Source organism: Sphingomonas sp. (genome assembly GCF_024508665.1).
Taxonomy (GTDB): Bacteria; Pseudomonadota; Alphaproteobacteria; order Sphingomonadales; family Sphingomonadaceae; genus Sphingomonas.
In genome coordinates, this window is record NZ_JANINP010000006.1 from 840,623 (window position 1) to 897,771 (window position 57,149).

Annotated in this window: 54 protein-coding genes (1 of these 54 cut by a window edge); 23 read left to right on the forward strand and 31 right to left on the reverse strand. The window is 65.7% G+C overall.

All coding sequences use genetic code 11. From position 1 onward, the window contains the following. Nucleotides 1–1,509 carry the 3' portion of an aminopeptidase P family protein gene (locus Q0L25_RS12825; protein ID WP_296614824.1) on the forward strand. It extends 291 nt beyond the left edge of the window, so 1,509 of the gene's 1,800 nt are visible here — the last part of the coding sequence; its start codon lies beyond the left edge, outside the window; the stop codon is at nt 1,507–1,509. Between the two features lie 171 nt (nt 1,510–1,680). On the opposite strand, the gene Q0L25_RS12830 is transcribed toward Q0L25_RS12825, so the two are convergent. The 8 genes from Q0L25_RS12830 to Q0L25_RS12865 form a co-directional block, all read right to left on the reverse strand. Continuing rightward, complete coding sequence (locus Q0L25_RS12830; RefSeq protein WP_296614825.1) at nt 1,681–3,024, reverse strand: GH1 family beta-glucosidase; 1,344 nt, start codon at nt 3,022–3,024, stop codon at nt 1,681–1,683. Next, entirely contained in the window at nt 3,021–3,818 is a 798-nt protein-coding gene (locus tag Q0L25_RS12835) for a prolyl oligopeptidase family serine peptidase (RefSeq protein WP_296614827.1), read from the reverse strand. The genes Q0L25_RS12830 and Q0L25_RS12835 overlap by 4 nt, the downstream gene beginning before the upstream one ends. Continuing rightward, nucleotides 3,815–4,639, reverse strand: a complete 825-nt coding sequence (locus Q0L25_RS12840) for a carbohydrate ABC transporter permease (protein ID WP_296614829.1) — start codon at nt 4,637–4,639, stop codon at nt 3,815–3,817. Before Q0L25_RS12840 ends, Q0L25_RS12835 begins: the two co-directional genes overlap by 4 nt. Then, nucleotides 4,627–5,502 (reverse strand): carbohydrate ABC transporter permease, encoded by an 876-nt coding sequence (locus Q0L25_RS12845; protein WP_296614831.1) that lies wholly within the window; start codon nt 5,500–5,502, stop codon nt 4,627–4,629. The genes Q0L25_RS12840 and Q0L25_RS12845 overlap by 13 nt, the downstream gene beginning before the upstream one ends. After that, complete coding sequence (locus tag Q0L25_RS12850) at nt 5,499–6,791, reverse strand: sugar ABC transporter substrate-binding protein (RefSeq protein ID WP_296614833.1); 1,293 nt, start codon at nt 6,789–6,791, stop codon at nt 5,499–5,501. The genes Q0L25_RS12845 and Q0L25_RS12850 overlap by 4 nt, the downstream gene beginning before the upstream one ends. After that, nucleotides 6,788–8,197 (reverse strand): glucoamylase family protein, encoded by a 1,410-nt coding sequence (locus tag Q0L25_RS12855; protein WP_296614834.1) that lies wholly within the window; start codon nt 8,195–8,197, stop codon nt 6,788–6,790. The genes Q0L25_RS12850 and Q0L25_RS12855 overlap by 4 nt, the downstream gene beginning before the upstream one ends. After that, a complete protein-coding gene (locus Q0L25_RS12860; RefSeq protein ID WP_296614836.1) occupies nt 8,190–9,194 on the reverse strand; it encodes a LacI family DNA-binding transcriptional regulator in 1,005 nt (334 codons plus the stop codon). Before Q0L25_RS12860 ends, Q0L25_RS12855 begins: the two co-directional genes overlap by 8 nt. Before the next feature lie 108 nt (nt 9,195–9,302). Next, complete coding sequence (locus Q0L25_RS12865) at nt 9,303–10,409, reverse strand: ABC transporter ATP-binding protein (RefSeq protein WP_296614838.1); 1,107 nt, start codon at nt 10,407–10,409, stop codon at nt 9,303–9,305. Nucleotides 10,410–10,662: 253 nt separating this feature from the next. Between Q0L25_RS12865 and Q0L25_RS12870 the strand changes: the two genes are divergently transcribed. Both Q0L25_RS12870 and Q0L25_RS12875 read left to right on the forward strand, forming a co-directional pair. After that, nucleotides 10,663–12,135, forward strand: coding sequence for a hypothetical protein (locus Q0L25_RS12870; protein ID WP_296614840.1), 1,473 nt, complete (start codon nt 10,663–10,665; stop codon nt 12,133–12,135). Between the two features lie 171 nt (nt 12,136–12,306). After that, complete coding sequence (locus Q0L25_RS12875; protein WP_296614841.1) at nt 12,307–12,570, forward strand: hypothetical protein; 264 nt, start codon at nt 12,307–12,309, stop codon at nt 12,568–12,570. 115 nt (nt 12,571–12,685) lie between these two features. Here Q0L25_RS12875 and lpdA read toward each other — a convergent pair whose 3' ends face one another. The 8 genes from lpdA to Q0L25_RS12915 all read right to left on the reverse strand — a co-directional run bounded on the left by lpdA (nt 12,686) and on the right by Q0L25_RS12915 (nt 21,785). Continuing rightward, on the reverse strand, nt 12,686–14,077 hold the full coding sequence (gene lpdA / locus Q0L25_RS12880) for a dihydrolipoyl dehydrogenase (protein WP_296614843.1): 1,392 nt from the start codon (nt 14,075–14,077) through the stop codon (nt 12,686–12,688). A gap of 97 nt (nt 14,078–14,174) precedes the next feature. Then, nucleotides 14,175–15,431: a 2-oxoglutarate dehydrogenase complex dihydrolipoyllysine-residue succinyltransferase gene (gene odhB, locus Q0L25_RS12885; RefSeq protein ID WP_296614845.1), complete on the reverse strand. Its 1,257-nt coding sequence runs from the start codon at nt 15,429–15,431 to the stop codon at nt 14,175–14,177. Between the two features lie 93 nt (nt 15,432–15,524). Continuing rightward, nucleotides 15,525–18,458: a 2-oxoglutarate dehydrogenase E1 component gene (locus tag Q0L25_RS12890; protein WP_296614846.1), complete on the reverse strand. Its 2,934-nt coding sequence runs from the start codon at nt 18,456–18,458 to the stop codon at nt 15,525–15,527. 193 nt (nt 18,459–18,651) lie between these two features. Further along, the gene (gene sucD, locus Q0L25_RS12895; RefSeq protein ID WP_066587047.1) at nt 18,652–19,536 is read right to left on the reverse strand and encodes a succinate--CoA ligase subunit alpha; all 885 of its coding nucleotides are present in this window, start codon (nt 19,534–19,536) and stop codon (nt 18,652–18,654) included. A gap of 1 nt (nt 19,537) precedes the next feature. Next, the gene (locus Q0L25_RS12900; protein WP_296614849.1) at nt 19,538–20,071 is read right to left on the reverse strand and encodes a hypothetical protein; all 534 of its coding nucleotides are present in this window, start codon (nt 20,069–20,071) and stop codon (nt 19,538–19,540) included. 5 nt (nt 20,072–20,076) lie between these two features. Continuing rightward, nucleotides 20,077–21,039: a malate dehydrogenase gene (mdh, locus tag Q0L25_RS12905; protein WP_296614851.1), complete on the reverse strand. Its 963-nt coding sequence runs from the start codon at nt 21,037–21,039 to the stop codon at nt 20,077–20,079. A 139-nt stretch (nt 21,040–21,178) separates the two neighbouring features. After that, on the reverse strand, nt 21,179–21,460 hold the full coding sequence (locus Q0L25_RS12910) for a hypothetical protein (RefSeq protein WP_296614853.1): 282 nt from the start codon (nt 21,458–21,460) through the stop codon (nt 21,179–21,181). A gap of 1 nt (nt 21,461) precedes the next feature. Beyond that, nucleotides 21,462–21,785, reverse strand: coding sequence for a YbjQ family protein (locus tag Q0L25_RS12915; RefSeq protein ID WP_296614855.1), 324 nt, complete (start codon nt 21,783–21,785; stop codon nt 21,462–21,464). 197 nt (nt 21,786–21,982) lie between these two features. On the opposite strand from Q0L25_RS12915, the gene Q0L25_RS12920 reads away from it, so the two are divergent. Further along, a complete protein-coding gene (locus tag Q0L25_RS12920; RefSeq protein ID WP_296614856.1) occupies nt 21,983–23,071 on the forward strand; it encodes a hypothetical protein in 1,089 nt (362 codons plus the stop codon). Continuing rightward, complete coding sequence (locus Q0L25_RS12925; protein WP_296614858.1) at nt 23,068–24,114, forward strand: aminoglycoside phosphotransferase family protein; 1,047 nt, start codon at nt 23,068–23,070, stop codon at nt 24,112–24,114. The genes Q0L25_RS12920 and Q0L25_RS12925 overlap by 4 nt, the downstream gene beginning before the upstream one ends. A 6-nt stretch (nt 24,115–24,120) precedes the next feature. Here Q0L25_RS12925 and zapE read toward each other — a convergent pair whose 3' ends face one another. From zapE to Q0L25_RS12945, 4 genes are all read right to left on the reverse strand, one after another. Further along, on the reverse strand, nt 24,121–25,233 hold the full coding sequence (zapE, locus tag Q0L25_RS12930; RefSeq protein ID WP_296614859.1) for a cell division protein ZapE: 1,113 nt from the start codon (nt 25,231–25,233) through the stop codon (nt 24,121–24,123). Between the two features lie 106 nt (nt 25,234–25,339). After that, nucleotides 25,340–25,810, reverse strand: coding sequence for a PaaI family thioesterase (locus Q0L25_RS12935; RefSeq protein ID WP_296614861.1), 471 nt, complete (start codon nt 25,808–25,810; stop codon nt 25,340–25,342). 62 nt (nt 25,811–25,872) lie between these two features. Then, the gene (locus tag Q0L25_RS12940) at nt 25,873–26,658 is read right to left on the reverse strand and encodes a succinate dehydrogenase iron-sulfur subunit (RefSeq protein ID WP_296614863.1); all 786 of its coding nucleotides are present in this window, start codon (nt 26,656–26,658) and stop codon (nt 25,873–25,875) included. A gap of 62 nt (nt 26,659–26,720) precedes the next feature. Next, a complete protein-coding gene (locus tag Q0L25_RS12945; protein ID WP_296614865.1) occupies nt 26,721–27,035 on the reverse strand; it encodes a helix-turn-helix domain-containing protein in 315 nt (104 codons plus the stop codon). A gap of 132 nt (nt 27,036–27,167) precedes the next feature. On the opposite strand from Q0L25_RS12945, the gene Q0L25_RS12950 reads away from it, so the two are divergent. After that, nucleotides 27,168–27,914, forward strand: coding sequence for an SDR family oxidoreductase (locus Q0L25_RS12950; RefSeq protein ID WP_296614866.1), 747 nt, complete (start codon nt 27,168–27,170; stop codon nt 27,912–27,914). A gap of 114 nt (nt 27,915–28,028) precedes the next feature. Here the strand turns inward: Q0L25_RS12950 and Q0L25_RS12955 are convergent, their stop codons facing one another. Continuing rightward, nucleotides 28,029–29,387: an NAD-dependent succinate-semialdehyde dehydrogenase gene (locus Q0L25_RS12955; RefSeq protein WP_296614868.1), complete on the reverse strand. Its 1,359-nt coding sequence runs from the start codon at nt 29,385–29,387 to the stop codon at nt 28,029–28,031. A gap of 156 nt (nt 29,388–29,543) precedes the next feature. Here Q0L25_RS12955 and Q0L25_RS12960 point away from each other — a divergent pair, with 156 nt between their 5' ends. The 13 genes from Q0L25_RS12960 to Q0L25_RS13020 all read left to right on the forward strand — a co-directional run bounded on the left by Q0L25_RS12960 (nt 29,544) and on the right by Q0L25_RS13020 (nt 40,643). Further along, nucleotides 29,544–29,795 carry a GlsB/YeaQ/YmgE family stress response membrane protein gene (locus tag Q0L25_RS12960; protein ID WP_296614870.1) on the forward strand — a complete coding sequence of 84 codons (252 nt, stop codon included), beginning with the start codon at nt 29,544–29,546 and terminating at the stop codon, nt 29,793–29,795. A 57-nt stretch (nt 29,796–29,852) separates the two neighbouring features. After that, nucleotides 29,853–30,092, forward strand: a complete 240-nt coding sequence (locus Q0L25_RS12965; protein ID WP_066590374.1) for an exodeoxyribonuclease VII small subunit — start codon at nt 29,853–29,855, stop codon at nt 30,090–30,092. After that, complete coding sequence (locus tag Q0L25_RS12970) at nt 30,089–31,000, forward strand: polyprenyl synthetase family protein (RefSeq protein WP_296614872.1); 912 nt, start codon at nt 30,089–30,091, stop codon at nt 30,998–31,000. Before Q0L25_RS12965 ends, Q0L25_RS12970 begins: the two co-directional genes overlap by 4 nt. A gap of 34 nt (nt 31,001–31,034) precedes the next feature. Next, on the forward strand, nt 31,035–31,544 hold the full coding sequence (coaD, locus tag Q0L25_RS12975) for a pantetheine-phosphate adenylyltransferase (RefSeq protein ID WP_296614874.1): 510 nt from the start codon (nt 31,035–31,037) through the stop codon (nt 31,542–31,544). 366 nt (nt 31,545–31,910) lie between these two features. Then, nucleotides 31,911–32,675: a peptidylprolyl isomerase gene (locus Q0L25_RS12980; protein WP_296614876.1), complete on the forward strand. Its 765-nt coding sequence runs from the start codon at nt 31,911–31,913 to the stop codon at nt 32,673–32,675. A 26-nt stretch (nt 32,676–32,701) separates the two neighbouring features. Beyond that, the gene (queA, locus tag Q0L25_RS12985) at nt 32,702–33,784 is read left to right on the forward strand and encodes a tRNA preQ1(34) S-adenosylmethionine ribosyltransferase-isomerase QueA (protein ID WP_296614877.1); all 1,083 of its coding nucleotides are present in this window, start codon (nt 32,702–32,704) and stop codon (nt 33,782–33,784) included. A 9-nt stretch (nt 33,785–33,793) separates the two neighbouring features. Further along, nucleotides 33,794–34,183, forward strand: coding sequence for a TrbC/VirB2 family protein (locus Q0L25_RS12990; RefSeq protein ID WP_367184131.1), 390 nt, complete (start codon nt 33,794–33,796; stop codon nt 34,181–34,183). A gap of 61 nt (nt 34,184–34,244) precedes the next feature. Beyond that, nucleotides 34,245–34,814 carry an EF-hand domain-containing protein gene (locus tag Q0L25_RS12995; protein ID WP_296614879.1) on the forward strand — a complete coding sequence of 190 codons (570 nt, stop codon included), beginning with the start codon at nt 34,245–34,247 and terminating at the stop codon, nt 34,812–34,814. Nucleotides 34,815–34,816: 2 nt separating this feature from the next. Further along, nucleotides 34,817–35,458 (forward strand): HAD hydrolase-like protein, encoded by a 642-nt coding sequence (locus Q0L25_RS13000; protein WP_296614881.1) that lies wholly within the window; start codon nt 34,817–34,819, stop codon nt 35,456–35,458. Nucleotides 35,459–35,498: 40 nt separating this feature from the next. After that, on the forward strand, nt 35,499–36,320 hold the full coding sequence (locus Q0L25_RS13005) for a nucleotidyltransferase domain-containing protein (protein WP_296614883.1): 822 nt from the start codon (nt 35,499–35,501) through the stop codon (nt 36,318–36,320). Then, nucleotides 36,317–37,453: a tRNA guanosine(34) transglycosylase Tgt gene (gene tgt / locus Q0L25_RS13010; protein ID WP_296614885.1), complete on the forward strand. Its 1,137-nt coding sequence runs from the start codon at nt 36,317–36,319 to the stop codon at nt 37,451–37,453. Before Q0L25_RS13005 ends, tgt begins: the two co-directional genes overlap by 4 nt. Nucleotides 37,454–37,455: 2 nt before the next feature. Beyond that, entirely contained in the window at nt 37,456–37,650 is a 195-nt protein-coding gene (locus Q0L25_RS13015; RefSeq protein ID WP_296614888.1) for a hypothetical protein, read from the forward strand. Between the two features lie 134 nt (nt 37,651–37,784). Beyond that, nucleotides 37,785–40,643, forward strand: a complete 2,859-nt coding sequence (locus tag Q0L25_RS13020) for a pitrilysin family protein (RefSeq protein WP_296614889.1) — start codon at nt 37,785–37,787, stop codon at nt 40,641–40,643. A gap of 163 nt (nt 40,644–40,806) precedes the next feature. On the opposite strand, the gene Q0L25_RS13025 is transcribed toward Q0L25_RS13020, so the two are convergent. Continuing rightward, complete coding sequence (locus tag Q0L25_RS13025) at nt 40,807–41,541, reverse strand: Crp/Fnr family transcriptional regulator (protein WP_296614891.1); 735 nt, start codon at nt 41,539–41,541, stop codon at nt 40,807–40,809. 172 nt (nt 41,542–41,713) lie between these two features. Here Q0L25_RS13025 and murA point away from each other — a divergent pair, with 172 nt between their 5' ends. Both murA and Q0L25_RS13035 read left to right on the forward strand, forming a co-directional pair. Next, complete coding sequence (murA, locus tag Q0L25_RS13030) at nt 41,714–42,997, forward strand: UDP-N-acetylglucosamine 1-carboxyvinyltransferase (RefSeq protein ID WP_296614893.1); 1,284 nt, start codon at nt 41,714–41,716, stop codon at nt 42,995–42,997. Nucleotides 42,998–43,001: 4 nt separating this feature from the next. Next, complete coding sequence (locus Q0L25_RS13035) at nt 43,002–44,576, forward strand: MFS transporter (RefSeq protein WP_296614895.1); 1,575 nt, start codon at nt 43,002–43,004, stop codon at nt 44,574–44,576. A 3-nt stretch (nt 44,577–44,579) separates the two neighbouring features. On the opposite strand, the gene Q0L25_RS13040 is transcribed toward Q0L25_RS13035, so the two are convergent. From Q0L25_RS13040 to lgt, 9 genes are all read right to left on the reverse strand, one after another. Further along, entirely contained in the window at nt 44,580–46,574 is a 1,995-nt protein-coding gene (locus Q0L25_RS13040; RefSeq protein WP_296614897.1) for a GMC family oxidoreductase, read from the reverse strand. Nucleotides 46,575–46,750: 176 nt separating this feature from the next. Further along, a complete protein-coding gene (locus Q0L25_RS13045; RefSeq protein ID WP_296614899.1) occupies nt 46,751–46,879 on the reverse strand; it encodes a hypothetical protein in 129 nt (42 codons plus the stop codon). Continuing rightward, nucleotides 46,876–47,691, reverse strand: a complete 816-nt coding sequence (locus Q0L25_RS13050; protein ID WP_296614900.1) for an alpha/beta hydrolase — start codon at nt 47,689–47,691, stop codon at nt 46,876–46,878. Before Q0L25_RS13050 ends, Q0L25_RS13045 begins: the two co-directional genes overlap by 4 nt. Then, complete coding sequence (locus tag Q0L25_RS13055; protein ID WP_296614902.1) at nt 47,688–49,013, reverse strand: cystathionine gamma-synthase family protein; 1,326 nt, start codon at nt 49,011–49,013, stop codon at nt 47,688–47,690. The genes Q0L25_RS13050 and Q0L25_RS13055 overlap by 4 nt, the downstream gene beginning before the upstream one ends. 54 nt (nt 49,014–49,067) lie before the next feature. Then, nucleotides 49,068–49,841 carry a peptidoglycan editing factor PgeF gene (pgeF, locus tag Q0L25_RS13060; protein WP_296614904.1) on the reverse strand — a complete coding sequence of 258 codons (774 nt, stop codon included), beginning with the start codon at nt 49,839–49,841 and terminating at the stop codon, nt 49,068–49,070. Next, nucleotides 49,838–50,356 (reverse strand): N-acetyltransferase family protein, encoded by a 519-nt coding sequence (locus tag Q0L25_RS13065; RefSeq protein ID WP_367184133.1) that lies wholly within the window; start codon nt 50,354–50,356, stop codon nt 49,838–49,840. Before Q0L25_RS13065 ends, pgeF begins: the two co-directional genes overlap by 4 nt. Then, on the reverse strand, nt 50,353–50,862 hold the full coding sequence (locus tag Q0L25_RS13070) for a GNAT family N-acetyltransferase (protein ID WP_296614906.1): 510 nt from the start codon (nt 50,860–50,862) through the stop codon (nt 50,353–50,355). The genes Q0L25_RS13065 and Q0L25_RS13070 overlap by 4 nt, the downstream gene beginning before the upstream one ends. Then, nucleotides 50,859–51,941, reverse strand: a complete 1,083-nt coding sequence (locus tag Q0L25_RS13075; RefSeq protein ID WP_296614908.1) for an SAM-dependent methyltransferase — start codon at nt 51,939–51,941, stop codon at nt 50,859–50,861. Before Q0L25_RS13075 ends, Q0L25_RS13070 begins: the two co-directional genes overlap by 4 nt. Nucleotides 51,942–51,996: 55 nt before the next feature. Continuing rightward, a complete protein-coding gene (gene lgt, locus Q0L25_RS13080; protein ID WP_296614909.1) occupies nt 51,997–52,872 on the reverse strand; it encodes a prolipoprotein diacylglyceryl transferase in 876 nt (291 codons plus the stop codon). Between the two features lie 78 nt (nt 52,873–52,950). On the opposite strand from lgt, the gene Q0L25_RS13085 reads away from it, so the two are divergent. Together Q0L25_RS13085 and Q0L25_RS13090 are read left to right on the forward strand one after the other, a co-directional pair. Continuing rightward, nucleotides 52,951–54,636, forward strand: a complete 1,686-nt coding sequence (locus Q0L25_RS13085) for a class I adenylate-forming enzyme family protein (RefSeq protein ID WP_296614912.1) — start codon at nt 52,951–52,953, stop codon at nt 54,634–54,636. Between the two features lie 154 nt (nt 54,637–54,790). After that, a complete protein-coding gene (locus tag Q0L25_RS13090) occupies nt 54,791–57,034 on the forward strand; it encodes a molybdopterin cofactor-binding domain-containing protein (RefSeq protein ID WP_296614913.1) in 2,244 nt (747 codons plus the stop codon). Nucleotides 57,035–57,149 lie beyond the last annotated feature (115 nt).

Sequence of the window (57,149 nt, forward strand, 5' to 3'; positions counted from 1 at the left end):
CTTGGCCGCCATGCCGGACAGGGCGCGCGGATCGGATACGATCCCTGGCTGCACACCTCGTCCTGGGTGAAGGAGGCGGAAAAGGCACTGGCCGCCAAAGGCGCGACTTTGGTCGCGGTCGACACCAACCCGGTCGATGCGGTGTGGCCGGACCGGCCGGCGCCGTCGGATGCACGGCTGGTCGTCCAGCCCGATGCGCTCGCCGGCAAATCCTCGGCGGAGAAGCGCGCGGATATCGTCGACTGGCTGAGCGAGCAGCAGGCCGATGCGGTGGTGCTGTCGGCGCTCGATTCGATCGCCTGGACGCTCAACGTTCGCGGTGCCGATGTCGAGCGCACGCCGGTCGCGCTCGCTTATGCGATCGCCAATGCCGACGGCACCGTCGACCTCTATGTCGCGCCCGAGAAGATGAGCGAGGAGGTCGCGGCGCATCTCGGCAACGCCGTGCGCGTCCATGACCGCGCCGATTTCGCGCCGGCACTGGCGCAATATGGCGGCAAGCGCGTGGCGGCCGACCCCGAACGCGCGGTCGCGGCGATCTTCGACGGGTTGCAGCGCGGCGGAGCGACGGTGCTCGCGTTGCGCGATCCCGTGGTGCTGGCCAAGGCGATCAAGAACCCGGCCGAGGCGGCGGGCCATCGCGCCGCGAGCGTGCGCGATGGCGCGGCGCTGACGCGCTTCCTCAAATGGTGCGAGGAAACGCTGCCCAAGGGCACCGAAACCGAATTGTCCGCGGCGGCCAAGCTGCAGGAATTGCGCGAGGCGACCGGGCTGCTCAAGGATCTGAGCTTCGACACCATTTCGGCGACCGGCCCGCATGGCGCCAGCCCGCATTACCGCGTCGACGAGGAGTCGAACCTCAAGATCGAGCAGGGGCAGCTCTATCTCGTTGATTCGGGAGGACAATATGCCGACGGCACCACCGACGTGACGCGCGTCGTGCCGGTGGGCGAGCCAACCGCGGAGATGCGCGACCGCTTCACCCGCGTCCTCCAGGGCCATATCGCGCTGGCGACCGCAGTGTTTCCCGAGGGCACCAATGGCGGCCAGCTCGACAGTTTCGCGCGGCGCCCGTTATGGGAAGCCGGCCTCGATTTCGCGCATGGCACCGGCCATGGCGTCGGCGCGTACCTCGCGGTGCACGAAGGGCCGCAGCGCATCGCCAAGCCTAATTATCCCGGCGGCGGTCCGGCCGAGCCGCTGCGCCCCGGCATGATCATCTCGAACGAGCCAGGATATTACAAAGCCGGCGAATATGGCATCCGCATCGAGAACCTCGTCCTGGTCGAGCGGCGCGACATTGCCGGCGCCGAACAGCCGATGATGGGCTTCGAAACGCTGACCTTCGCGCCGATCGAGCGCCGGCTGATCGAGCCGGCGATGCTGACGCAGACCGAGCGTGCGTGGCTCGACGCCTATCATGGCCGCGTGCTCGATGTGCTCGGGCCTGAGCTCAACGCCGACGAGCGGGCATGGCTGTTGGCGAAGTGCGCGCCGATCGGGGGGTAAGGGCGGCGCTCGAAATTGGATAGAAAATAACGGAATCGGACTGATCCGATCACCCTCACCCTTCCGGCGCTTCGCGCCTCCCTCCCTCTCCCGATGGGAGAGGGAAGGGGCCCGCCGGCGCAGCCGGTGGGAAGGGTGAGGGTGGTTGGATCAGATTAAGATCATCCTGCGCTACCCCAGGCACGCCCCATTGGTCGCGATCACTTCGCTGTACAGCTTGGCCGAATCCTTGAACGTGCGTTCCTGCGTCTCGAAATTGACGTGAACGATGCCGAACCGCTTCGAATAGCCGAGCGACCATTCGAGATTGTCGAAAAGCGACCACAGCATATAGCCCTTGATCCGCGCCCCTTGCTCGATCGCCTTGCCGACCGCGGTGATGTGCTCGCGCAGATAGGCGGCGCGAAGCGGGTCCTCGACCCTGCCTTGCGACGCGGTAGGGGGATCGTAGAAAGCGGCGCCATTCTCGGTGATGTAGATCACCGGGTCGCCGTAATTGTCCTTCACCCACAATAGGACGTCGGTCAGACCTTGGCCGAACACTTCCCAGCCGGTGGTGGTGTAGGTCGCCTGCGGTTGCACGACCATGCCGGCGCGAACGGGGAAACTGTCGTCCGCCTTGGTGACGTTGCGCGTGTAGTAATTGACCCCGACGAAATCGATCGGCTGCCTGGCCAGCGCCAGATCCTCCGCGGACCAATCGGCCCAGGCTTCGCCGAACACGTCGGCGAGTTCGGGCGGGTTGGTGCCATGGATCGCCGGGTCGAGATATTGGCGATTCATGTAAGCGGTCGCGCGCGCGGTCGCCGCTTGGTCCTCAGGCGAATCCGACGCCGGATATTTGGGCTCAAGATTCACCACCAATCCGATCTCGTGCTTGCCGACCTCGCGATACGCCTTCACCGCCGCGCCGTGCGCGCGCATCAGGTTGCGGCTGGCGATCGGAGCTTCGAACACGTTGCGGTGCCCCGGCGCCAGCGCGCCGTGGAGATACCCGCCATCGGTCACCACCCAGGGCTCGTTGAGCGTCACCCATTTCTTCACGCGACCGTCGAGCCGTTGGAACAGCACGCGACCGTAATCGGCGAACCAGTCCGCGCTGTCGCGATTGAGCCAGCCGCCGCGGTCGTCGAGCGCGGCGGGCAGGTCCCAATGATAGAGCGTGCACAGCGGCTCGATGTCGTTGGCGAGCAATGTGTCGACAAGCCGCTCATAGAACCCCAGCCCGACTTCGTTCACCTTGCCGATGCCGTCGGGCAGAACGCGGCCCCAGGCGACCGAGAAGCGATAGGCCTTGAGCCCAAGCCGCTTCATCAGCGCGACGTCGTCGGCCATGCGATTGTAATGGTCGCAGGCGACGTCGCCGGTATCGCCCTTGGCCGCCATCAGTCGCGGGTCGTGACTGAACCGCTGCCAGATCGAGGCGCCGGCCCCATCGGCGAGCGGCGAGCCCTCGATCTGGTACGCCGCGGTCGCGCATCCCCACAGGAAATCGTCGGGGAACGGATTGCTCATTTCTTGTCGGCCTTCTTCTTGCTGGTTTCCTGGGGACCGCCTGGGGCGGGCACGGTTCGGCGCTGCTCGAGCAGCCAGCGCCACATCGCCGGATCGTCATAAGCAGGTTCCCACGATCCATGCGTCATCTGCGGATAGATCGTCATCCTGGGGCGGATGCTGCCTTTGCAGGAATCGACCTTCTTGACGATGGCGAAGCCCTGCTGGGGATCGACGACATCATCCTGGTCGCCGTGGAACGCCCAGATCGGCATGTCCTTGAGCACGCACGGGTCGAGGTCCTTGTCCTCTGACAGGCCGGCGACCGGCACGATCGCGGCGAACAGCTCGGGATGCCTGAGCGCCCAGGCCCAGGTCGCGTACCCGCCCAGGCTGAGGCCGGTCAGGTAGATGCGGCTCGGATCGACGCGATACTGACTACGCACGGCGGCGAGCAATTGATCGAGCTTGGCCGTGTCCCAGCGTCTGTCTTCGTCGCTGGCCGCCTCGAGCTGCGGCGAGACCAGGATGAACGGCGATCCGGGATGCTGCGCGATGATCTTGGGCGGGCCGTTCTTCTTGACCACCTCGATATCACTGCCGCGCTCGCCCGATCCATGCAGGAAAATGACCAGCGGCCATTTCTGCGTCTTGTCGGCATCGTAACCGCGCGGCTTGAAGATTAGATAGGGATAGCCGCCCTCGGCCGGCGCCGGTTGCGCGGTCTGCACGCCTTCCGGGAGCGACGGCGCGGGCGGTTGCTTGGTCGCGGCGATCGTCGCCGCGGCGGCCAGAACCAAGATCAGTCTCCTCATCCCTTTACGCTCCCCGCCATCAGTCCGGCGATGTAGTAACGCTGCAGTGCCAGGAAGAGCAGGAGGACGGGGACGAGGGTCACCACGCTTCCTGCCATCATCAGCTCGACGTCCTGGACATGCTCGCGGCTGAGGTTGGCGAGCGCCACCGGCAAGGTCTGCTTCTCGCTGTCGTTGAGGATGATCAGCGGCCAGAGGAAATCGGACCACGAGCCGAGGAAGCTGAACGTCGCCAAGGTTGCCAGGATCGGCTTCAGCGTCGGCAGGACGATCGAGCGAAAGATCCTGCCCTCGCTCGCGCCGTCGATCCGCGCGGCCTCGAGCATCTCGTCCGGGATCGACAATGCATATTGGCGGACCAGGAAGATGCCGAACACCGTCGCGATCGACGGTACCAGCACGCCGGCGAAGCTGTTGACGATGCCGAGCGCCTTGCAGATCAGGAACAGCGGAATCATCGCGACCTGGGCCGGGATGACCAGGGCGGTCAGCAGGAAGCGGAACAACCGCTCGCGGCCGCGGAATCGTAATTTGGCGAAGGCATAGCCCGCCATTACGTTGAAGGTCAGCGACAGCAACGTCGCCAGTGTCGCCAGGGTCAAGCTGTTGACCAGATATCGCGCCATGTCGGTGCTGGCGAACAATTCGACGAAGTTGGCGGTGGTAGAATGCGCCGGCAGCAACGGCGGCGGGAAGGACGACGCCTCGCCCGGGGTCATGAAGCTGACCGACACCATCCACAACAACGGTGCCATTGCGAACAACGCGATCAACCACAAGCCGATCTGGACGGGGAGACCACCGCGCTTCATTGCGTCCATCGCTCGCTGACCTTGAGCTGCACCAGGGTCAGCGCGAACATGATCAGGAACAACACAAACGCGATCGCGCTGGCAAAGCCCAGGTTCCACCAGCGGAAGCCCTGCTCGTACATGAAATAGAGGATCGAAACGGTGCTTTCGACCGGGCCGCCCTGGGTCATCACATAGGGTTCGGCGAACAGCTGGAAATAACCCGCCATGGTCAGGATCGACACGACCAACAGCACCGGCGCGAGCCCGGGAAGGGTGACGTGGCGCAGTCGCTGAAAGGCGCTGGCGCCATCGATCCGTGCGGCTTCGTGCAGCTCCTCGGGAATGGTCTGCAGGCCGGCCAGGATGATGATCATGTTATAGCCGAAATTCTTCCACACCGCGAAGATCACGATCGCAGGCATCGACCAATGCGGATCCCCCAGCCAGTCGATTGGCCCGATGCCGATCCCACCCAGTACCCAATTCACCAGCCCGTATTTGGTGTGGAGCAGATAACGCCAGATCACCGCCACCGCGACCAGGGTGGTAACTACCGGCGCGAAATAGACGGTCCGGAAGAAGCCCTTGAACCGCGCAAGCTTGTTGTCGAGCAGCAACGCGGCGGCGAGCGACATCATGATCGACAGCGGCACGCCGAGTATGACGAACCAGGCGGTGTTGCCGAGCGCCTTCCAGAATAACGGCGTTTCGAGCAGGTGGATGTAATTGTCGAGACCGACGAAGCGCAGATTGCCGATGTCCGCCACCGCATAGATGTCGAAATCGGTGAAGCTCAGGATCAGCGCGGCGGCAACGGGGAAGAAGAAGAACAGACCCAAAGCGACCAAAGCGGGCGCGACGAATCCCCAGGCGGCGCGCTCCTGGCTCATGACCGCGCCTCCGAGCGGAGCACGTCGACCTGTTTCTTGCGCGCCAATATCCACCGGCGCTTGGCCAGCGTCTCGTCCGCGCGTTTGTCGAGCTCGGCGACGGCCTGGTCGGCGGTCAATTCGCCATGCGCGGCCTTTTCGGCGACGAGCTTGAGGTCGGTCGCGATCTGCTCCCATTCGGGAACCTTGGGCGTGGCGCGGACCCGCATCATTTGCTCGCCGAACGCCTTGGCATAGGGATCCTTGGCGAGTTCGGGCGTCTTCCAAACGCTGATCCTGGGCGGCAGATCTCCGGTCAGCGCATGGAAGCGAATTTGAATGTCGGGGCGCGACAGGAACTGGACCAGCTTCCACGCCGCGTCTTTCCTGGTCGACGACTTGAACAGCACCAGGCTGGACCCGCCGGCGTTCGATACGCCGGGGCCGTCGGGGCCGGGCATTGGCGCGGTCATCCATTCGCCTTGGTGCGCGGACGGCAGGCGGCGCTTGAACTCGCCGATCTGCCACGGCCCGGTGATGTAGAAGCTGAACCAGCCGCGATCGAACTCGTCCCAGACATTGGCGACCTGCGTCGTTGCGACGACCGGCGCCAGCCCGTCGCGCATCGTGCCGAGGTAGAAAGCGAGCGCCTTGCGAAATCCCGCGCTGTGGAAATTGCCCCGCGCATCGTCGGTGACCATCGGCTCGGACGCCTGCAGCCCCAGGATTTCGAGCGGCTCATATTCGTTGAGCGGGAAATAGACGGCGTATTTGTCGGGTCCGACCAGCTTCTTGATCGCCCCCATCTGGCGGCGCCATTCCGCCCAGTCGCCCGGCGGGTGATCGAAGCCGGCGCGCTTCAGGATATCGCGGCGATAGAAGAGCAACCGCGTGTCGACATACCAGGGCACGCCGTACAGCTTGCCGTCGACCACATTCGAATCCCAGATGCCGGGATAATAATCCGCGCGCGGAATGGCCGGGGTCGCGGCGACGCGGCCGTCGAGCGGATCGAGCGCGCCTAAAGTCGCGAATTCGGGCACCCAGCTATTCCCTAGCTGCGCCATGTCGGGCATCGCGTTGCCGACGAACGCGGTCAGCAGTTTCTCGTGCGCGGCGGTGAACGGCAGTTGCTGGACGCGCACCTTCACACCCGGATTTTCGCGCTCGAATTCGGGAACCAGGTCGCCGACCACTTCGCCTTCGCGGCCCATCGCCCAGACGTCGAGCACGGTCGTCGCGGGCGCGTTGGAACACGATCCCAGCAACAGCGCGGCCAGCCCGGTAGTCAGGACGCCGAACAGCTTCACCCCAGCCAGCCGCCGGTAAAGCCAGCCCGCTGCAAACCGCGCTGGATCGCCGGGTGCGATCGCATCGCGTCCCAAATCATGCCGCTGCGGTGGTTTTCGATCATCGCCACGATCGGGCCCTGGTCGATCCCGAGATAATCGCTGTCGACCCAACCCGCCGTTGCGGTGACCTTGCCTTGATCGACCCGGGCTCGCGCGAAAGTGAAGCTCGGGTTGAACGAATCGAGAAAGCCGTACTGGCCGTAAATCGCGCTGCCATAACGGTCGCGGAGAGCGCGCGTCGCCGGCTCGACGATTTCCGGGGCGAAGGGCAGGGAGGCGACCGCAGCGGTCGGCGCGATCGTCCCGTCGTCGAACCCGTCGGGCAACCCGACCGGACCGCGCGCCGAATAGCCGCTGAACTGGCGCTCTATGCCGTTGACCGGGGCCTGCCCTCCGCCCGGCCCGTCGCACGCGGTCAGCCCCCAGATATCCTGCGAATAGCCGACCCACTTGCCGGGATTCCGTCTGGCGTAATCGCGCTGCCAATAGGTCGCACGGCGGCTATTCTCGAAATAGTCGAACCCGGCCTCACGCATCGTTGCGTCGCGGATGCCGCGCATGTCGAGCCAGCATTGGGTATATTGGTGGGCGAAATGCGGACCGAAGGCGAGGTGGCGGGTAGCGCCGCTGCCGCGCCAGCTGTCGGGATAGGTCGAGCACCATCCGTCATAGGCGTCCCGGTCGAGATAGTGATCGGGAGCGCCCAGCGCGAGCACGTACAGGATCTGGCCTTCGGTATAGCCGAACCATGGCCGTGCGATGAACCCGCTCTCCGGATGCCAACCCATCGACACGCGCTTCTGCGCGTCGTGCTGCTGGAACCAGCGCCAGTCGCAGCGCGCATAGATTTTGGCGGCGAGGTCGCGGATCTCGGCTTCCTCGGGCCGATCGAACCATTGCCCGGCGAACAGCACGCCGCCGAGCAGCAGAGTGGTGTCAATCGACGACAATTCGTTCTGCCGGAACCTGAGGCCGGTCTGCATGTCGAGGAAGTGGTAGAAGAACCCCTTGTACCCGGAGACTCCCGCCGGCGCATCGCCTTGCGGTGCGTTCCAGAAGAAGCGCAAGGTGGCGAGCGTGCGGTCGCGTGCCTGGGCCCGTGTGATCCAGCCGTGCCTGACCCCGATCGGATAGGCGGTGAGTGCGAAACCGGTCGCGGCGATGCTCGAGAAGCTCGGGCTCGGCCAGCGATCGGGCATCAGCCCGTTTGCCGGGTTCGACTGTTCCCAGAAAAAGCGGAACGTTCGCCGCTGGATATCGCCGAACAGATCGCCCGTACGCGCGCGCGACGCGCCGAACGCGGGCAAGGCGGCCGCGCCGAGCGCGGCGCCGCCGGCCAGCAGCAAGTGGCGGCGATCAAGCATGGCGGCGGCTGGAAGCGCGGATGACGAGTTCGGGTTTGAGCATTTCGGTGGTCGCTTCGACCGGATCCTCTGACTCGGTGATCGCGACGAGCTTTTCCAGCGCGCGTTCGCCGAGTTCGGCGAGGTTGAGCGCCATGGTCGACAGCGCGGGCGTGACATATTGCGCGATCGGGACACCGTCGAAGCCGATGATCGCGACATCGTCGGGCGCGCGCATGCCGCCTTCGGCCAGGGTCGCCATGCACGCGACTGCCATCATGTCGTTGGCGGCGAACACGCCATCGATATGCGGACGCTGGCTGAGGATTTGCCACGCCGCGTCGATCCCCGACGCCTCGCTGAAATCGCCTTCGATCTCGATCCCCGCATCGGCGCCGAGCAATTCGCCCACCGCCGCGCGGAACCCGGTTCGACGGGCATCGGCGTCGGCATTGCCCTGCGGCCCGGTGACGTGCGCGATCCGCTTGCACCCTTGCGCCACCAGATGCGCGACTGCTTCCCGCGCACCCGCCAGATTGTCGATCGCGATGGTGGGATGCGTGCCGTCGCTGGCCGCCGCGTTCATGACGATCGCCGGCAGACCCCTGGGCAGATTGCGGCCGAGGAACTCCGCGTCGAGCTGTGGTGACATCACCAGCAGGCCGTCCACCCGCCCGCGCATCGCCCGGATCGCCAATTCGGTCTCGTCGGCGCTACCATGCATGTTGGAGAGCAGGAGCTGCAGCCCGCGGCGATGTGCCGCATAATCGATGCCGCGAATGATTTCGGAAAAGAACTCGCCGAACAAGTCGGGCAGCACGACTCCGATCGTGTTGGAGCGGCCGCGCGACAAGCTGCGCGCGCCGAGATGCGGGACATAATCGAGCGCGCGCGCAGCCTCTATCACGCGCTGGCGTGTCGCCGGCGTGACGCTGGCATGATTGTTGAGCGCGCGGCTAGCGGAGGCGACCGACACTGCGGCGCGGCGCGCGACATCGCGAATGGTGACGGCCGACATGCATTCCTCCCCAATGCGCCGCTTGGTGGCGCGTGTAACCGTTTCCACGAACTCTTCTAAGCCCCAACGGGGCGCCACGCCAAGCGGCTTTTTGTGGCCAGATCGGTGCTATGCTGCCGCGCGCGGAACGGCGGGCATCGGCCGCGGGAGCGCGCGGCCGTGTTCGTCGAACAAATGCAGCGTCTCGGGCGCCATCGCGATCCCCAGCGTCTCACTCGCAGGTCGTGTTGGCAGCGAGGCGACCAACGGCTCGGCAAGCCCCTCGATCGCGAGATGGACGTGATGCACCGCGCCTAGCGACTCCACCATCCGTATGTCACCGCCGAGCCGGTTGGCGGGACCGTCGCCGGTCAGGCTTTCGGGACGGACGCCCAGCGTCACTGCAGCGCCCGGAGACAGCGATTCCGCCGCGATCGCGGTCTCGATGAGTTGTCCGCCATTCAATCGGACTGTCGCGCCTGCCGTGCCCCGCCCGACATAGGTGGCCGGCATGAGGTTCATCGTCGGCGACCCGATGAACCCCGCGACGAAAATTGTGTCGGGCCGTTCGTATAACTCGGCGGGTGTTCCGACTTGCTCGATCACCCCATTGTTGAGCACGACGATCCGGTCGGCCAGAGTCATCGCCTCGACCTGGTCGTGCGTGACATAGATCATCGTCGTGCCCAGCGCCTTGTGCAGCCCGGCGAATTCGTAGCGCATGCGGACGCGCAGCGCGGCGTCGAGATTGGACAGCGGCTCGTCGAAAAGGAATACTTTGGGCTGCCGCACGATCGCGCGGCCGATCGCGACGCGCTGGCGTTGGCCACCCGACAATTCCCTGGGCCGCCGGTCGAGCAGATGCGTGATATCGAGCGTCGCCGCGGCGGCATCGACGGCGGCAGCGATCTCCGCCTTCGACCGGCCGGCAAGCTTGAGCGCAAAGGCCATATTCTCGCGCACGCTCATATGCGGATAGAGCGCATAGGATTGGAACACCATCGCAATGCCGCGCTCTGACGGTGGCATCTCGTTGACCACGCGACCGTCGATCTCGACCGTGCCCGAACTGAGCGATTCCAAACCGGCGATGCTTCGCAACAGGGTCGACTTGCCGCAGCCCGACGGCCCGACGAACACGACGAATTCGCCGTTGGCGATGTCCAGATCGATTCCCTTCAAAACCTCGATCGGGCCGAACGCCTTGGCCGCTTGTCTCAGGCGTACCGTCGCCATCGCGCTCTCCTGTTGCGGCGGCGCCGCTTTTCGCGACCCTAACCGCACCTCGCGACGATGCAAGGCGTCGGCGCGACCGGCGATGGCAAATACCAGAGGATCGTTACGTGCAACCCCCGATTGACTCGTTCTAGCGTTGAGTCACGCTGGCGCAGCTCGGGACCATCAAGACAACGCGGGCTGAACGACGGCGACAGGGCGAGTTCATTGACACTGTGGGATGACCACGGCGGCGTTGACAGGAGTGGGGCAGATGATGACGCGGAAGCAGATGGGTTCGATGGCCGGCGCGATTTTCGCGCTGTTGACGGGTGTGGCGCTGCCCGGCCTAGCCGCCGCGCAGGATATTCCGCCCGCGGCTGCGGCTGCGTCCGACGAGGCCTATCGCTATATCGACGACGCTGACGCGCTGCTCGATGCAATGGGGACGTCGCCGCCCGACCACGGTTTCCGCTTCGACGGCATCGACTGCTGGGCGTGGTCGATGGCCGATGGCTCGACCATCCTCGCCGAGCCGCTCGGCGACGATTACCGCTATTATATCTTCGCGCCGGGTGACGATTATCCGTTCTTCGTTGGCGACCGGACTTACGCCTATGGCTTTGATCGCCGGATTCTTGCCGCGGTCTACGGCGACAATGGCGACCTGATCGATCCGTCCGACGATATGGTCGACGGCGCGCGATGGCTGTCCGATCGTGGCTTCGACATGAAGCGGGCGATGCAGAATCCCGAGCCGATCTATGCCGGCGACTGGGCCGATAGTATCGGCTGGTTCGGCGCGATCGAACTGCGGTTCGACAGTTGGCGCAATCGGCCGGGCTGGATCCGCTATCGCGATGGGCCGGGCCGGCTGCATCATCGTGACTGGCGTAACAAGCTCGGCACGGAATGGCAGAAGCGGCGGCAACGCGCCGAATGGTTCGAACGGTGGCGGCGCGGAGGCTATCGCGGCGCTCCCCAGGGCGGCGGTAAGTGGGTCACGACGCCGGGTGGCGAGCGGCCAGGTAGGAGGGGCAATCCCGACGCTTGGAAAGGGAAGGGCAATTGGATCGGACGGCCACGGCCGGTCGCGCCGCCGACACCGGGTGTGCCGGGTACGAAGCCTGGCCGGCCGGGTCGCGGCGACGATACCGGGCCAGGGTTCCCGCGACGTCCACCGCGCTCGGGCCAGCCGATTCCGGGGCAGCCGATCCCAACCCCGCCCGCTCCGCCGGTGACCTCGACACCGCTGCCCCCGCCGGTGGTCGTCCCGCCGCCGCCAAGACGCGACGATGCCGGTCGCCCGGCGCGGTTGCCACCGCGGATACAGAGCGACATCCCGACCGCTGTTCCGCCGACGGCGCCCGTGCCCGCCCCCAAGCCGCCGCCCATTGTGCGCGGCGAGCGCCGCATCGAGCGGCCGATGCTCGTGGTGCCGAAGCCGCCGATGGTCCAATCGGACGCCGGCAAGCCAACCGAGTTGCAGTCACTGGAACGGCGCCCGATACCCCCCCGAGTTGAGCCGCGGCGCATCCCACCGCCGGCCGTAGTGGCACCGCGACCGAGCTTCTCGCCGCCTCGCACACCGGTATCGGCCCCACCGCCGCCGTCACCGCCGGCAGCGGTCGCTCCGCCGCCTCCCGCCGCTCGGCCCGCGGGACCGATTTCGGGGATACGCAGTAACGGCGGAGCGCCGCGAGGTGAGGGCCGGGGCAGGCCGGGGGGCAAGGGTAAGGAACAATAATTGCCGCTTGAAAATCCGCTGGGATTTGCGCGCGCTGGCTGCAACCTGGGACCGCTAAATTCGTTTCACGCCCGGCGCGATCGGAGGGAAATCCGAGCTCGTGCGTTAGAGACTGGCCCGGCGACGCCGTTTTTGCGCGACCGGGCGTGTAACAAGAAGTGAGAGGTCACCATGCGTAAGACAATGATCCTGGCTTTGGCTGCCGCCGGCACGATGCTTGCTGCCGCCACCCCCGCCATGGCGCGCGAAGGATGCGGACGCGGCTGGCACCGCGGCTGGCACGATCGCTGCGTTCCCAACGGACCGCGCTATGTCAATCGCGGCCCCGAGGTCCGGTTGGTGATCGGCCGCTATTACCCCAATCGTGGCTATTGGGACGGCCGCCGCTATTGGTGGCATCGCGAGCGCTGGAATGGCGGCTGGCGCTATCGGTAATCGATGATCTCGGCAGGCGGCGCGGCAAAGCCGCGCCGTCGGTCGGCGCTTGAGCGCCGCCGCCCGATCTGATCGCGAGTTTGCTCGATCGTAGCGTCGCTACGATCTCGCGCGATCAGATGTGAATGGGCTTGCCCGTCACCGCCATCGCCGCTTCCTTGATCGCCTCACTGTGCGTCGGGTGCGCGTGGCAGGTATAGGCAATGTCCTCGCTGGTCGCGCCGAACTCCATTGCCTGGGCGGCCTGGGCGATCATCGTCCCCGCGACGCTGGCGATGCACCACACGCCCAGCACGCGGTCGGTCTTGGCGTCCGCGATCACCTTCACGAAACCGTCGGGCTCGTGATTGGTCTTGGCACGAGAGTTCGCCAGCATCGGGAACTTGCCGACCTTGACCTCGCCACGCTCTTTGGCGGCTTCCTCGGTCAGGCCGACGCCGGCGATTTCCGGCCAGGTGTAGACCACCGACGGGATTACGTCGTGGTTCACGATGCCGTGCTGGCCCGCGATATTCTCGGCGACCGCAATGCCTTCGTCCTCGGCCTTGTGCGCGAGCATCGGGCCGGGCACCACGTCGCCGATCGCCCAGATGCCAGGCACTGCAGTACGGAAGTCATGGTCGATCTCGATCTGTCCGCGCTGGTTGGTCGAGAGGCCAGCCTTGTCGAGCGCCAGGCCGTCAGTGTTCGGCTTGCGGCCGATCGACACCAGCACGGCATCGGCCTCGATCGTCTCCGCTGCGCCACCGGCTGCCGGTTCGACGGTGAGTGTGGCCTTGTCGCCCTTGACCGTCACGCCGGTGACCTTGGTCGACAGCTTGAATTCCAGACCCTGCTTCCTGAGAATCTTGTTCGATTCCTTGCGGACCTCGCCGTCGAAGCCGGGCAGGATCTGGTCGAGGAACTCGACGACCGTGACCTTGGCGCCAAGGCGACGCCACACGCTACCGAGCTCGAGCCCGATCACCCCGCCACCAATCACGACCAGATGGCCGGGGACCTTGGGCAATTCGAGCGCGCCGGTCGAATCCACCACGACCTTCTGGTCGATCTCGACCCCCGGAAGCGGGACGACCGACGATCCGGTGGCGATCACGATGTTCTTGGCGCGCACGCTGCGGTCACCGACCTGCACCGTATCGGCGGAAGTGAAGGCGGCATGGCCCTTGAGCCACTCGACCTTGTTCTTCTTGAACAGGAACTCGATGCCGCCGGTCAGTTGCTTGACCGCGTCCTTGCGCTGGCCGTGCATCGTGTCGAGGTCGAGCTCGGGCGTGACCTTGATGCCCATCTTGGTCATCATGCCATTGACGGCGTGATCGTAATATTCGCTCGCGTGCAGCATCGCCTTGGACGGGATGCAGCCGACGTTGAGGCACGTGCCGCCCAAAGTCTCGCGGCTTTCCACGCAACCGGTCTTGAGCCCGAGCTGCGCCGCGCGGATCGCCGCGACATAGCCGCCGGGGCCGGCACCGATCACCAGGACGTCGAAATCATAGTCAGCCATCATTTCCTCCGTCGCCCCGGCGGAGGCCGGGGCCGGCCAGCGGGGGAGCGATCACACAGCGACCCCGGCCTGCGCCGGGGTGACGCCTAGTATATAGTTACAGGTCGATCAGAATGCGCGTCGGGTCCTCGATCGCGTTCTTGAGCGCGACCAGGAAGGTCACCGCTTCGCGGCCATCGATCAGGCGGTGGTCGTAGCTGAGCGCGAGGTACATCATCGGACGCACCACGACCTGGCCGTCGCGGACCACCGGACGGTCCTCGATGCGATGCAGGCCGAGCACGGCCGACTGCGGCGGGTTGATGATCGGAGTCGACATCAGCGAGCCGAACACGCCGCCATTGGAGATGGTGAAGGTGCCGCCCTTCATCTCCTCCATCTTGAGCGTGCCGTCCTTGGCGCGTTTGCCGAAATCGCCGATCGTCTTCTCGATGCCGGCGACCGACAATTGGTCGGCGTCACGGATCACCGGCACGACCAGGCCCTGCGGCGCCGAGACCGCGACCGAGATGTCGGCATAATCGTGATAGACGATCTCTTCGCCGTCGATCTGCGCGTTGACCGACGGCACGTCCTTCAGCGCCATGCAGGCAGCCTTCACGAAGAAACCCATGAAGCCCAGCCGGACGCCATGCTTCTTCTCGAACAGATCCTTGTACTTGGTCCGCGCTTCGATCACCGCCGACATGTCGACGTCGTTGAACGTCGTCAGCATCGCCGCGGTGTTCTGCGCGTCCTTGAGGCGCTTGGCGACTGTCTGGCGCAGGCGCGTCATGCGCACGCGCTCTTCCTTGCGGCCGGTCGAGGCGGCGACCGACGGGGTCTGCACCGGCTCGGCGGCCGGGGCGGGTGCCGGCGCGGCCGGGGTCGCCGCAGCGGCGAGGACGTCGTCCTTGGTCAGGCGGCCGTCCTTGCCGGTGCCGCGGACCGTCGCCGGGTCCACTCCGGTTTCGAGCACCGCGCGGCGCACCGAGGGGCTGAGTGCGGCGGGCGTGTCGCCAGAGCCGGGCGCCTGCTGGCCGGCAGTGGCGGCGGGCGAAACAGCGGAGGCGAGGGTGGGCGCAGGAGCGGCGGGGGCAGGCGCAGGGGCCGCAGCGGGAGCAGCCGCGGCTGCACCGCCTTCCTCGATCGTCGCCAGCAATGCGCCGACCGCGACATTGTCGCCGACCGCGACCGCGTGCTGGCCCATCACGCCGGCAACCGGCGACGGCACTTCTACCGCGACCTTGTCGGTCTCCAGGCTGACGATCGGCTCGTCGGCCTTCACCGGATCGCCCGGCTGTTTCAGCCATTCGCCGACAGTTGCCTCGACGATCGATTCGCCCAGTACGGGCACGTTGACTTCGGTTGCCATCTTCACCTCGTCATCCCAGCTGAAGCCGGGATTTCCATGATCTCATTCCTGTCGCTCGATGCCCCCCAGCTTTCACTGGAGCGACGAGCGGGTTCAACTCTTCCGCGTGCGGCGGATTTCCTCGCGAACGTTATGGCCCAGCGCATCGGCGACAAGCGCGGCCTGTTCCATCTGGTGCCGCTTGGCGAGGCCGGTGGCGGGCGATGCCGCCGCGGCGCGACCGGCATAGCGCGCGCGCCGCACCTTGCACTTGGCCGCGGCCAGCGCTTCCTCGATCAGCGGTTCGACGAAGAACCAGTAACCGTTGTTGCGCGGTTCCTCCTGCGCCCAGACGATCTCTTCGAGATTGGTCATCCTTTTGACGCGCTCGGCGAGCGGATCGCCGGGGAACGGATAGAGCTGCTCGATGCGGACGATCTGGGTGTTCTTGTCGCCCGCGGCGTCGCGCGCCTCGAACAGGTCGTAGGCGACCTTGCCAGTGCACAGGACCAGGCGCTTGGTCTCGGTATCCGCTGGCGCATCCGGATCCGACAGGATGCGGCGGAAGTGGCTGTCGCCCAAGAAATCCTCCGCCTTCGACACCGCGCGCTTGTGGCGCAGCAGCGACTTGGGCGTGAAGATCACCAGCGGCTTGCGGAACGTCCGATGCATCTGGCGGCGCAGCAGATGGAAGATGTTGGCCGGCGTGGTGCAATTGGCGACCTGCATATTGTCGCCCGCGCACAGCTGGAGGAAGCGCTCGGGGCGCGCCGAGCTGTGCTCGGGACCCTGGCCCTCGTACCCGTGCGGCAGCATCATCACCAGGCCGTTGGCACGCAGCCACTTGGCCTCGCCGGCGGCAATAAACTGGTCGATCATGATCTGCGCGCCATTGGCGAAATCGCCGAACTGCGCTTCCCAGATCACCAAAGTCTTGGGGTCGGCGAGCGCATAGCCATATTCGAAGCCGAGCACGCCATATTCGCTGAGTGGCGAATCGAGCACCTCGAAGCTGCCGTGCTCGACACTCCATAACGGCACATATTTGTGCTCGTCATTCTGGTCGACCCAGACGGCGTGACGCTGCGAGAAGGTGCCGCGGCCCGAATCCTGGCCCGACAAGCGGACGCCATAGCCTTCCGACAAGAGCGAACCGAACGCCAATGCCTCGCCGGTCGCCCAGTCGAAATTCTCGCCGGTCTTGAACATCTCGCGCTTGGCGTCGATCACGCGGTTGAGCGCCTTGTGGACCGTCAAGTCGTCGGGAATGGTGGTCAGCGTGCGGCCCAGGCTGTCGAACAATTTGCGTTCGATGCCCGTCTCGACGTTGCGGCGCGCGGTCTCGGCATCGGCCGGCATGTGCAAGCCCGACCAGCGGCCGGCGAACCAGTCGGCCTTGTTTGCCTTGTACGAGGCGCCCGCCTCGAACTCGCCCTCCAGCAAGGTGTCGAACTGGTGCGTGACCTGATCGATCCAGGCCTGGTCGACCACGCCCTCGGCGATCAGCCGTTTGCCGTACACTTCGCTGACCGACGGATGCTGACGGATCGCCTTGTACATCAGCGGCTGGGTGAAGCTCGGCTCGTCGCCTTCATTGTGGCCGAAGCGGCGATAGCACCACATGTCGATCACGATGTCGCGATGGAATTTCTGGCGGAATTCGATCGCCATCTTGCAAGCGAAGGTCACCGCCTCGGGATCGTCGCCATTGACGTGGAAGATCGGCGCCTGGACGCCTTTGGCGACGTCCGAGCAATAAGGCGAGGAGCGCGCGAATTGCGGGCTGGTGGTGAAGCCGATCTGGTTGTTGATGACGAAGTGGATGCAACCGCCGGTATTATAGCCGCGGATTCCCGAGAAACCGAGGCACTCCCAGACGATGCCCTGGCCCGCGAACGCCGCGTCGCCATGGATCAGCACGGGCAGCGAATGGCTGTGCTCTTCCAGGTCATTGGCGAGCGTCTGGATGGCGCGTGTCTTGCCCAAGACTACGGGATCGGCCGCCTCGAGGTGCGAGGGGTTGGCGACCAGCGACATATGGACCTTGATCCCGTCGAACTCGCGGTCGGTCGAGGTGCCGAGGTGGTATTTCACGTCGCCCGACCCGCCGACATCTTCCGGGTTCGCAGAGCCACCGCCGAATTCGTGGAAGATCACGCGCAACGGCTTGGCCATGACATTGGCCAGCACGTTGAGGCGTCCGCGATGCGCCATGCCGTAGACGATCTCGTTGACGCCCATCTGGCCGCCATATTTGATCACGCTTTCCAGCGCGGGGATCATCGCCTCGCCGCCGTCCAAGCCGAAGCGCTTGGTGCCGACATATTTCTTGCCGAGAAAGCGTTCCCACTGCTCGGCCTCGATCACCTTGTTGAGGATCGCCTTCTTGCCGTCGGTGGTGAACTGGATGGCCTTGTCCTTGCCCTCCATCCGCTCCTGCAGGAAGCGGCGTTCCTCGACATCGGCGATGTGCATATATTCCAGGCCGACATTGCCGCAGTAATTGGCGCGCAGGATGTCGACCAACTCGCGGATCGTCGCCCATTGCAGGCCCATCGTGCCGCCGAGATAGACCGGGCGGTCGATATCGCTTTCGGAAAAGCCGTAATAATCCGTCTTGAGGTCGTCGGGCAGGTCGTGCCGGATGAGGCCAAGCGGATCGAGCGTCGCCGCGAGGTGACCGCGGACGCGATAGGTGCGGATCAGCAGCATCGCGCGGATCGAATCACTTGCCGCCTTGACGATGTCGTCCTGGCTGGCCGGCTTGGCCGCCGGGGCGGCTGCGGGGGCGCCGCCGCGCGCGGGCTTTGGCGCAGGCTCCATCTGGGTCGGGTCGAGCGCCGCGGTCAGGTCGTCGGTCGACGATGGCGGCCAGGCGGGATTCGCCCAGCTGGCGGTCGACGGGCCGTTCTCCAGCCCCTCGAACCAGCCGCGCCACGACGGCTCGACCGAATCCGGCGATTCCTTGAACTTTCTGTATAGCGCTTCGACGAACGCGGGCGACACGCCGGCGGCGATGTCGCTGAAATCCAGACCTTCGTAGCCCATCTTACTTCTCCTTTCCCTCTCCCCTTGTGGGAGAGGGAGGGGCCCATCAGGCGTCAGCCTGATGGGAGGGTGAGGGGGCGAGCCGGAGGCTCGCGCGGCGCTTGGGCGCCGCTCCCCTCATCCAAGCTCCGCTAGGCAGCAAGCTGCCAAGCTTCGCTATCCTTCTCCCACAAGGGGAGAAGGAGTTACACATTCACCCCTTCAACACCTCGAGCAGCGTCTCGCCGAGCAGGCTCGGGCTGGCCGAGACCTTGATCCCCGCCGATTCCATCGCCGCGATCTTGTCCTCGGCGCCGCCCTGGCCGCCGGAGACGATCGCCCCGGCATGGCCCATGCGGCGGCCCGGAGGGGCAGTGCGGCCGGCGATGAAGCCGGCCATCGGCTTCTTGCGGCCGCGCTTGGCTTCGTCCTTCAGGAACTGCGCCGCTTCTTCCTCGGCCGATCCGCCGATCTCGCCGATCATGATGATCGACTTGGTCTCGTCATCGGCCAGGAACAGTTCGAGCACGTCGATGAAGTTGGTCCCGTTGACCGGATCGCCGCCGATCCCGACCGCGGTGGTCTGGCCGAGCCCTGCATTCGAGGTCTGGAACACGGCTTCATAGGTAAGCGTGCCAGAGCGGCTTACAACGCCGACCGATCCCTTCTTGAAGATCGAGCCCGGCATGATGCCGATCTTGCACTCGCCCGGCGTCAGCACGCCGGGGCAGTTCGGGCCGATCAGCCGCGACTTGGAACCCGACAAAGCGCGCTTGACCTTGACCATGTCGAGCACCGGAATGCCCTCGGTGATCGTGACGATCAGCGGCACTTCGGCGTCGATCGCCTCGAGGATCGAGTCGGCGGCGAAGGGCGGCGGCACGTAGATCACCGACGCGGTGGCGCCGGTCTTGCTCACCGCCTCGGCAACGGTGTCGTAGACCGGCAGGCCGAGATGCTCGGTGCCGCCCTTGCCCGGCGTCACGCCGCCGACCATCTGGGTGCCGTAATCGAGCGCCGCCTTGGTGTGGAAGCTGCCGGTCTCACCCGTCATGCCCTGGGTGATGACCTTGGTATTCTTGTCGACGAGGATGGACACGTCAGTTTCCCTTCTTGGCGAATTTGCCGGCGCTGTTGGCGATAACCAGAACGATGGTGGGTGCCGCGCTAGCGGTCTTGGGCGTGATGACGGGGACGATCATTTCGCCGTTGGGCAGGGCGACCGGCGCCGGCTTGGCGTCCGCCGCGGGCTGCGGCACGTTCGCGCCGACTACCGCGCTGATCTGCGGATAGAATGTTGTGGGATCGAAGGCGGTATCGCCTCTGGCCATGACGACGCAGCCGCCGTCCTGCCCGGTCTTATAGGCGATCACCACGTTGTCGCGCGTCACGACGTCGGCGTCGCTGTCGGCGCTCATGCCCTTACGCTGCTCGGGCGTCGCCGGCGACCAACCGGCGAGACGTGACGTTTGGCCGGCTGGGTCGACCGTCGCGCCCAGGCACGCTTTGGCGCCCGCCACGATCGCGGCTTGCGGTGCCGGTTGCAGATCGGGGCCGTCGTCGGCCACCGCCGGCGCGGCGGCGACGATCAGCGTCGCTGCCGCGCAGCTCGCGAGCATCGAGGCAGGTCGCATCGCCGTTACGCCAATGAGCTGTCGATGCCCTTGCAGGCGACCAGCAATTCCTTGACCGCGTCGACCGAGACCTGAAGGTTGCCCTTGGCTTCCTCGTCGAGCTCGATCTCGATGATCTTTTCGACGCCACCCGCGCCGATCATCACCGGCACGCCGACATACAGGCCGTCGACGCCGTATTGGCCATCGACATAGGCAGCGCAGGGCAGGATGCGCTTCTGGTCGTTGAGATAGGCTTCGGCCATCGCGATGCCGCTGGTCGCGGGCGCGTAGAAGGCCGAACCGGTCTTGAGCAGGGCGACGATCTCGCCGCCGCCACCGCGGGTGCGCTTGACAATCGCATCGATCCGCTCCTGGGTCGACAGACCCATCTTGATCAGGTCGGGGACGGGGATGCCGTTGACGGTCGAATATTGCACGACCGGGACCATCGTGTCGCCATGGCCGCCGAGCACGAAGGTGTTCACGTCCTTGACCGACACGTTGAACTCGTCGGCGATGAAGTGGCTGAACCGCGCCGAGTCGAGCACGCCCGCCATGCCGACCACCTTGTTGTGCGGCAGGCCGGAGAATTCGCGCAGCGCCCAGACCATCGCGTCCAGCGGGTTGGTGATGCAGATGACGAACGCGTCGGGCGCATTGTTCTTGATGCCCTCGCCAACCGCCTTCATCACTTTGAGGTTGATGCCGAGCAAATCGTCGCGGCTCATGCCCGGCTTGCGGGCGACACCGGCGGTGACGATGATGACGTCCGCGCCCGCGATATCGGCATAATCGTTCGAACCGGTGATCTTGGCGTCGAAGCCGTCGATCGGCCCGCACTGGCTGAGGTCGAGCGCCTTGCCCTGGGGCACGCCCTCGACGACGTCGAACAGGACGATGTCGCCCAATTCCTTTTGAGCGGCGAGATGGGCGAGCGTGCCGCCGATATTGCCGGCGCCGATCAGCGCGATCTTCTTGCGGGCCATGAGCACTCCTAAGCGCGAGTGGGCGCGCATAAGGCGCGCGGAACGCGACGGCGCTTAGGCGTTTGGGCGTCCCGAAGCAACCGCTAAACGGGACCGATTAACATCAAGTACTGCAATTGGTTCGCAAGAGCAATAGTGTTCAGTCGTCGTCGATATAGCGGCGTTCGCCGGTGGCGGCGTTGAACCAGACGGTGACGGGCCGCCCGGTGACTTCGTCGAGGAAACGTTCGTTGGTCGGGCGCCAGTTCGGGTCGGTCGTGTCGCTGGCATTGCCGCGATAATTGGCGCGCTCGAACACGATGCCGGCGACGATAATCGCGGGAAAGATGATCATCGGCCAGCCGGCGGCATCGATCAGCGTCAACCATAGCCCCACCGCCAGCCACGCCAGTCCTAGTGCCAGGACTATATTGCGCAGCATGTCAGGGGGCCGGGTCGAGGATCACCGCCGTGCCATAGGCGACGACCTCGTTCATCGATTGCGCGATCTCGCCCGAGTCGAAACGCATCATCACCACGGCATTGGCGCCCATCACCGTCGCGTTCTGGATCATCCGATCGATCGCGTGGCGCCGCGCGTCCTCGACCAGCCTGGTATATTCGGGAATCTCGCCGCCGACGATCGAGCGCAGGCCGGCGGTGATATTGCCGCCCAGGCCGCGGCTGCGGACGACGACGCCGAACACCTGGCCCAAATTCCTGACGACAGTGTGACCGGCGACGTTTTCGGTGGTGGTGACGATCATGCGGCGTCTCCTGTTGGCCCGCGGACCGGACGCGCTCCGGCTCGCTCGGGCAAGACGAGAATAAGCACAATGAGCGCTCCGGCAAGGACCACGCACCCGAAACGGCCGATCCGCTGGCCACCCTGCCGCCGCGTCGGCGGTTGCATTTCCAGGGGCGTGCGCCACACTGCGGCAAAAGCCGGGGAGAGGGCAGGGCGATGCTGACGCGAGGCGACGACTATCCGGTCCATCAGACTCCCGAACCGATCGCGATCGCCAGCGCCGAACGCAATTTCTACGACCGCTACTTCTTCAACGGCTACAGCGCCGACGGGGACCTGTTCTTTGCCGCCGCGCTCGGCGTGTATCCACAGCTCGGGGTGATCGACGCGGCGTTCTGCGTGACGATCGATGGCGTCCAGCATAATCTGCGTGCGTCGCGTCCGCTCGGTGGCGAGCGGATGGATCTCAACGTCGGCCCGATCGGCGTCGAGGTGAGTGAGCCGCTAAAGGTGCTGCGCGTGTTCGTGGGCCCGAACGATTCGCCGGTTCGCGCCGATCTGACCTTCACCGCACGCCACGCGCCGATCGAGGAACCGCGCTTTACCCGGCGTCACGAGGCGCGGCTGCTGATGGACTATACCCGGCTGACACAGAATGGCGGCTGGTCCGGGAGCGTGACGATCGGCGACCAGATCCTGACGGTCACGCCCGATACGCATTGGGGCACGCGCGATCGCAGTTGGGGGATCCGACCGGTGGGCGCGCCCGATGCCCAACCCGCCGGCGGGGGGATGCGCCAGTTCTGGTGGCTGTGGATGCCGTTCAACTTCGCCGACCGCGTCGCCTTCTTCCACAGCAATGACGATGGCGCGGGCGAGCCGTGGAACCGCCGCGGCGTGATTGCGAAGCTCGACGGCGATCCGCGCGAGTTCAGTGCGGCCATCGGCTCGGCCTATCGTCCCGGCACGCGGCGGCTGGCCTCGGTGCGGCTGGAGCCGTGGCCCGGCTGCACGTTGGACGTGACGCCGCGCGATCAGCATTTCTACATGTCGGGGCTGGGCTATCTCCACCCGCAATGGGGGCACAGCATGGATCATGGTGCCGACCTGGCCGTGACTTATGACGTCTGTCCGCCGGATTTCGGCGATGCGCCAAGCATGCTCAACCTTCACATCCAGGCGATGGCCGATGCGGTGCTGACGATCGACGGTGTGGCGCATCGCGGCGTCGGCGTGGTCGAGCAATTGTTCATCGGTCCGCACGCGGCAAGCGGGCTGAGCGGCCTGCTGGACCCGGCGGAGTGAACGACTTTCCGACCGCGCCGGAGGATTTCGACAGGGCCTGGATCGAGCGGGTGTTCGCCCAGCCTGCGGGATCACTCGCGGCGCTGGAGTATCGGGCGGTCGGCACCGGGCAGGTTTGCGACAGCTATCGCTTCACCTGCGACTGGCGTGGCGGTGACGCGCCGGCGAGTTTCATCGCCAAATGCCCGAGCGCCGACGCGACGAGCCGCGCAGGCGCTGCCATGTTCCATCTCTATGACATGGAGATCGGCTGGTACCGCGACTGCGCGCCGACCGCCGGCGTCGCATGCCCGCGACCCTATTATGCCGCGATCGCCGACGATGAACAGCATTTCGCGCTGTTGATCGAGGACATGGCCCCGCTGCGCCAGGGCGATCAGATCGCGGGCGGCAGCGCGGCCCAGGTCGCCGCCGCGCTGGACGCGGTTGCCGCGCTTCACGCCTGGCGGCCCGCCGGCGGCGACTGGGCGAGCTTGGCCTGGGCGCATCACAACGCCGGCAGCATGGTGATACGCAGCGCAATGCCGGCGGCTTACCCGCAATTCCGCGAGCGTTTTGCCGGGCTGCTTGACGCCGAGGTGCTCGATCTCGGCCAGGCGCTGGTCGATCGCATCGACGCGTATCTCGATCGTGAGGCGCCTCCTGAATGCCTGCGTCACGGCGACCTTCGGCTCGACAACATCCTGTTCGACCAAAGCGGTCGCACAGCCTGCCTGCTCGACTGGCAGACGGTGGCGATGGGGCGCGCGGCGAACGACGTGGCCTATCTGATCGGCACCAGCTTCGCCGATCCGGCCGAACGTCGCGCCCGTGAGCGCGGCCTGGTCGATGCCTATCTCGCGCGCCGGATGGCGCTCGGCGAAGCACCCGATGCCGATGCGTTCTGGCGAGATTATTGCCGCAACGCGTTCGCCGGGATGATCATGGCGATCAACGCCGCCAAGTATGTCGAACGTACCGAACGCGGCGACCGCATGTTCGCGGCGATGGCGGAGCGACCGGCGCGAATGGCGCTCGACCTCGACAGCCTGGCGCTGATCTGATCCGGTTCAGTCGATGCCGTGCCCGGAATCGAGATACGCGTCGGAGCGCATCTCCTCGAGCCGGCTGACAGTGCGCTCGAACTCGAAGCGACCGTCGCCTTTCTCATATAGCGCGGCCGGTTCGGCATCGGCGGCAGCGAGTAGCTTGACCTTGTGCTCGTACAGCGCGTCGATCAGTGACACGAACCGCGCCGCTTCGTTGCGGTTCTCGGGCCCGAGTTTCGGAATGCCGACTAGTATCACGGTGTGATAGCGCCGTGCGATCGCCAGGTAATCGGCCGCGCCCCGTGCTTCTCCGCACAGTTTCTTGAAGCTGAATACAGCGACGCCCTTGAGCGATTTGGCCACGTGAAGCGTACGCCCGCCCTGGACCGCGATGTCCTCGCTCGGCACATGCGCGGCATCCTCGGGCGGATAATCGGTCAGGCGGAAGAAGGCGGCGGACAGGTTGCGCGTCGCTTCGGGTCCATTTGGCACCAGCCAGGTTTCCTGCTGACCCAGCCGGTCGCGGCGGTAATCGACCGGACCGTTCAGTGGCAGTACGTCGAGGCGGTTCTCGATCAGGTCGATAAAGGGCAGGAAATGCTCGCGGTTGAGCCCGTTCTTGTAGAGATCGCGTGGCGGGCGGTTGGACGTGGTGACGACGGTCACACCCGCCTCGATCAGGGCGGTGAACAGGCGCGACAGGATCATCGCGTCGGGCGAGTTGGTCACCATCATCTCATCGAAAGCGAGCAGGCGGGCCTCCTCGGCCAATGCGACGGCGACCGGGGCGATCGGGTCGCCGACCTCCTTCTTGCGCTCCTCGGCGATGCGCTGGTGCACTTCGAGCATGAACTCGGAGAAATGGACCCGGCGCTTGCGGTTGATCGCCAGGCACCCGAAGAACAGGTCCATCAGCATCGATTTGCCACGCCCGACATCGCCCCACATATAGACGCCGCGCGGGGAGTCGGGTTTGCGGCCGAGCGCGCGCCAAAGGACCGAGCCGCGTTTGGGCTGAGCTTCCAATTCCTGTTGGAGGCGATCCAAGCGTTGGGCGGCGGCTTGCTGGTCCGGGTCGGCCCGAAGTTCGCCGGCGGCGATCAGGGCATGATATTGCTGGAGGACCGTGGTCACCCTCACCCTTCCCACGCGGCTATGCCGCGCTGGCCCCTTCCCTCTCCCATTGGGAGAGGGAGGGAGCGCCAAAGGCGCGGAAGGGTGAGGGTGACTGAGTTGGAGATTATACCGTTCCCGGCGGCGGGCTCGACTTACGCAGCGTCCCGGTAAAGCTCGCGATCGTCGGCAAGCCTTCCTGGACGATCAGCCCGCGCAGGAACAGCATGCGGCTGGTCTCGCGCAGCAACTCGATATGAGCTTCCAGCGGCTCGCCGATCATTCCGCCGCCGATGAATTGCGCCGACAGGTCGAGCGTCACCGCGCCACCGGCGCTCAGGCACCCGAAGGCGCGGCTGGCGGCGAACAGCGATACGTCCATGAACCCCAACAGCGCGCCGCCATGGACGTTGTCGCGCATGTTGGAATGGTCGTGGCGGGGCATCATGCGAACCCGAGCCTTGCCATCCTCCAGCTTCACCTGGAGCGGTTCCAGAAAGGCGTTGAACCGGGTCGAGTCGCGGAACTGCCAGCGCTTCCAGCCGGGCAGATCCGGATCGTCGTCGTAGAGGAAGAGGGGGGAAGGGGCGTCGTCCAACTAAAATCCGTTCCTGTTCCGGTCACGCCCCCCGACAAGCTCGGGGCGAACGGAAGATTGGATCAGACGATCCGCTCGGCTTCCATCTTCTTGATCTCGGCGATCGCCTTGGCCGGATTGAGGCCCTTGGGGCAGGCGTTGGCGCAGTTCATGATCGTGTGGCAGCGATAGAGCCTGAACGGATCCTCGAGCTGGTCGAGTCGCTCGCCGGTCATCTCGTCGCGGCTGTCGGCAAGCCAGCGATAGGCCTGGAGCAGGATCGCCGGGCCGAGAAACTTGTCGCTGTTCCACCAATAGCTCGGGCAGCTGGTCGAGCAGCAGGCGCACAGGATGCATTCGTACAGGCCGTCGAGCTTCTCGCGATCCTCGGGGCTCTGCAGCCGCTCCTTGCCCGCCGGGGCCGGGGTGACCGTCTGCAGCCACGGCTTGATCGAGGCATATTGCGCGTAGAAATGGGTGAAGTCGGGGACAAGGTCCTTGATCACTTCCATGTGCGGCAGCGGCGTGATCGTGACTTCCGACTTGCAGTCTTCGATCGCGGTCGTGCAGGCCAGGCCGTTCTTGCCGTCCATGTTCATCGAGCACGATCCGCAAATCCCTTCGCGGCACGAACGGCGGAAGGTCAGCGACGAATCCTGCTCGGACTTCATCTTGATGAGGGCGTCGAGCACCATCGGCCCGCACGTGTCGAGGTCGACCTCAAAAATGTCGTAGCGCGGATTCTCGCCGGTATCCGGGTCATAGCGATAGATCTTGAACCGGCGGATATTGGTGGCACCCTCGGGTGCCTTATGGACCTTGCCGTTCTTGCGGATCTTGCTGTTCTTCGGCAGGCTGAACTCGGCCATTGCGTGTCCCTATCGCGGTGCTGCGGTGCGGCTATGCCTTTCGGCCCCGGAGTGCAACCCCGTCAAACCTCGTTGTTGGCAAGTATGGCGTCGAGCAAGCCCGGAAAGCGGCGGTCGAATTCGGCGCGGCGCAGCACATTGATCATCTCGCGACCGGACTGGGTCGTTTCGATCAGGCCGGCGGCGCGCAGTGTTTTCAGATGGTTGGAGAGGGTGCTCTTGGGGACCGGCGCATCGCACGGTGTCGTGTTCGAACAACTCAACCCCGTGGCCGCAGCCAGCCGTGCGACGATCGCCAGCCGATTTGAATCGGCCAGCGCGTGGAGCGCCAGGTCGAGCGGCACATCCTCCAATCGCGGATGGGTAAAGCGGGGCATTGTCCGAATATAGGAATGGTTCGTGATTTTCATAGTTCGGGAATATTGAACTATCGAAACATGCCTCCCAGATCACCGTCGCCGGCAGCGCACGAGGTCGTGATCGCGGGCACGGAATTTCGGAGAAGACAGATGTCCAATAGCAATGCCCTGAGCGGCAAAAAGGCGCTGGTCACCGGCGGATCGCGCGGAATCGGATCGGCGATCGCCAAGCGGCTGGCCGCCGACGGCGCCGAGGTCGCTATCACTTATGCCGGCAACAAGGCCGCCGCCGATGCGACGGTAGCGGCGATCGAACAGGCGGGCGGCAAGGCGGTGGCGATCCAGGCCGATGCCAGCGACGATGCCTCGCAGCGCGCGGGAATCGACGCGGCCGCAGCGGCGCTCGGCGGCATCGACATCCTGGTTCACAATGCCGGCGTGGCCGAGTTCGCTGCTGTCGATGAAGATACCGACGAGTCGTTCGCGCGCCAGTTCGGGGTCAATGTCCGCGGCTTGCATGTCGGTACGCGCGCCGCTCTGCCGCACCTGCCCGATGGCGGGCGTATCATCCTGATCGGCTCGGTCGCGGCCGATCGTGCGCCCTTTGGTGGCATATCGACCTATGGCGCGACCAAGGCAGCGGTCGCCGGACTGGGCCGCGGCTGGGCGAAAGACCTCGCCTCGCGCAACATCCTGGTCAACGTCATCCAGCCGGGGCCGATCGAGACCGACATGGCGCCGACAGGCGAGCTCGCCGACGCGCTCAGGCAATCGGTGCCGCTGGGCCGATTCGGCGCAGTGGAGGAGATCGCCGGCGTCGCCGCTTTCCTCGCCGGACCGGATGCGACGTTCATCACCGGAACGACGCTGAACGTCGATGGCGGCGTTTCGCTCTGAAGCCGCTAGGTCTCCCCTCCCGGTTCGGCGAGGGGAGACTGGTTCTCGATGCCAAGCTTGTAAGCGGCGGCGCGATTGGCCCCGCTCGTCGTTGCCGGCGGGCCATCGCCGCTATCAGCCGATCACGGCCTTCAGGTTCATGAATTCGTGCAACCCCCAAGGACCCAGCTCGCGACCATGGCCCGAGCGTTTGATCCCGCCGAACGGTGCCTCGGGAGTCGAAGAAAGCATGCGGTTGACTGCAGTCATGCCGGCGGCGATGTCGCGGGCGAAGCGCTCCTTTTCGGCATCGTCATTGGTCCAGACCGACGACCCCAGTCCGAACGGCACGTCGTTCGCGAGCGCGATCGCCTCGTCGATATCCTTGACCTTGAACACCATTGCGACCGGACCGAACACTTCCTCCTTGGCGACTTCGCTGTCGGGATCGATATCGACCAGCACGCCAGGCGTCAGATAGGCGCCGGGCAGATCGGGTTTCTCCGCGCCGAACAGCAAGGTCGCGCCGGCGTCGCGGAACTTGTCCATTTGGCCGAGCACGGTGTCGCGTTGTTCCTCCGAGGATAGTGGTCCCATCTCGGTCCCTGGATCCATTGGGTCGCCGGTCTTCACCGCTTTCATACCGGCCGAGAACGCGTGCATGAAATCGTCATAGACGTCGGCATGGACAATCATGCGCTTGGCGCAGATGCAGGATTGGCCGGTATTCTGGGTCCGCGCCGTGACCGCGGTCTTGGCGGCGAGCGCTATGTCGGCGGATGGCATGACGACGAACGGATCCGATCCGCCGAGTTCGAGCACGACCTTCTTGAGCGCACGGCCAGCGGCCTCGGCGACCTTGGCCCCGGCGCCTTCACTACCGGTCAGCGTCACCGCGACGATGCGGTCGTCGGCGATCAGGTCGGCGACCTTGCCCGACTTGATCGCCAGGTTCTGGAACAGGCCTTCGGGCGCTCCGCCCGCCAGGATCGTCTCCTCCAGCGCGGCAGCGCAACCCTGGACCGACGACGCGTGCTTCAGCAGTCCGACATTGCCCGCCATGATCGCCGGCGCGGCGAAGCGGACCACCTGCCAATAAGGGAAATTCCACGGCATCACGGCGAGCACCGGCCCCATCGGCAACCAGCGCGCTACGGCATGGCCGACCGGCGTGTCGACCTCCATGGACTTGAGTAGCTGCGCCCCATGCCGAGCATAATAGCGGAAGGCGGAAGCGCATTTCTCGACCTCGGCGACGGCGGACTTAAGCGTCTTGCCCATTTCCTCGGTCGCGATCCGCGCTAGCCGATCCTTGTCGTCCTCGAACCGCTCGGCGATGTGGCGGAGCAAGGTCATGCGATCGGCAAGTTCGCTCTCGCGCCAGATGAGAAAAGCCTCGTGCGCCTTGGCCAGCCGCGCGTCGACCTGGGCATCGGTCAGTTCGGCGAAGCTCCGCCCGGGTTGGCCGGTGGCGGGATTGATGCTGGTGAACATGGTGCTGCCTTCCTGTTTCGGTCAGCCGAACGCGCGGTCGCCGATGGCGGGTCCAGCAGTTCGGATTCTTACGGGAACCACTCCTCGAACGAGTCATTGTGCAACCGCAACGGTCATGCAATCCTGCTGACGCCAATGGCCTAAGGAGAGAGAATAATGGGTATCATCCGCATGATCATCATCGGATTGATCGTCGGCGCGCTGGCGCGCTGGTTCTATCCGGGTCCCGTCCACGCCGGTTGGATCGTCACGATCCTGCTGGGCATCGCCGGTTCGTTCGTCGCCGGTTTCTTCCTGCAAATGGTCAATCGCAAAGCGGCCGAGCCCTTCCATCCAGCAGGCCTGATCGCGTCGATCATTGGCGGCATGGTGCTGATCTTCGTCGCACGGTTGCTGCATATCGCCTGATGGCATGTGGCGGATCGGCGGTTGCTCCCGCCGGTCCGCTGCCCCATAGCGTGGCGGATGGACACGCCGATCGATGACCTGTCGTTCGAGGACGCGCTGAAGCGCCTCGAGGAAATCGTCCGCCAGCTCGAAAGCGGCGAGGCGAAACTGGATGACGCTATCCGCCTCTATGAAGAAGGCACGCGTCTCCGCCAGAAATGCACCGAACGGCTCGACGCGGCGCAGGCGCGGATCGAGGCGATCCGGCTCGATTCGGATGGCCGCCCCGCTGGTGTCGCGCCGTTCAACGCCGCATGAGGGACGGCGCCGTGGCTCCTTCTTTGTCGCTCAAGGCAGCGTTGACCCAGGTCGGCGCGGAGGTGGATCGCCGCTTCGATGTGATGCTCGCGGTGCCGAACGACGCGCGCGCCGAATTATACCAAGCGATGCGGCATGCGGCGATTGGCGGCGGCAAGCGGCTGCGCCCCTTGCTCGTCTTCGCCACTGCCGCCCTGTTCGGGGTCGACCGCGAATGCACCGCGCGCGCCGCCTGCGCGATCGAGGCCATCCATGTCTATTCGCTGATTCACGACGACCTTCCGGCGATGGATGACGACGACATGCGCCGCGGCAAGCCGACCGTGCACCGCGCCTTCGACGAGGCGGTCGCGATCCTGGCCGGCGACAGCCTCCACGCGCTCGCCTTCGAATGGCTGGCCGATCCCGCGACCCATCCCGATCCATTCGTTCGCGCCGAACTGGTGCTCGAACTCGCCCGCGCGGCCGGGCCCAGCGGAATGGCCGGCGGCCAGGCGATGGACCTGAAGGCGGAGACGGCGACCTTCGATCTCCAGACCGTGACGCGCTTGCAGGCGCTAAAGACCGGCGCGCTGATCGGCTGGTCGGTCGAGGCAGGCGCGATCCTCGGTCGCGTGCCGCCCGAGGGGCGTACGGGCCTGCGCGGCTATGCCCGCGACCTCGGCCTGGCATTCCAGATCGCCGACGATCTGCTCGATGTCGAGGGCGACGAGGTCAAAGCGGGGAAGAAGCTCCGCAAGGACGAGAGCGCGGGCAAGGAAACCTTTGTCTCGCTGCTCGGCATCGACCGCGCCCGCGGACAGGCGCGCATGCTCGTCGACCAGGCGATCGACCATCTGCGCAGTTATGGGCAGGAGGCCGATCTGTTGCGCAACATCGCGCGCTTCGTGCTCGAGCGCGACCGCTAACCGACCGCCGGCGGTTGAGGATGGGGAGGGACATATGACCATTCGCACCGGGGTCTATCCCGGCACGTTCGATCCGATCACGCTTGGTCATATGGACATCATTCGGCGTAGCGCGAAGCTGGTCGACCGGCTGGTGATCGGGGTCACCACCAACATTGCCAAGGCGCCCCTGTTCACCGATGACGAGCGAATCGCGATCGTCCGCCGCGAGGTCGAGGCGACGGGCATCGGCAATATCGAAGTGGTGGGGTTCAGTTCGCTGCTGATGGATTTCGCCGACAGCCAGGGGGCGTCGATCGTCATCCGCGGCATCCGCGGCGTCACCGACTTCGAATATGAATATCAGCTCACGGGCATGAACCGCCAGCTCAATCACCGCGTCGAGACGGTGTTCCTGATGGCCGACGTGTCGCTCCAGCCGATCGCCAGCCGGCTGGTCAAGGAAATTGCGGTGTTCGGCGGCGACATCTCCAAATTCGTCACCCCCAGCATCCGCGACGAAGTGATCGCGCGAATCGACCGCGACGGCCTGCGGCGGGCTTAGCCCCGCAAAGGGCGCGAAGATTTGATTCACGCGAAGGCGCGAAGACGCGAAGATTTTGTTCACGCAGAGGCGCGGAGAACGCAGAGATGTTTCTCTAGGCTGTGTCGGCAGCCATCCAATCAGCGATGACGAGAAACGAAAGCGCGCTGCCGCGCGCGACTTCTCCGCGTTCTCTGCGCCTCTGCGCGAAACCATTCTTCTTCGCGTCTTCGCGTGTATCAAATAACTGATTGTTCCCTGGCAGGAGCCGACGCCGCCACTTCAGGCATCGCCTTGCCTCAAAAAAGCCGCACGCACTGCGCATTGGCGCTTGGCGATAATTGCTCTAAGTCCCCACACCGAACGACCGTCTTTTCCGGAGTGCCCATGCGTTTCTTTTTCGGCCTGATTGCGATGATGAGCGTCGCGATCGCCGGCAGTCCTTCGATCGCTGCCAAGAAGCAGAAGGCGCCTCCAACTCCGCCGGTGGCGGCACGGCTCGCCCCGCCGCCGATGACCGACAAGGAAAATCTGCTCTATCTCGATCTGTCGACCGGCGGTCGCGTCGTGATCTGGCTGCGGCCCGATGTCGCGCCCAAGATGGTCGAGCGGGTCAAGACGCTGACTCGTCAGCATTTCTATGACGGGCTCAAATTTCACCGCGTGATCGACGGCTTCATGGCGCAGACCGGCGACCCCAAGGGGGACGGCACCGGCGGATCGACGCTTCCCGACGTGCCCGCCGAGTTCAACTATCTGCCGCACGTGCGCGGCGCGGTGGCGGCGGCGCGCGAGGGTGCTGCCCCGGACGCCTCGCCAGAGGACAAGACCAAGGCGGAAAACAGCGCGAACAGCCAGTTCTTCATCGTGTTCCTGCCGAAGCTGGCGCTCGACAAGAAATACACGGTGTTTGGCCGCGTCATCTCCGGCATGGAATATGTCGATGCGGTCGAGCGCGGCGAGCCGCCGGCGAACCCATCGATTATTTACCATGCTTATATCGCCGCGGATAACCCGCCGCCTTATAGCGCGCCGCCGCCGCCTCCTCCGCCGCCGGCCCCTGTTCTGGCGCCCGCGCCGACGCTGACCACACCGACGCCTGCCGGAAAGACACCTCCGGCGGACAAGGCGCCGGCGCCGGCCAAGAAGTAATCACGATCAACTGACGCGAGGGCGGCGTGGACGTCGACCTGTTCGACTTCGACCTGCCGCCCGAGCGGATCGCACTGCGCCCGGCCAGCCCACGCGACGCGGCGCGGATGCTCGTGCTCGACGGCGCGGGACCGGGCGGCGCGACGCGCGAGCGTCTGGTCAGCGACCTCCCGGGCGAGCTGCGGCGCGGCGATCTGCTGGTGTTCAACGACACGCGGGTGATCCCGGCGCAGCTCGAGGGCATGCGCGGGAGTCGTTCGGGTGACGGCGCACAAAGCGCGCCTGGGCCGCGGATCGGAGCAACGCTGCACAAGCGCGAAGGTCCGCGCCGCTGGCGCGCATTCATCCGCAATGCCAAGCGGCTGCGCGAGGGCGAGACGATCGATTTCGGCGAGGGCGTCACCGCGACCGCCGCCGACCGTGCCGAGGACGGCAGCTTCGCGCTCGATTTCGCGGGTGACGAGCCGGTCGAATTGCTGCTCGACCGCGCCGGCCGGATGCCGCTCCCGCCCTATATCGCCGCGCGCCGTCCGACCGATGCGCGCGACGCCGACGACTATCAGACGATGTTCGCGAACGAGCCCGGTGCGGTCGCGGCACCGACCGCGGCTCTGCATTTCACACCGGAATTGATGGCGGCGCTGGACGCGGCCGGGATCGGTCACGTCACGCTGACGCTTCACGTCGGCGCGGGCACGTTCCTGCCGGTCAAGGTCGAGGACACCGACGAGCACAAGATGCACGCCGAGTGGGGCCGCATCGACGCTGCCACCGCCGATCGCATCAACGCGACGCGCGCCGCCGGCGGCCGCGTGGTCGCGGTCGGCACCACCAGCCTGCGCCTGATCGAGAGCGCAGCCGATAACGCGGGTCGGGTCCACCCGTTCGAAGGCGACACCGCGATCTTCATCACGCCGGGCGTGCGGATTCGCGGGATCGACGGGCTGATGACCAATTTCCACCTCCCGAAATCGACCCTGTTCATGCTGGTCTCGGCGCTGATGGGGCTGGAGCGGATGCAGGAGGCGTATGCGCATGCGATCGCGCAAGGATACCGCTTCTATTCTTATGGCGATGCCAGTCTGTTGCTACCGACGCGATCGGCGTAACATCCGCACGTGATCCTCTCCTACGCCCCGACTTCGCTCGCCGACTCCCCTGCCGGGTCCAGCGTGCTCGTCGCGGCGATATCCTGGCTGCAGGACTTGTTGCTCGGGACGGTCGCGACGTCCATCGCCGTGATCGCGATCGCAGCGATCGGCTTCGGGATGCTGACGGGGCGAGTCAATATTCGCCATGGCGCGACCGTCGTCCTGGGTTGTTTCATCCTGTTCGGCGCGTCGACCATCGTCAGCGGGCTGCGTTATGCGGCCAGTGGCGTGGGGGGTGATACCGCGCCTCCCGTGGTCGTCGTCGCGCCGCCTCCGCCGCCCCCGCCGCATGTCCAATCGTCCGGGGTGCCGGCGCCCTACGATCCCTATGCCGGGGCGTCGGTTCCGATCCGTTAGCGCACTGAAAGACTTGTCGCGCTGTTGCCGAGCCCGCCCCGCTGAGGCACAGCCTGTCGCCATGCCGCCGAATCGCTTTCCGTCAGCCATCCGCCGCGGCTTCGCCCTGGCTCCCCGGACTCTCGTGGTCAGCTTCGCCTTGCTGGCGATCGGCCTGTCCCGACCGGCTGCCGCGCAGAACGACAATCGCATTCCCGTCCCGCTCGGCAGCAAGAAGAACGCGCCGGCATCGATCGCCGCGCCGCCGATCCTGGTGGTCGAGCCGGTAGCGATGATGATTGCCGCATTCGACACGGACGGCGACGGCCGCGTGACGCGCGACGAGATGCACAAGGGCGTGGCCAAGAGCTTCGCTGCGATAGATACGGCCAATACCAGCAAGCTCGGCTATATCGCCTTTTCGGACTGGGCGCAGAAATGGCTGGGCGATCCCAACGCCTTGCCCGGCGCTTACGAGACCGACACCGACAGCGATAACCAGATCACGCTGGCCGAGCTCCAGGCGAAGTTCGATCAGATCTTCACCCGGCTCGACAAGGACAAGGACGGCGTGCTGACGCGTGCCGAACTGCTGACGATCCGCGCCTTTCCGATGGGCGATGGCGGGAAACGCGGGAAACGAGGCGGATAATCGTGGCAGCCGCTCGGCCTCCATATGAATTGGTCATTTTCGATTTCGACGGGACGCTGTCCGACAGCGGCCACTGGTTCCTGTCGATCGTCGACGATCTCGCCGCGCGCTTCCGGTTCCGCAGCGTCCATCCCGATGAAGTTGAGGGCTTGCGCAAGCGCACCACGCGCGAAGTGATCGACCATCTCGGCATCTCGCGCTGGAAACTGCCGCTGATCGCGCGCCATGTTCGCGCCCGGTTCGGACGGAACACGGACCAGATCCATTTGTTCGACGGCGTCCGCGACATGTTGAGGACGATCGACGAGGCCAAGGTCCGGATGTTCGTCTGCTCGTCCAACTCCGAAGCCAATGTCCGGGCCATCTTGGGGGCGACGGATTCTGCGCGGATCGAGCGCTTCTTTTGCGGCTCGGGCCTCTTCGGCAAGGTGCGCAAGTTCCGCCAGGCGATCAAGGCGAGCGGCCTTCCGGCAAGCGCGATCCTGTCGATCGGCGACGAGACCCGCGACATCGACGCCGCGCGCGCGGTCGGGATCGGCGCCGGCGCGGTATTGTGGGGCTACGCCAATCCGGAAATGCTGATGGCGATGAAGCCCGACAAGACGTTTGCGACGCCGCAAGAGGTGGTCGACTATTTGACTTGAGGTCGACAAACTGCTGGGCCCGCCGCTAGAGCGACGGGCGATGCTTCCCCAGCGCTCCATTCCCAATAGTTTCGACCCCGAGATCGTCGCAGGCATCGATGCACGCCTGGCAGCGGCGGAACATAACGAGCATGTGCGCATCCCGATCGCGATCGAGAGCGGCAGTCGGGCCTGGGGCTTTCCGTCACCGGACAGCGACTATGATTGCCGGTTCGTGTTCGTTCGTAGGCATGACGATTACCGTTCGTTGTGGCAGCCACGCGATGTGATCGAGACGCCCCTTGATGCGATTTACGACGTCGGCGGTTGGGATGTGGGCAAGCTCATCAAGCTAATGGTCAAGGGCAATGCTGTAGCCATCGAATGGCTGACCTCGCCGATCCGCTATCGCTTTGACCAGAGTATTGCTAACCGACTGCTGGGCCTAGCCCGCGAAGTGACCGATCGCGCTGCGGTCAGGCGGCATTATTACAACCTGGCCAAGGCGTCATGGACGCCACTTGAGCGCGAGAAGGGCGATGTCCCGCTAAAGAAGCTCCTCTATGCATTGCGTCCCGTCGTCGCGATAACCTGGCTTGACCGCCATCCCGGGGAGGTCGTGGCGCCGATGGCGTTCGCGCAGTCGCTCGATGCGATCGATCTGGCTCCGGCACTGCGTGCCGAGATCGATGCGCTGGTCGAACGCAAGTCGGTCACGGCCGAATTAGGAAGCGCGCCGGTGCCACCTGCCATCGCCGTTCTGATCGACGGTGCGCTAGCCGCCAATCCGCCGGCTGCCGTCGATCCGGTTTCGCCGGGAGAACGGCGGCGCGCTGCTGATCGCGTTTTCCTCGAATTTCTCGACGAACTGGCTCCCGCATGACTCCCCGTTTCGATTTCAAGATCCACGCCACCGACGGCAAAGCGCGCACCGGTGAAATCGCGATGCGGCGCGGCACAATCCGTACGCCGGCCTTCATGCCGGTCGGTACCGCCGCCACGGTCAAGGCGATGAAGCCGGACGACGTGCGTTCGGCCGGTGCCGACATCATTTTGGGCAACACCTATCATCTGATGCTCCGGCCGACTGCCGAGCGCGTCGCGCGACTGGGCGGGCTGCATCACTTCATGGGCTGGAATCGGCCTATCCTGACCGACAGCGGCGGTTATCAGGTGATGAGCCTGTCGGAGCTGACCAAGCGCGACGAGACCGGCGTCGAGTTCAAAAGCCATCTCGACGGCACACGCCACCTGATGAGCCCGGAGCGCTCGATGGAAATTCAGCGGCTGCTCGGATCGGACATCGTCATGGCGTTCGACGAACTGGTGCCGACGACGTCGACTCCCGAGGTCCAGGCGGCGGCGATGGCGCGGTCGATGCGCTGGGCGTGGCGATCGCGCGACGCATTCCTTGGCGGCGGCGAGCATGCCGACAATGCCGCGCAATTTGGCATCCAGCAGGGCGCGCTCGATGAGCAATTGCGGGGCGAGAGCGCGGCGGCGCTGACCGAGATCGGGTTCGACGGCTATGCCATTGGCGGGCTCGCGGTGGGCGAGGGGCAGGCGGCGATGTTCGGCTGCCTGGATTTCGCGCCGGGCCAGTTGCCTGCCGACAAGCCGCGCTATTTGATGGGCGTGGGCAAGCCGGATGATATCGTCGGCGCGGTCGAGCGAGGGGTCGACATGTTCGACTGCGTGCTGCCGACGCGATCGGGGCGGACGGGGCAGGCGTTCACGCGGACCGGGCCGATCAACATCCGCAACGCGAAGTTCGGCGAGGATCAGGGGCCGCTCGATCCCGAATGCGGCTGCCCGGTCTGCGCGACCTGGGAACGCGCCTATCTCCACCATCTCGTCCGCGCCGGAGAAATTCTTGGCGCGATGTTGATGACCGAGCACAACATTTGGTTCTACCAGGCGTTGATGGCGGACTTGCGCGCGGCAATCGCCCAGGGAACGCTGAACGCATTTGCGAGCGGATTCCGGGCGCGCTACGGACAGGGTCGAGGAGAGTGAGCGTGACCGACAAGCCCGAAGAAGAGAATGAGATCATGGCCGCGGCGCGGATTGCCAAGGAGCGCCAGAAAGGCGCCGAAGGCACGCCCGAGCCGGCGAAGCTGAGCAAATGGGGCATGGCGGCATTGGGCGCGGGCGTCGGGTCGGCCGCGGTGGCCGCGGCAATACTCTACGCCAATCGCAACAAGAAGCGGTGATGGCGTTTGGCGTCTGATCGCCGGTGCTTGTCGCTGGCGACGGCGCCAGGTGAGTAGGCAACGGCGAGCGATTGACAGGCGGCGTTTTAGCGCGACACATCGGCGCCATCCTCCCCTCCTTTGCGGAGACTTGAATGCGTCTGACTCGTGCCGCCCTGCTGATGGGCGCCGCCCTGTTTCCCCTTGCCGCTATCGCTGCGCCACCCAAGAAACCCGCGCCAAAGGCTGCGGCTGCCAGCGCAACCGCCGTCAAGCCGATTGCCTATACCGTCCGCACGCTACCCAACGGCCTGCGGGTCTATGCCATCCGCGACGCCAAGACCGCCAACGTCTCGGTGCAGGTCTGGTACGATGTCGGGTCGAAGGACGATCCCAAGGGCAAGTCCGGCTTCGCGCACATGTTCGAACATCTGATGTTCAAGGCGACGCGCAACCTGAAGTCGGAGAATTTCGATCGCCTGACCGAGGATGTCGGCGGCTATAACAACGCTTCGACCAACGACGATTACACCAATTATTTCGAGGTCGTCCCTGCCAACCACCTCCAGCGGCTGCTGTTCGCCGAGGCCGATCGCATGGCCAGCCTGGTGGTCGAGCCGGTGAGCTATGCCTCCGAGCGCGACGTGGTGAAGGAAGAGCTCCGTCTGCGCACCCTGGCGACCCCATACGGCAAGCTCTATTCGATCTATTATCCCGAGATCAGCTATCGCGTGCATCCCTATGCGCGACCCGGGATCGGCAGCCTGGAAAATCTCGAGGCCGCTACGATCGACGATGTCCGCGCCTTCCACGCGACTTATTATCGGCCGGACAATGCGGTGCTGGTGGTCGCGGGCAATTTCGATCCGGCGCAACTGAACCAGTGGGTCGACGCATATTTCGCCGGGATCAAGAAGCCCGACCGACCGATTCCGCGCGTGACCGTCGTCGAGCCGCCGCGCACCACGCCGACCCGGTATACGGTCTACGAGCCCAACACACCGCTTCCGGCCGTGCTGATCAGCTATCAGGTTCCGCCGGACAACAATGCCGACATTCCGGCGCTGACCGTGCTCGACGCGATCCTGTCGCGGGGCGATAGCTCGCGGCTGTATCAGGACCTCGTCTATCGCGATCAGCTCGCCCAATCGGCCAACACGTTCCTCGACACCAAACAGGGCACCGGATCGTTCGTCGTCACCGCGACCATGGCCGATGGCAAAAGTGTCGCCGATGGCGAAAAGGCGTTGCGAGCCGAAATTGCGCGCGCCCGCGATACCCTGGTGACTCCGGCCGAACTGACCCGCGCCAAGAACCAGTTGATCACCGCCACGATCGAAAGCCGCGAGACAGCCGATGGCAAGGCGTCAACGATCGCGCGATCGGTGATCATCGATGGCGATCCCGCCGCCGCCGACAAGCAGCTTGCCGCGATCGGCAGGGTGACAGCCGCCGATATTCGGCGCGTGGCGCGCAAATATCTGACCGACAACGGCTCGGCGACGATCAACTATATGCCCGCCGAAATGGCGCCCAAGGACGGGCCGAAAGGTGACAAGATCGCCGTTGCCGGCACCGTCGAGGTCGCCGCGCTCAAGACGCCAAGCGATGTCGAAGTGGTCAAGCCGGCGAGCGACGCCGAGCGTGTAGCAATCCCCGCGCCGGCCAAACCGGTAGTTGCGTCACTGCCTGCCCCGGTCACGGCGACACTGGGCAACGGCATGAAGCTGATCGTGGTGGAAAAGCATGATTTGCCGCTGATCACGACGCAAGTGCTTGCCAATGGCGGCGGCGCCGCCGATCCGGCCGACCGTGCCGGGCTCAATAGTTTGACCGCCGATCTGATGACCAAGGGCACCAAGACGCGATCGGCGACCCAGATCGCCAATGAGGTCGAGAAGCTCGGCGGCTCGATCAGCTCGGCTGTCGGCTGGGATGCCGCAGCGGTGACTCTGCAAGTCAAGTCGGACCAGATCGCCCCGGCGATGGCGGTCCTCGCCGACGTCGCGCGCAATCCCGTGTTCGCGGCCGAGGAAATCGAGCGCGACCGCGCGCAGACGATCGACAGCGTTCAGGTCCAGCTCAAGAATCCGGGCCGGCTCGCCTCGCTGGTCGCGGCGCGCACGGTGATGGGCGGCGGACCTTATGGTCATCCGATCACGGGCACGCCGGCTTCGCTCAAGGCGATCACGCGAAGCGAAGTGCAGGCCGCCTATGCGCACACCTGGGCGCCGGCGCGCGCGACCTTGGTGATGGTAGGGGATATCACGCCCGCCGCCGCCAAGGCGCTGGCCGAAGCCAATTTCGGCAGCTGGCAGGCGAAGGCCGCGCCCGTCGCTGCGCCCAAGACCGATTCCGCCAATGCGACGCCGCGGGTCATCGTCGTCGACATGCCCAATGCCGGCCAGGCTGGCGTCGTCGTCGCCCGCCCGGGTATCGCCCGCAGCGATCCCGATTTCTACGCGGCCAGCGTCGCCAATGCGACCCTGGGCGTCGGCTTCTCGTCGCGGCTCAACCAGGAAATCCGCATCAAGCGCGGGCTGGCTTATGGCGCGGGCAGCGGCATCGCGGCGCGGCGCCAGCCGGGCTATCTCGCAGCCAATACCCAGACCAAGAACCCCTCGGCGCCCGAAGTAGTGGGCCTGATCATCGATACGATGAAGGGGATGGGCTCCGCGCCGGTTCCGGATGGCGAACTCGCCTCGCGCAAGGCGGTGCTGATCGGCGATTTCGGCCGCGATACGGAGACGACCGGGGGTATTGCCGGCGTATTAGGTGACTATGTCGTCGAGAATGTGCCCCTGTCCGAACTCAAGGCATTCACTCCCAAGGTCGAAGGCGTCGATGCGGCGGCGGTACAGCGCGTCGCGCAGCGGCTGCTCGATCCGACTAATGCCAGCGTCATCGTGGTCGGCGACGCGAAGCTGTTCCTCGACGGCCTCAGGAAGAAATATCCGAACGTCGAGGTGATCCCGGCGGACAAGGTCAATCTGGACAGCGTGTCGTTGAAATAGGGTCCTTCGTCATGCCGCTCTTGTGCTGGCGTCCACCGAGCCACAGGTGCGAGGTGTGAGCGGACCCGATACAAGGCCGGGTCACGGCCCGGGCTGTGGCTCGCGCGATAATTAACGTCGGGGAGGACGCTCGCGAATCCTCCCCGACGCCCCCCTCCAAGCCCTAACGCGGTGCCGGCAGCCAGCTCAGGTCGAGCCCCTCGTAGCGGTCGACATAATTGGCCGCGCGAAGAAGCCCGCGTTCGTTGGTAAAGGTGACGCGTCCGTTCTCGCGTGCGATCAGCCCTTCTTCCTCGATCCGGCGCAACATGCGGTTGACGTGGACGGCGGTCAGCCCCGTGGCGTCGCCAATCTCTTCCTGGGTCAGGCCGAGGGTGAACGTGTCGGTGATCGACTTGTCGCCCGCGCGCAAGCGGTTGCGCATATCGATCAGCACTGCGGCGACGCGCGCCTTGGCCGAGGTGCGGCCGAGCGCGGCGAGCCGGTCGGTCAGCGCCGCCCGTTCGATCTGGCTGTAAACCAGCAGCAATGCCGCCAACCGTGGATGCCCCGCGATGATGTCGCTCAACGCCGCGCGCTCGAACGGCGCCACCACCGCGTCGCTGAGCGCGGTCAGTGTCTCGGGTGCCTCGCGATAGACCAGGCTCGACAGTGCGACCATGTCGCCGGGAAACAGGAATCGCAGGATTTGACGGCTGCCGTCGTCGAGCAGGCTCGACGACATCAATACGCCCTTGCGGACAACGAACATGTCGCCGGAGCGATCGTTCTCGCGCTGAATCGTCGCACCGCGCCTGATCGGCCGCTCGCGTTCCTCGATGCGTTCGAGGGCCGCATGTTCCGCCGGGGTTAAGGTAACCAGATCGCCTAATCGTTCGGCGAAACAACTGCCTGACACGTCGAACAACACTCCCCCGGAACTTGGAGGGTACAGAGCAGCGCGCGCGGACCTGTGCATTAAAGTCGATCAATGGTGATGATCGCGCGTTGCTGTGACAGTGGCGGCCCCACCGAACGACAATGGACGCGTTGCGCTTGCTTGCGGCGTGGCGGGCGATAGAAGCCGTTGGATGGACCGTATCCTCATTCGCGGCGGCAATCGCCTGACGGGCAAGCTGCCGATCTCGGGCGCCAAGAATTCCGCGCTGACGCTGATGCCGTGCGCGCTGTTGACCGAGGAGCCGGTGACGCTGCGCAACCTGCCGCGGCTCGCCGACGTCGACAGTTTCGGCCACCTGCTCAACCAGCTCGGCGTCTCGACCGAGATCGAGGGCGCGCGGCCGAGCGATTTCGGCCGCGTCATGACGATGCGCGCCGGCCGGCTGACCTCGACCGAGGCGCCGTACGACATCGTGCGCAAGATGCGCGCCTCGATCCTGGTGCTGGGCCCCTTGGTCGCGCGCGCCGGCGAGGCGACCGTGTCGCTGCCCGGTGGCTGCTCGATCGGTAACCGCCCGATCGACCTGCACCTGAAGGCGCTCGAGGCGATGGGCGCGCGGATCGAACTCGCCGCCGGCTATGTGAAGGCGATCGCGCCGGGCGGCCGCTTGCCCGGCGGGCGTGTCGCTTTCCCGATCGTGTCGGTCGGCGCCACCGAGAACGCGCTGATGGCCGCCGTGCTCGCCAAGGGCGGCACGGTGATCGAGAACGCCGCGCGCGAGCCGGAGATCGTCGACCTGTGCAACCTGCTGCTCGCGATGGGCGCCTCGATTTCCGGGGTCGGCACCGAGCGGCTGGAGATCGAAGGCGTCGAGCGCCTGCACGGAGCGACCTATCGCGTGATGCCCGACCGTATCGAGGCCGGCAGCTATGCCTGCGCGGCGGCGATCACCGGCGGGTCGGTCGAATTGGTCGGGGCCAAACCCGACGACATGCGGGCGACGATCGCGGCGCTCATCGACGCCGGAGTCAGCGTCGAGGAAAAGGGCAGTTCGTTGTTCGTGTCGTCGGACGGCAAGCTCAAGCCGCTGACTCTGTCGACCGCGCCGTTCCCGGGGTTCCCGACCGACATGCAGGCGCAGTTCATGGCAATGCTGTGCAAGGCCGATGGCGCCAGCGTGCTGACCGAGACGATCTTCGAAAACCGCTACATGCACGTGCCGGAGCTGGCGCGGATGGGTGCGGATATCCAGGTGCGCGGCCGCACCGCGGTGGTGCGCGGGGTCGATCACCTGGTCGGCGCGCCGGTGATGGCGACCGATCTGCGTGCCTCGATGAGCCTGATCATCGCCGGCCTCGTCGCCGAAGGGCAGACCGAGGTCAGCCGCGTCTATCACCTCGACCGTGGTTATGAGCGGCTCGAGGAGAAGTTGCAGGCGGTCGGGGCCGACATCGAACGCGTCGGCGACGGTTAATTCGGTGACGCGGGGGCTCAGCACCACGCTTAGCGACCGGCAGGCGCTGTGGGCGTTTGCGCTCGGCTGCATCGCCGTGACCATCGGCGTGTTGATGCACATTCCGATGTTCCTGATGGGCCGGATGATGCACTTCCGGCTCGCCGGCATGGCGATGGGCTGGGACATGGTGCTCGGCATGGGGCTGATCATCGCCGGCGTCGGCGTCGCTGCATACGGCCTGTTACCCCGCGATATCGCCAGGCAACGCGCCGAGAGCGGCGCGATCGAGATTTCGGCTCCCGAGGACGCGCCGTTGAGCTGGGCGCATTGGCGGCTGATGCTGGTCCTCGTCGTCGCGCTGATCATCGACGTCATGAAGCCTGCATCGCTGGGGTTCACCGTGCCCGGCATGGTCAGCGAATATGGGGTGCCCAAGGCAACAGTGAGCCTGGTCCCGTTCTTCGCGCTGATCGGTACCGTGGCCGGGTCGGTGCTGTGGGGTGTGATCGCCGACATCTATGGCCGCAAGGCGTCGATCCTGCTGTCGGCGGTGATGTTCGTCGGCACGTCGATCTGCGGCGCCATGCCCAGCCTCGCCTGGAATATCGGCATGTGCTTCATGATGGGCGCCGCTGCCGGCGGCATGCTGCCGGTGACTTATGCGTTGCTCGCCGAGATGATGCCCAACAAGCATCGCGGGTGGAGCCTGGTGCTGGTCGGCGGCCTCGGCGCGGTTGGCGGCTATTTCGCCGCGAGTGGATTTTCGGCCTTGCTCCAGCCTGAATTCGGCTGGCGAATATTGTGGCTGCTCAACTTGCCGAGCGGTTTGATCCTCGTCCTGCTCGGCGGCTTCATCCCGGAATCGGCCAAGTTCCTGCTGGCGCGCGGCCGCGATGCCGAGGCGCGGGCAGTGATGGCGCGGTTCGGATCGACCGCGAAGCGCCTCGCGGCGCTGCCGCCGCTGCCAGCGGGAACGGTGAGTCATGCGCTAACCGGCGCCAAACTGATCGGCAAACTCGCCGCCTTGTCGATCGCCGCGATCGCCTGGGGCCTGATCAATTTCGGATTGCTCTTATGGTTGCCCGCCGATCTGGTCGCCAAAGGATATTCGGTTGCGGTGTCGAGCAAATTGCTGGCCGAATCCGCGTTGATCGCTTTCCCGACCGTGTTCGTCGCCGCGCTGATGTACAGTCGTTGGAGCACCAAATGGTCGCTCGTCACGATGATCGGCGTCACCTTGATCGGCTTGGTCGGCGTGCTGCAGCTCGAATTTGCCGGAACCGGCAGCCCGGTCCTGCCGGTGGCGTTGCTGATCGTCGGATCCAACGGCATCATCGCGATCCTGCTGCCCTACACCGCAGAAAGCTTCCCGCTGCGGGTCCGTGGTCGCGCGACGGGGTGGGTCGCGGCGTGTACCAAGGGCGGCGGTGTCGCTGCCCAGGCGCTCAGCATCACTGCCCTGGTGCCGGCAATGGGCGTCACTGCCGGGTTGATCATCGTGCCGACGGCGCTCGCGCTCGGCCTATGCGCCTGGTTCGGCCGCGAGACGCGGGGCAGGGACCTCCGCCTGCTGGACGACGCGGTGGCTGCCGTCTGACGCTCAGAACGGCGCGATCGCCGTCGCGTAATGCGCCATTGCCATCGTCGTCAGCTGCGCGTTGACGCGGATGCAGCTCGTGAACGTACTGGCGTCGGTGACGAGGACATTGGCGGTGCCATGGACGCGGCAGTCGAGATCGACCACGCCGTGTTCGCGATCCTTGCCGCGCGCGTTGCCGCCCTGAGGATGCGAGCTCGACAAGGTGACGTCGTCCGCTTCGTTTATCGCGTTCTCGAAGAAGGCATCTACATCGTCGCCGGGTTTGAGCGTCTGGCCGCGCGCTAGGGCCGGATAGACTTCCTCCGCGCCTGCCGCGAAATGGACCTTGGTCAGCGCCGACAGCGCGCGTTTGATCAGCGGGATCTCGACGTCGTCGCGCAGCTTGAAGCTGAGCCCTGAATCGATCAGCTGCCCGCAACGGTCGGCGGGAATCAGGATGCCGGCCGACGCCAGCCGACCGTAATTGCGCATGCGCCGCGCGTGATCGCCAAACCAGCCGGGCATCAGCGTCGACATGCTCATCGGCGGCTGGAAATGCGATTCGAGCAAGAAGTCGCCGCGGTCGACATAGGTCGCCATCTGGTCCTCGTCCCAGCTGCGCATCGATTGCTCGCCCGGCATCAAGGCGACGACCGGGCAGGCGATGTTAAGCGAGATGCCGGTGCCGGTACCGTCGATCCCGCTCGCCGCGAGGATGCGGCTCGACGCCATCGTGCCGGCGGCGACCACCACGCCTTCGCGTGCGCGGATGAAATGCTTGCGGCCATCGGCCAGCACGACCTCGACCCCGGTCGCGCGACGCTTATCCCAATCGAGCGGGGTTTCCCAGCGGATCGCCGTGACTTTGGTTTCGGCCAGGATATGCGCGCCGCTCTTGCGCGCGTCGAGCAGGAAGGACTGCGCCATCCCCTGCTTGCGGCCATAGGGGCAGCCGGTGTTGCAATAGCCGCAATAGGCACAGGCCGCCCCGACATTGTCCGGGCCGTAATTCTTGCTGAACCAGGGCGTTGGGGCCGCCTGGTCGCAGGGTAGGCCGGTCGCCGCCGCATGTGCCGCCCAGCCGCGCTGTAGGTGCGGGCCGTTGTGGCGCGCGGACCGCGCGTCGATCGGCCCGACCGACAAGCGTTGCTCCACGGCACGATAGGCCGCGTCGAACCGGGCTTCGTCGACTGGAGCGCCGAGCGCGGCCCAATTGGCGAAGATATTGGGGGCGTCGGGATGGGTCAGGCCGGGCTGATTGACGCGCAGGCAGATGCCGTTGTTGATGACGGTCGATCCTCCGACCACGCGGCCCTGGAACACCACCACATCGTGGTCGCGACTGGTCTGGACGCCGCCGTCGACGAACAGCCGCGCGGTCATCTCCCATTCGCGGTGATTGAGTTTGGATGAAGGGTAGAAGGGGCCCGCTTCGACCACCAAAACGTCGTGTCCCTGGGCGGCGAGCGTTGCCGCGGCGACCGCACCGCCCGCGCCCGATCCGATGACGATCACGCCGGCTTCGTCAGGCGCTTGGGTCAGGATATCGGCGTCGGTCAGGTCCCGGCCGGGAAACTCGGTGATCGGCACTTCGCCCGGCGCCGAGCGGTCGCGATGCGCGGGCAGGGTGAAGCCGATCTGCGCGAGCACCGGATTGTCGCGATTGTCATCCTGGGTGTCGCCCTGCCAATGCCCGTAATAGCCGGCATAGACCACGCTCCGCACCCGCGCGAGGTCCTGCATCAGGTCGTTGCGCGTGCGTTCGAGCCGCCGCGCGACTTGCCGCGCGCGCCAAGCCGGGCCGAGGATCAGGAACAAGGGCCCGCCCATCACCAGGCAGAGCAGATAGAGGCTGAGCCCGATCTCGGTGGCCTTATTGCCTTTCACCAGGCCGAATTGTCTCTGAAGATTGGCGACCACCTGGCGCGACGGGATCGCCATGTCGACATCGTGGAACAATGCCTCTGTCAACGCCTTCAGGATCGCTGCCTGAACGAAATTGAACGGCTTCCCCATGCGCTTCCCCCCGGTCCCGTCATGCTCTTCATAGCGGGGTTGGCCGCAGGCGGGAAACGCGTTCGTCGCCACAATGAAGTGAATGACGGTTTTACCCTGCCGCTTGCGGACGGGAGGGAGGCACTTCTAAGCGCGCCACCACCCCTCGGCCTTCGGCGCATGCTATAGGGCCTGCCTCAATAGCCCCATGCGCCAGCGAGGAGAGTCGTCCGCAGTGACCAGTGGCCCCAACCGCCGTCGCGATAGACGGGCAACCATAGGTCGGTGGTGAACTGACACGGGCTCGCCGCCGGATTCGTCGTCATGCGGCGGGCGGCAGAATGGCCGAGACTGCGGCGGCGATCGCGGCGGGCTGTTCGGGTAGCAGGGCGTGTCCGGCCTGTTCGATCAGGACGAGCCTGACGCGATCGGGAAAGTCCCTGGCGAGGATGTCGGCCGAATCGGCGCGCGGCGCGATACGGTCGAACTCGCCCTGGATCACAAGCATCGGAAGCCCGCCGCCGGGCCACCACGACTCGACGGGGGTTGCGCGGACGGCGGCGCCCTGGATCCTCGCGGTCACCGGATGCCAGCCGCGCCGCCAGTGATCGGGCACGGCCTCGGCGTCGGCGAAGAAGCCATACGCCACGCAGGCGAAATGCTCTTCGGCTGGTTGGTCGGGATTGAAGCAGCCGAGCAACGCGTCGAACGCGAGGCCGGGGATCGGATATTTGCCGCCGGCCGCGATCAGGATAAGCCGCGCGGCGGCACCGGCATGACGCGCCGCCGTGGCGCGGGCCAGGCGATTGCCGAAAGCATGGCCGATCAGGGTCGCCGGCGCGCCCCGTTCAGCTTCGATCACCGCTGCGACATCGTCGGCGAGATCGAACAGCGATACCGGCTCGGACGGCAATTCGCTCAGTCCGACACCCGGCGGATCGATCGCGATGGTGCGATGGTTGCCCGCCAGCACCGCGGTCAGCTCGTTGAAGTCGCTTGCCTCGCGGCCCAAGCTAGGCAGCAGGACTATTGCCTGTCCGGCCCCGCGAACGAAATAGCCGATCCGTCGCCCATCGCGGACGATCGATCGGGCCTCCCCCTCGCAGGGCCGGGCGACGCTGTCCGCCCGCTCGCTCAAACCGTCTCCAGCGCCGCCTCGAAATCGGCGATCAGGTCGTCGGCATCCTCGACGCCGATCGAGATGCGGACCAGATTGTCGGTAATCCCCAAGGCCTGCTTGCGCGCTTCGGGCACCGACAGGTGCGTCATCGCCGCGGGATGCGACGCGAGCGTTTCGGTGCCGCCCAGGCTGACCGCGAGTTTCGCGATCTTGAGCGCGTCGAGAAAGGCGAAGGCTTCCTTCTCGCCGCCCTTGAGATAGAGCGAGAAGGTCGAGCCGGCGCCCGAGCAATGGCGCTCATAGATGTCGGCCTGACGTTTGTCCTTGCCGTCCTTGAGGAAGCCGAGATAGCCGACGCGCTCGACCTTGGGGTGCTTGCGCAGGAATTCGCAGACCTTGGCCGCGTTCTCGCCCGCACGGCTCATTCGCAGTTCGAGCGTCTCGAGGCTGCGCAACAGCATCCAGGCGGTGTTGGGGTCGCAGATCGTGCCGATCGTGTTGCGCATCAGCCGGATGGTGTTGATATGCTCCTTCGAGCCGAGCACTCCGCCCGCGACCAGATCGGAATGGCCGCCGGCATATTTAGTCAGCGAATAGACGACGATGTCGGCGCCATGCTCGAGCGGCTTGTGCCAGAGCGGGCCGAGGAAGGTGTTGTCGATCGCGATCGGCGGCTTGTTGGCGCCGGTGAAAATTGCATCGCGGCTGGCGGCGACCGCCTGGACGTCGACCAAAGCGTTGGTCGGGTTGGCCGGACTTTCGAGATAGATCAAGGCAACATTGCCCGACGATGCCTTTTGCAGAACCGCGTCGATCTCGGCGCGCGTCGCCCCCGCCGGGAAGTCGAGCCAATGGACGCCGAACCGGCCCAGGATGCGCGCGATCAGCGTCTCGGTCGCGGCGTAGAGCGGGCCGGAATGGACGATCGTGTCGCCTGGCTTGACCATGGCGAGGAACAAGGTGGCGATCGCCGACATGCCCGAGGAGAAAGCCAGTGCATCCTCGGCGCCTTCCCAGATGCCGAGCCGGTCCTCGAGGATCTCCTGGTTCGGGCCATTGAAGCGTGAATAGACCAGCCCCTCCGCGCCGCCCGGGCGCTTGCCGGTGACGCCCTCGAAATGGCGCTTGCCCGCGGCTGCATTGGGGAAGACGAAGGTCGAAGTCAGGAAGATTGGCGGCTTGAGCGCCCCTTCCGACAGCATCGGGTCGTAACCATGGCCCATCATCAGCGTGGACGGCTTGAGCTTGCGCCCGCCGATTGACGCCGGTTCGGTTTTCTTGGGTGCCAGGGCTTCGACTCCGGTCAAATCGGCTTCTGTCTCGGTCGGCGTCTTGGGCATCATCTACTCCTTTGGCCGACGCTGTAGCGCCGTGTGGTTTCAGAAGAAACTAGTTCATCCTGCCGATCGCAGTCCGATGATCGAAATCTGTCGTCCATAATCCGGCTCACCAAGGTGCGTCGCACGACGGAAGCTGTAGAAACGATTCGCATCGCCATAGGTGTCGAGCCCCATCATTTCGATGGTCCGCACGCCGGCGGCCGCCAGACGATGCGCGACATAGCCTTCCAGATCGAACTGCGCATGGCCGTCGCGGCCCGAGGCAAAGAAGCGTTCGTTCTCGGGATCGGCGGCTTCGAAGCGGTGCTGGAACGCTTCATCGACTTCATAGCTGGCGCGTGCGATGCACGGACCGATGGCGGCGACGATGCGGTCGCGATCGGCGCCGAGCCGTTCCATCGCGGCGACCGTCGCGTCGGTCACGCCGCCGATCGCGCCTTTCCATCCGGCATGCGCCGCGCCGACGATCCCGGCCGCGCGATCGGCGAGCAGCACCGGCGCGCAATCGGCGGTCAGGATGCCGAGCGCAAAGTCCGGTCGATCGGTCACCATCGCGTCGGCATGTGGCCTCGCGCTGTCGTCCCAAGGCTTGGCGAGCGTCACGCAGTCCGCCGAATGGACCTGATAGAGCGTGACGAGTTCGGCACCCGGCAATACGGCGGCGACCGCGCGGCGGCGGTTTTCGGCAAGTTCGGGACCAATCTCGACTTGCCCGCGCCGTCCCAGATCGAGGCCCGCGGTGATCCCGGTCGAGACGCCGCCGCGCCGCCCGAGAAAGCCATGCGCAACGCCTTCGAGCGCGCGAGCGCGATTGACCTCGACCGTCACAGCCTCAGCCTCATCAACCGGTCATCGTCTTCGTGATCGCCGACCATGAACTTGTATTGCCCGATCTCTTCGAAGCCATAGCGTTCGTAGAAGCGGCGGGCGCGATGATTGTCGACATAGACCGAGAGGATCATCTCGCTCGAGCCGCTCGCCCGTGCCTGATCTAGGGCCCAGTCCATCAAAACCGGCGCGAGACCGGCGCCATGGTGATCGCCAAGGATGTAAAGCTGGTGCAGCTCGATCGCGCTGTCCGGCCAGTCGCCTGGAAAAGTGACCGGGCCGATCTTGCAATAACCGGCGATCGCGCCGCTATCGGTCGCCACCCGCACGCGATAGGCCGGATCGGTCAGGTCGGCGGGCAATCCCGCCGATCCGAACGCCGCTTCGAGGAACTGCGCGAGGTCTTCCTGGCGATAGAGGGTGCCGAACGTGTCGGTGAAGCTGCGCCGTGCCATCGCCGCCAGTTCCGGTCCGTCGGCGGGCGTCGCGTCGCGATAGGCGATCGCTCCGCTCACAACGCCAGTCGCATGATATGGTCGGTGTCGACCTGGTTGCCGACGGCAAAGGCATAGTCGCCGACATGCTCGAAGCCATTTTTGCGGTAGAATGCGGCTGCGCGGTGGTTTTCCTCCCACACGGTCAGCAACAGCGCCGTCGCGCCTTCGGCCCGCGCGGTGGCGATCGCCCAGTCGAGCAATGCCTTGCCGACGCCCGTGCCATGCTGATCGCTGCTGACATAGATCTGGCTCAATTGCATCGCGCCGGGTTCGGCATCGGGCAGCCACGGCGGATTGAGCTTGGCATAACCGACCACTCGGCCATCGGCGAGCGCGAGGTGGAAGCGCGCGGTCCCGCTCGCCAAATCGGCTAGCAGCTTGCCGTCGGGGCCATAAGCCTGGGCGAGATACGTGGCTGCGTCCTCGGCTCCGACGCCGTGCGCGAACGTCTCGATCCAGATCGCCTGCGCCATTGCGTCCAGCGCCTCGCCATCGGTCTGGGTTGCGTCGCGATACTCGATCATAGGAATCCCGCCGGAATTGGCCAGTCGCGCGCGGTCCAGGCCATCGCCCTGAACAACGTCCCCATCTGGTCGTCATCGACCAGCCGCGCACGATCGGCGGCGATCTGTTCGGCGCGTTCCGGCGTCGAACGCGCCAGCGCCTCGGCGCGGGGATCGATCCCCAACGCGGTCAGGAAAGCGCCTTGCCCGACCGGACCGTCGACCCGCGCACCCTCGACGCCGGCGGCCGCGGCCAGCGTCGCGAAGTCGACATGCGCGGTCAGGTCGCGGCTGCCCGGTTCCTCGAACGGATTGGCGAATTGGTGGCTGCTCACTGCCTGCAACGTGTCGCCGATCGCGGGGCCGTCGTAACCGTAATCGATCACCAGCGCCGCGCCGCCGTGCGCCATCAGGCGCTGCGCCAGCGCACGGGCGATCGCCACCGATGCAGGAGAGGTTTCGATCACCGATCCGACCGGCGCGTCGCGCAGACCCTCCGGGATCACGCTGGCGGGCACGTCCTTACCAGCGATCGGCAGGAACAGCAGATCCTGGCAGGCGACCAGCCGCTCGCGCCAGGCATCGCCCGCCTTGACCAACTGGCGGATCGGTAGCGCGTCGAAGAATTCGTTCGCGACGGCGATCACCGGCCGGTCGTCGGGCAATTGCGCGATGTCGTCGTGCCAGGTGGCATAAGGCACGGCAGCGCGTTGGCTCGCGCGGAGCGTGGGGCTCGTTTCGACGAAATGGACCGGCGGATCGAGCCCGACCCGACTCATCGCCCGAATCGCATCGGCGGTCAGCGTGCCGCGTCCCGGTCCGAGCTCGACCCAATAGATGTCGGGTTCGCCGGCGCGCTGCCAAAGGTCCGCCGCCCACAGGCCGATCAGCTCGCCGAACATCTGGCTGATCTCGGGCGCGGTGGTGAAGTCGCCGGCCGACCCCAGCGGATCGCGCGTCGCATAATATTCGGCATTGGCCGCCGCCATATATTGCGACAACGGGATCGGCCCCGCCATGGTGATGGCGCGCGCCAGCCGATCGGGCAAATCTCCCCTCCCGCTTGCGGGAGGGGTCGGGGGAGGGGGTGTGGATGTCATCGCGATGAAACCGACATGCCCTCCCCCAGCCCCTCCCGCAAGCGGGAGGGGGACGTCATGCTACGCTTTCGTCTCCGGCGATCGGGGTGACGCGGTCGCGCCGCCCCTTCGCCGTCCATATCAGGTAGATGCCGCCCAGGATCATCGGCACGCACAGCCACTGCCCCATGTGCAGATAGCCATTGTCGAAGATCGTGCCCTGAAACTGCGCGTCGGGTTCACGGAAGAATTCGACGGTGAAGCGCGCGAGACCATAGCCGGTCAGGAACAGGCCGACGAGTTTGCCCGGTTCGTAGCGCGCCTTGGTCCGCCAGAAGGCGTAGGCGAGCAGCGCGAACAGCACCACGCCTTCGAGCAGCGCCTCATAGAGCTGACTCGGGTGACGCGGCATCATCCCGGCATTGGGAAAGACCATCGCCCAGGGCAGGTTGGGATCCGCCGGCTTGCCCCACAATTCGCCGTTCACGAAATTGGCGAGCCGCCCGAAGAACAGTCCGAACGGGGCGCAGCACGCGACATAATCGTGGACGCGCAGCCAGCTGAGCTTGTTGCGCCGCGCGAACCAGAAGATGCCGAGCGACGTGCCGATCACGCCGCCGTGGAACGACATGCCGCCTTCCCACAATTTGAAGAAACCGGGCGAGAGAAAGAGCTTGGGATCGTAGAATAGGACATAGCCGATTCGCCCGCCCAGAATGATGCCGAGCGTCGCGTAGAACACCAGATCCTCGACATGGCGTTTGGCCATCGGCGCGCCGGGGGCGCGCAACATCCGCATCAGATACATCCAGCCGACGATGATGCCGGCGATGTAGGCGATCGAATACCATTTGATGTCGAATAAATCGCGCCCGAACAAATGGATGTGCAACAGCACCGGGTTGAGGTGCAAATCGTCGAAATTGATCGCGGTGAGTGCGTGCAGGATCAAGGCTTTTCCCCGGGCTTTGTCGCTCCCATAAGGGCGTAAAGGGTTCAAGTCGACCAAGACCAAGCGGAGAGAATGCCGATGCCCAGTGCGCTCGATCTACGGATGGACCAGGGAATCGCGAGGCTGACCGCGCCCGGCGCACCGATGGCGGTGAGCGAGATCGAGGTACGCGGTCGGTCCTATCCGGCGATCGCCGCGGCGCCGCCCAGCCTGGCACATTATTTCGCGCATTTCTGCGCTCAGCATGCCGACGCAACCTTCCTGGTCGCGGGCGAGGAGCGGCTGACCTTCGGACAGGTGTACGACCAGGCCGACGGCGTCGCGCGGTCGCTCGTGGCGCAAGGCATCAAGCGCGGCGACCGCGTCGGCATCGCGATGCGCAATTCGCCGTCCTGGATCGCGCTCTACATGGGCGTGCTGATGGCCGGCGGCATCGCGGTCCTGCTCAACGGCTGGTGGCAATCGGAGGAGTTCGCCGACGCCTTGGCCGAGGTCGAGTGTTCGATCGTCTTTGCCGATCCGCCGCGCGGCAAGCGGCTGGCGGAGATTGCCGGCCTGACCGCACGCGTGGAAGTGATCGACGACCTGAAACCGCTGTCCGAAGCGCTTGCCGTTTTACCGGGCGATACACAGACTGCGTTACCCGAGCTCGGTCCCGACGATCTTGCCACGATCCTGTTCACCAGCGGTTCGACCGGACAATCCAAGGGCGCGCTGAGCGATCACCGCGCCGTGCTCCAGGCGACGCTCAATTACCTCACCCAGGCGTTGATGATGCTGGGTTTCGCGACCGAGGACGGCAATCCGCCGCAGGGGCAGCCTTCGACCCTGCTCAACGTACCGTTGTTCCACGTCACCGCCGAAGTGCCGGTGATGCTGCAGAGCTTCGCGATGGGACGCAAATTGGTGTTGATGCCCAAATGGGACGCCGAGGAGGCGATGCGGCTGATCGAACGCGAACAGATCAGCTATTTCGTCGGCGTGCCGCTGATGAGCTTCGAGATTCTGACCCACCCAAATCGCGGCAAATACGATTTGTCGACGGTCACGGATTTCGCCGCCGGCGGCGCGCCGCGTCCGGTCGACCATGTCCGCCGGATCAACGAGGAAATGGGCGGCGGCGCGCCGCTGATCGGCTATGGCCTGACCGAGACCAACGGCGTCGGCTGCGGCAATTGGCGCGAGAATTATCTCGCCAAGCCCAATTCGACCGGGCGCGGTTCGGCGCCATTGGTCGACCTCGCAATTCTCGACAATGCGGGTCGCAAGGTGCCGGCGGGCGAGCGCGGCGAGGTGGCGATCCGGTCGATCTGCAATTTCCGCGAATATTGGCACCGGCCCGATGCGACCGCGGCGGCGTTCAGCGCCGACGGCTATTTCCTGACCGGCGACATCGGCTATCTCGACGAGGACGGTTATCTGTTCATCGTCGATCGCAAGAAGGACATCATCATCCGCGGCGGCGAGAATATCTCCTGCCAGGAAGTCGAGGCAGCGATCTACCGCCACCCGCAGATCGCCGAAGCGGCCGTGTTCGGCCTGCCCGATGAGAAGTTCGGCGAAGTGCCGGGCGCCGTGGTGCATCTCAACAAAGACGAGGCGATCGACGAGCGCGCGCTGCAGGAGTTCCTGGGTGAGCATATCGCGCCGTTCAAGATACCCGCCCGCATCTGGATCGCCGCCGAGCCGCTCCCCCGGCTGGGCACGGAGAAGATCGACAAGGTCGGGCTGCGCGCCAAGTATCGCGCGATGGTGGCGAGCTAATCCTCCCCGTTTACGGGGAGGGGGACCATTGCGCAGCAATGGTGGAGGGGGGCGGCCATCTGGCAACTTGCTTGGTGCCTGCCCCCTCCACCGTGCCGCTGCGCGTCACGGTCCCCCTCCCCGTCCCGGGGAGGATTTGCTAGGCCGCTTTTTGATGGCCGACGAAACTCCGACCAAATCCCGCCTGACGCGTCGTCAGTTGCTGATCGGCGGCGGGGTCGGCGTCGGGCTAGTCGTGGCGTGGACGGTCTGGCCGCGGCGTTATGGTCCGAACCTGACGGCCGCCAAGGGCGAGCATATCTTCAACGCCTGGCTGAAGATCGGCGAGGACGGACATATCGCTGTCGCGGTGCCCCAAGCCGAGCACGGCCAGGGAAGCTGGACCACCTTGCCGCAAATCGTCGCCGACGAACTCGGCGCGGACTGGCGCACGGTGGCGGTCGAACAGGCGCCGCTCAACCCGCTCTACGCCAATCCGCTGGCAGCGTCGGAGCTGTTCGAAGGCGTCTTCGACCGCTTGCCGCAAAACATGCGTGAGGGTCATATCACGCGATCGGCGCTGATGCTGACCGCCGGATCGACATCCGTGCGCCAGTTCGAAGGTGACCTGCGCGACGCTGGCGCGGCGGCGCGCGTGCTGCTGCAAAAGGCGGCGGCGAAACGTTGGAATACCGACTGGCAGGCGACCGGCACCGCGCAAGGCTTCGTCGTTCACGACAAGGACAAATTGCGGTTCGGCGAGCTGGCCGCGGAGGCGGTCGGCGGCAGCTTGCCCGATCCGCTGCCGTTGCGCGCCGGCGAAAACGGCCGGCTTTCGGGCCAGTCGCTGCAACGGCTCGACAGTCCGGCCAAGATCGACGGTTCGGTCAATTTCGCCGCCGATATGCGCCTGCCCGGAATGGTGTTCGCGGCGATCCGCCAGGGCCCCACTGCCGACAGCCGCCTCGTAAGCGCCGACAAGGCAGCGGCGGACCGCGTGCACGGCGCGCTGAAAGTGGTCGAGGGCGATCATTGGGTCGCGGCCGTCGCCGACAATTGGTGGGCCGCCAACCGGGCGCTCGGCGCGCTCGCCCCGCGCTTTGCCGCGCCGGTCGGCGGAGCGAGCGATTATTCGATCCGCGGCGCGCTCGACGCGGCACTGAACGGCGACGGCGTCCGGATCGGTGCCGCCGGCGATGTCGGCGCCGCCTTTCGCGGCGTGCAGGTGGTGAGCGCGGAATATCGCGCCGCGCCCGCGCTGCATGCCGCGATCGAACCGCGCACGGCGACCGCCGCCTGGAGCGACGGGACAGTCGAATTGTGGATGCCGACGCTTGCCCCGGGACTCGCGCGCTCGGCAGTCGCGGCGGCGATGGGCGTGGGCGAGGCGGCGGTTATCATCCATCCGATGCCCATCGGGGGCGGGTTCGGCATTGGATTGGAATCGGATGCCGGCGTTCAGGCCGCCGCGATCGCACGCGCGGTTGAACGGCCGGTGCAATTGACCTGGTCGCGGGCGGAGGATTGCGTCCACGACCGCTTTCGCGCGCCTGCCGCAGCGCGGATGACCGGGCGCGTCGATCAGAACGGACGGCTGGTTGGGCTGCTTGCAAAGATCGCGGCCCCGTCGACCGGGCACGAACTCGCGGCACGGTTGCTGGCGAGCGACACGGCTGCGCAAGCCGCACTGGCGCTGCCCGCCAATGGCGATGCCTATGCCGTGGCCGGTGGCACGCCATTCTACCAGATCCCCAATTGGGCGCTCGATCATCATCCCGCGGATATCGGTATTCCGACCGGCTATTGGCGGTCGGGCGCGCACAGCTACACCTGCTTCTTCACCGAGTGTTTCATCGACGAACTGGCGCACGCCGCCAACACCGAGCCGCTATCGTTCCGTGTCGCGATGCTGGGCGGCAACGCCCGACTGGCGCGCTGCCTGACGACGGTGGCCGCGCTCGGCGGCTGGGAAGGTGGCGTGGCGGGGAGCGGGCAGGGGATCGCCTGTCACAGCTTTCGCGGTAGCCATATCGCCGTGTTCGCCGAAGCGCATATCGAGGAGGACCAGTCGATCGGTATCGACCGTATCGTCGCTGCGGTCGATTGCGGGCGGCAGATCAATCCGGACATCGTCCGCCAGAATGTCGAAGGCGGGCTGGTGTTCGGCATTGCCCAGGCGCTCGGCGCCTCTACGCGATTCAAGGACGGACTGGCCACCGTGCGGGGGTTCGGGGATCTCGATCTGCCGGTGCTTGCCGATATGCCGGACATCACCGTCGAGCTGATAGCCAGCGAGGCCGATCCCGGGGGTGTGTCGGAACTGGCAGTGCCGCCGGTGGCGCCGGCGATCGCCAACGCGCTGCAATCGGCGACGGGGTTCAGGATCCGCAGTCTCCCGCTCAAGGTTGGGGAAACATGACCTCTGCCACTAACTTCGTCCGTCACCCCGTACTGGTTCCGGGGTCCAACGTTCCACGTTGGAATCCAGCCGTTGTTGCCCGTTGGATGCCGGGACAAGCCCGGCATGACGGGGA

Excerpts from the sequence above, each read along its gene's own strand:
- Q0L25_RS12830 (WP_296614825.1), bottom strand. The coding sequence starts at position 3,024 with ATGAGCAATCCGTTCCCCGACGATTTCCTGTGGGGATGCGCGACCGCG.
- Q0L25_RS12835 (WP_296614827.1), bottom strand. The coding sequence starts at position 3,818 with ATGAGGAGACTGATCTTGGTTCTGGCCGCCGCGGCGACGATCGCCGCG.
- Q0L25_RS12840 (WP_296614829.1), bottom strand. The coding sequence starts at position 4,639 with ATGGACGCAATGAAGCGCGGTGGTCTCCCCGTCCAGATCGGCTTGTGG.
- Q0L25_RS12845 (WP_296614831.1), bottom strand. The coding sequence starts at position 5,502 with ATGAGCCAGGAGCGCGCCGCCTGGGGATTCGTCGCGCCCGCTTTGGTC.
- Q0L25_RS12855 (WP_296614834.1), bottom strand. The coding sequence starts at position 8,197 with ATGCTTGATCGCCGCCACTTGCTGCTGGCCGGCGGCGCCGCGCTCGGC.
- Q0L25_RS12860 (WP_296614836.1), bottom strand. The coding sequence starts at position 9,194 with ATGTCGGCCGTCACCATTCGCGATGTCGCGCGCCGCGCCGCAGTGTCG.
- Q0L25_RS12865 (WP_296614838.1), bottom strand. The coding sequence starts at position 10,409 with ATGGCGACGGTACGCCTGAGACAAGCGGCCAAGGCGTTCGGCCCGATC.
- Q0L25_RS12870 (WP_296614840.1), top strand. The coding sequence starts at position 10,663 with ATGATGACGCGGAAGCAGATGGGTTCGATGGCCGGCGCGATTTTCGCG.
- Q0L25_RS12875 (WP_296614841.1), top strand. The coding sequence starts at position 12,307 with ATGCGTAAGACAATGATCCTGGCTTTGGCTGCCGCCGGCACGATGCTT.
- lpdA (WP_296614843.1), bottom strand. The coding sequence starts at position 14,077 with ATGGCTGACTATGATTTCGACGTCCTGGTGATCGGTGCCGGCCCCGGC.
- odhB (WP_296614845.1), bottom strand. The coding sequence starts at position 15,431 with ATGGCAACCGAAGTCAACGTGCCCGTACTGGGCGAATCGATCGTCGAG.
- Q0L25_RS12890 (WP_296614846.1), bottom strand. The coding sequence starts at position 18,458 with ATGGGCTACGAAGGTCTGGATTTCAGCGACATCGCCGCCGGCGTGTCG.
- Q0L25_RS12900 (WP_296614849.1), bottom strand. The coding sequence starts at position 20,071 with ATGCGACCTGCCTCGATGCTCGCGAGCTGCGCGGCAGCGACGCTGATC.
- mdh (WP_296614851.1), bottom strand. The coding sequence starts at position 21,039 with ATGGCCCGCAAGAAGATCGCGCTGATCGGCGCCGGCAATATCGGCGGC.
- Q0L25_RS12910 (WP_296614853.1), bottom strand. The coding sequence starts at position 21,460 with ATGCTGCGCAATATAGTCCTGGCACTAGGACTGGCGTGGCTGGCGGTG.
- Q0L25_RS12915 (WP_296614855.1), bottom strand. The coding sequence starts at position 21,785 with ATGATCGTCACCACCACCGAAAACGTCGCCGGTCACACTGTCGTCAGG.
- Q0L25_RS12920 (WP_296614856.1), top strand. The coding sequence starts at position 21,983 with ATGCTGACGCGAGGCGACGACTATCCGGTCCATCAGACTCCCGAACCG.
- Q0L25_RS12940 (WP_296614863.1), bottom strand. The coding sequence starts at position 26,658 with ATGGCCGAGTTCAGCCTGCCGAAGAACAGCAAGATCCGCAAGAACGGC.
- Q0L25_RS12945 (WP_296614865.1), bottom strand. The coding sequence starts at position 27,035 with ATGCCCCGCTTTACCCATCCGCGATTGGAGGATGTGCCGCTCGACCTG.
- Q0L25_RS12950 (WP_296614866.1), top strand. The coding sequence starts at position 27,168 with ATGTCCAATAGCAATGCCCTGAGCGGCAAAAAGGCGCTGGTCACCGGC.
- Q0L25_RS12955 (WP_296614868.1), bottom strand. The coding sequence starts at position 29,387 with ATGTTCACCAGCATCAATCCCGCCACCGGCCAACCCGGGCGGAGCTTC.
- Q0L25_RS12960 (WP_296614870.1), top strand. The coding sequence starts at position 29,544 with ATGGGTATCATCCGCATGATCATCATCGGATTGATCGTCGGCGCGCTG.
- Q0L25_RS12965 (WP_066590374.1), top strand. The coding sequence starts at position 29,853 with ATGGACACGCCGATCGATGACCTGTCGTTCGAGGACGCGCTGAAGCGC.
- Q0L25_RS12970 (WP_296614872.1), top strand. The coding sequence starts at position 30,089 with ATGAGGGACGGCGCCGTGGCTCCTTCTTTGTCGCTCAAGGCAGCGTTG.
- coaD (WP_296614874.1), top strand. The coding sequence starts at position 31,035 with ATGACCATTCGCACCGGGGTCTATCCCGGCACGTTCGATCCGATCACG.
- Q0L25_RS12980 (WP_296614876.1), top strand. The coding sequence starts at position 31,911 with ATGCGTTTCTTTTTCGGCCTGATTGCGATGATGAGCGTCGCGATCGCC.
- Q0L25_RS12995 (WP_296614879.1), top strand. The coding sequence starts at position 34,245 with ATGCCGCCGAATCGCTTTCCGTCAGCCATCCGCCGCGGCTTCGCCCTG.
- Q0L25_RS13005 (WP_296614883.1), top strand. The coding sequence starts at position 35,499 with ATGCTTCCCCAGCGCTCCATTCCCAATAGTTTCGACCCCGAGATCGTC.
- tgt (WP_296614885.1), top strand. The coding sequence starts at position 36,317 with ATGACTCCCCGTTTCGATTTCAAGATCCACGCCACCGACGGCAAAGCG.
- Q0L25_RS13020 (WP_296614889.1), top strand. The coding sequence starts at position 37,785 with ATGCGTCTGACTCGTGCCGCCCTGCTGATGGGCGCCGCCCTGTTTCCC.
- murA (WP_296614893.1), top strand. The coding sequence starts at position 41,714 with ATGGACCGTATCCTCATTCGCGGCGGCAATCGCCTGACGGGCAAGCTG.
- Q0L25_RS13040 (WP_296614897.1), bottom strand. The coding sequence starts at position 46,574 with ATGGGGAAGCCGTTCAATTTCGTTCAGGCAGCGATCCTGAAGGCGTTG.
- Q0L25_RS13045 (WP_296614899.1), bottom strand. The coding sequence starts at position 46,879 with ATGACGACGAATCCGGCGGCGAGCCCGTGTCAGTTCACCACCGACCTA.
- Q0L25_RS13055 (WP_296614902.1), bottom strand. The coding sequence starts at position 49,013 with ATGCCCAAGACGCCGACCGAGACAGAAGCCGATTTGACCGGAGTCGAA.
- Q0L25_RS13070 (WP_296614906.1), bottom strand. The coding sequence starts at position 50,862 with ATGATCGAGTATCGCGACGCAACCCAGACCGATGGCGAGGCGCTGGAC.
- Q0L25_RS13075 (WP_296614908.1), bottom strand. The coding sequence starts at position 51,941 with ATGACATCCACACCCCCTCCCCCGACCCCTCCCGCAAGCGGGAGGGGA.
- Q0L25_RS13085 (WP_296614912.1), top strand. The coding sequence starts at position 52,951 with ATGCCCAGTGCGCTCGATCTACGGATGGACCAGGGAATCGCGAGGCTG.
- Q0L25_RS13090 (WP_296614913.1), top strand. The coding sequence starts at position 54,791 with ATGGCCGACGAAACTCCGACCAAATCCCGCCTGACGCGTCGTCAGTTG.